This window comes from Mesorhizobium sp. 8, from assembly GCF_006351905.1.
In the GTDB taxonomy this organism is placed as follows: Bacteria; Pseudomonadota; Alphaproteobacteria; order Rhizobiales; family Rhizobiaceae; genus Mesorhizobium; species Mesorhizobium composti.
Map to the genome: position 1 here is coordinate 557,343 of NZ_CP040914.1, position 56,283 is coordinate 613,625.

General features: G+C 65.7%; 52 protein-coding genes and 1 tRNA gene (1 of these 53 cut by a window edge). 34 read left to right on the plus strand and 19 right to left on the minus strand.

Features of this window, described 5'->3' with window-relative positions; all coding sequences use genetic code 11:
* The first annotated feature begins 286 nt into the window (after window positions 1-286).
* The 4 genes from FGU64_RS02610 (at window position 287) to FGU64_RS02625 (ending at window position 4,595) form a co-directional block, all read left to right on the plus strand.
* Window positions 287-1,315: an amino acid ABC transporter substrate-binding protein gene (locus FGU64_RS02610; RefSeq protein ID WP_136355746.1), complete on the plus strand. Its 1,029-nt coding sequence runs from the start codon at window positions 287-289 to the stop codon at window positions 1,313-1,315.
* A 97-nt stretch (window positions 1,316-1,412) separates the two neighbouring features.
* On the plus strand, window positions 1,413-2,600 hold the full coding sequence (locus tag FGU64_RS02615) for an amino acid ABC transporter permease (RefSeq protein WP_139950754.1): 1,188 nt from the start codon (window positions 1,413-1,415) through the stop codon (window positions 2,598-2,600).
* Window positions 2,601-2,603: 3 nt separating this feature from the next.
* The gene (locus tag FGU64_RS02620; protein WP_139950755.1) at window positions 2,604-3,764 is read left to right on the plus strand and encodes an amino acid ABC transporter permease; all 1,161 of its coding nucleotides are present in this window, start codon (window positions 2,604-2,606) and stop codon (window positions 3,762-3,764) included.
* Between the two features lie 27 nt (window positions 3,765-3,791).
* Window positions 3,792-4,595, plus strand: a complete 804-nt coding sequence (locus tag FGU64_RS02625) for an amino acid ABC transporter ATP-binding protein (RefSeq protein WP_136355751.1) — start codon at window positions 3,792-3,794, stop codon at window positions 4,593-4,595.
* Window positions 4,596-4,694: 99 nt separating this feature from the next.
* Here FGU64_RS02625 and FGU64_RS02630 read toward each other — a convergent pair whose 3' ends face one another.
* Window positions 4,695-5,915, minus strand: a complete 1,221-nt coding sequence (locus FGU64_RS02630; protein ID WP_139950756.1) for an FAD-dependent monooxygenase — start codon at window positions 5,913-5,915, stop codon at window positions 4,695-4,697.
* A gap of 19 nt (window positions 5,916-5,934) precedes the next feature.
* The gene (locus FGU64_RS02635; protein ID WP_139950757.1) at window positions 5,935-6,180 is read right to left on the minus strand and encodes a zinc-finger domain-containing protein; all 246 of its coding nucleotides are present in this window, start codon (window positions 6,178-6,180) and stop codon (window positions 5,935-5,937) included.
* A 148-nt stretch (window positions 6,181-6,328) separates the two neighbouring features.
* Here FGU64_RS02635 and FGU64_RS02640 point away from each other — a divergent pair, with 148 nt between their 5' ends.
* Entirely contained in the window at window positions 6,329-8,527 is a 2,199-nt protein-coding gene (locus FGU64_RS02640) for an RNA degradosome polyphosphate kinase (RefSeq protein WP_139950758.1), read from the plus strand.
* Window positions 8,528-8,534: 7 nt separating this feature from the next.
* A complete protein-coding gene (gene ppx, locus FGU64_RS02645; RefSeq protein ID WP_139950759.1) occupies window positions 8,535-10,070 on the plus strand; it encodes an exopolyphosphatase in 1,536 nt (511 codons plus the stop codon).
* Between the two features lie 103 nt (window positions 10,071-10,173).
* Here ppx and FGU64_RS02650 read toward each other — a convergent pair whose 3' ends face one another.
* The 6 genes from FGU64_RS02650 to moaA form a co-directional block, all read right to left on the minus strand.
* Complete coding sequence (locus FGU64_RS02650; protein WP_246671225.1) at window positions 10,174-10,644, minus strand: DoxX family protein; 471 nt, start codon at window positions 10,642-10,644, stop codon at window positions 10,174-10,176.
* A 76-nt stretch (window positions 10,645-10,720) separates the two neighbouring features.
* On the minus strand, window positions 10,721-12,118 hold the full coding sequence (gene fumC / locus FGU64_RS02655) for a class II fumarate hydratase (protein ID WP_139950761.1): 1,398 nt from the start codon (window positions 12,116-12,118) through the stop codon (window positions 10,721-10,723).
* 901 nt (window positions 12,119-13,019) lie between these two features.
* Window positions 13,020-13,199 carry a CsbD family protein gene (locus FGU64_RS02660; protein ID WP_139950762.1) on the minus strand — a complete coding sequence of 60 codons (180 nt, stop codon included), beginning with the start codon at window positions 13,197-13,199 and terminating at the stop codon, window positions 13,020-13,022.
* A 337-nt stretch (window positions 13,200-13,536) separates the two neighbouring features.
* A complete protein-coding gene (groL, locus tag FGU64_RS02665) occupies window positions 13,537-15,189 on the minus strand; it encodes a chaperonin GroEL (RefSeq protein WP_139950763.1) in 1,653 nt (550 codons plus the stop codon).
* A gap of 66 nt (window positions 15,190-15,255) precedes the next feature.
* Window positions 15,256-15,552: a co-chaperone GroES gene (groES, locus tag FGU64_RS02670; protein ID WP_136355768.1), complete on the minus strand. Its 297-nt coding sequence runs from the start codon at window positions 15,550-15,552 to the stop codon at window positions 15,256-15,258.
* A gap of 195 nt (window positions 15,553-15,747) precedes the next feature.
* The gene (gene moaA, locus FGU64_RS02675; protein ID WP_246671315.1) at window positions 15,748-16,737 is read right to left on the minus strand and encodes a GTP 3',8-cyclase MoaA; all 990 of its coding nucleotides are present in this window, start codon (window positions 16,735-16,737) and stop codon (window positions 15,748-15,750) included.
* A 202-nt stretch (window positions 16,738-16,939) separates the two neighbouring features.
* Here moaA and FGU64_RS02680 point away from each other — a divergent pair, with 202 nt between their 5' ends.
* Genes FGU64_RS02680 through FGU64_RS02690 form a run of 3 tightly spaced genes read left to right on the plus strand, consistent with a single transcriptional unit; the run spans window position 16,940 to window position 18,703 of the window.
* The gene (locus tag FGU64_RS02680; RefSeq protein ID WP_139950765.1) at window positions 16,940-17,668 is read left to right on the plus strand and encodes a class I SAM-dependent methyltransferase; all 729 of its coding nucleotides are present in this window, start codon (window positions 16,940-16,942) and stop codon (window positions 17,666-17,668) included.
* Window positions 17,669-17,727: 59 nt separating this feature from the next.
* Window positions 17,728-18,078, plus strand: a complete 351-nt coding sequence (locus FGU64_RS02685) for a DUF971 domain-containing protein (protein ID WP_139950766.1) — start codon at window positions 17,728-17,730, stop codon at window positions 18,076-18,078.
* A complete protein-coding gene (locus FGU64_RS02690) occupies window positions 18,071-18,703 on the plus strand; it encodes a pyridoxamine 5'-phosphate oxidase family protein (RefSeq protein WP_246671226.1) in 633 nt (210 codons plus the stop codon). Before FGU64_RS02685 ends, FGU64_RS02690 begins: the two co-directional genes overlap by 8 nt.
* A 355-nt stretch (window positions 18,704-19,058) precedes the next feature.
* Here the strand turns inward: FGU64_RS02690 and FGU64_RS02695 are convergent, their stop codons facing one another.
* Window positions 19,059-19,538, minus strand: a complete 480-nt coding sequence (locus FGU64_RS02695; RefSeq protein ID WP_139950768.1) for a MarR family transcriptional regulator — start codon at window positions 19,536-19,538, stop codon at window positions 19,059-19,061.
* A gap of 47 nt (window positions 19,539-19,585) precedes the next feature.
* Here FGU64_RS02695 and FGU64_RS02700 point away from each other — a divergent pair, with 47 nt between their 5' ends.
* Entirely contained in the window at window positions 19,586-20,512 is a 927-nt protein-coding gene (locus tag FGU64_RS02700; protein WP_139950769.1) for an alpha/beta fold hydrolase, read from the plus strand.
* A 6-nt stretch (window positions 20,513-20,518) separates the two neighbouring features.
* Here FGU64_RS02700 and FGU64_RS02705 read toward each other — a convergent pair whose 3' ends face one another.
* A complete protein-coding gene (locus FGU64_RS02705) occupies window positions 20,519-20,914 on the minus strand; it encodes a rhodanese-like domain-containing protein (RefSeq protein WP_139950770.1) in 396 nt (131 codons plus the stop codon).
* Between the two features lie 311 nt (window positions 20,915-21,225).
* On the opposite strand from FGU64_RS02705, the gene FGU64_RS02710 reads away from it, so the two are divergent.
* From FGU64_RS02710 to FGU64_RS02720, 3 genes are all read left to right on the plus strand, one after another.
* The gene (locus tag FGU64_RS02710; RefSeq protein ID WP_139950771.1) at window positions 21,226-23,118 is read left to right on the plus strand and encodes a murein L,D-transpeptidase; all 1,893 of its coding nucleotides are present in this window, start codon (window positions 21,226-21,228) and stop codon (window positions 23,116-23,118) included.
* Between the two features lie 136 nt (window positions 23,119-23,254).
* A tRNA-Val gene (locus FGU64_RS02715) sits at window positions 23,255-23,329 on the plus strand.
* 155 nt (window positions 23,330-23,484) lie between these two features.
* Window positions 23,485-24,309, plus strand: a complete 825-nt coding sequence (locus tag FGU64_RS02720) for a DUF2189 domain-containing protein (protein WP_139950772.1) — start codon at window positions 23,485-23,487, stop codon at window positions 24,307-24,309.
* Window positions 24,310-24,391: 82 nt separating this feature from the next.
* Here the strand turns inward: FGU64_RS02720 and FGU64_RS02725 are convergent, their stop codons facing one another.
* Window positions 24,392-26,269 (minus strand): pilus assembly protein TadG-related protein, encoded by a 1,878-nt coding sequence (locus tag FGU64_RS02725; RefSeq protein ID WP_246671227.1) that lies wholly within the window; start codon window positions 26,267-26,269, stop codon window positions 24,392-24,394.
* Window positions 26,270-26,566: 297 nt separating this feature from the next.
* Between FGU64_RS02725 and FGU64_RS02730 the strand changes: the two genes are divergently transcribed.
* Window positions 26,567-27,430, plus strand: coding sequence for a TIGR01459 family HAD-type hydrolase (locus tag FGU64_RS02730; RefSeq protein ID WP_139955247.1), 864 nt, complete (start codon window positions 26,567-26,569; stop codon window positions 27,428-27,430).
* A 6-nt stretch (window positions 27,431-27,436) separates the two neighbouring features.
* A complete protein-coding gene (locus FGU64_RS02735; RefSeq protein WP_139950774.1) occupies window positions 27,437-28,420 on the plus strand; it encodes a bifunctional riboflavin kinase/FAD synthetase in 984 nt (327 codons plus the stop codon).
* A 100-nt stretch (window positions 28,421-28,520) separates the two neighbouring features.
* Here the strand turns inward: FGU64_RS02735 and FGU64_RS02740 are convergent, their stop codons facing one another.
* A complete protein-coding gene (locus FGU64_RS02740; protein ID WP_139950775.1) occupies window positions 28,521-29,081 on the minus strand; it encodes an HdeD family acid-resistance protein in 561 nt (186 codons plus the stop codon).
* 179 nt (window positions 29,082-29,260) lie between these two features.
* Between FGU64_RS02740 and FGU64_RS02745 the strand changes: the two genes are divergently transcribed.
* From FGU64_RS02745 to FGU64_RS02755, 3 genes are all read left to right on the plus strand, one after another.
* A complete protein-coding gene (locus tag FGU64_RS02745; protein ID WP_139950776.1) occupies window positions 29,261-30,067 on the plus strand; it encodes a MipA/OmpV family protein in 807 nt (268 codons plus the stop codon).
* Between the two features lie 233 nt (window positions 30,068-30,300).
* Window positions 30,301-33,279, plus strand: coding sequence for an isoleucine--tRNA ligase (ileS, locus tag FGU64_RS02750; RefSeq protein WP_139950777.1), 2,979 nt, complete (start codon window positions 30,301-30,303; stop codon window positions 33,277-33,279).
* A gap of 192 nt (window positions 33,280-33,471) precedes the next feature.
* A complete protein-coding gene (locus FGU64_RS02755; protein ID WP_136355798.1) occupies window positions 33,472-34,137 on the plus strand; it encodes a hypothetical protein in 666 nt (221 codons plus the stop codon).
* A gap of 56 nt (window positions 34,138-34,193) precedes the next feature.
* Here FGU64_RS02755 and FGU64_RS02760 read toward each other — a convergent pair whose 3' ends face one another.
* Entirely contained in the window at window positions 34,194-34,640 is a 447-nt protein-coding gene (locus FGU64_RS02760) for a nucleoside deaminase (RefSeq protein WP_139950778.1), read from the minus strand.
* A 74-nt stretch (window positions 34,641-34,714) separates the two neighbouring features.
* Between FGU64_RS02760 and FGU64_RS02765 the strand changes: the two genes are divergently transcribed.
* The 11 genes from FGU64_RS02765 to lpxK all read left to right on the plus strand — a co-directional run bounded on the left by FGU64_RS02765 (window position 34,715) and on the right by lpxK (window position 46,786).
* A complete protein-coding gene (locus FGU64_RS02765; protein ID WP_139950779.1) occupies window positions 34,715-36,769 on the plus strand; it encodes a pseudouridine synthase in 2,055 nt (684 codons plus the stop codon).
* The gene (gene rsmD / locus FGU64_RS02770) at window positions 36,769-37,323 is read left to right on the plus strand and encodes a 16S rRNA (guanine(966)-N(2))-methyltransferase RsmD (protein WP_139950780.1); all 555 of its coding nucleotides are present in this window, start codon (window positions 36,769-36,771) and stop codon (window positions 37,321-37,323) included. The genes FGU64_RS02765 and rsmD overlap by 1 nt, the downstream gene beginning before the upstream one ends.
* A 112-nt stretch (window positions 37,324-37,435) precedes the next feature.
* Window positions 37,436-38,806, plus strand: a complete 1,371-nt coding sequence (locus tag FGU64_RS02775; RefSeq protein ID WP_139950781.1) for a pitrilysin family protein — start codon at window positions 37,436-37,438, stop codon at window positions 38,804-38,806.
* Window positions 38,806-40,164, plus strand: a complete 1,359-nt coding sequence (locus FGU64_RS02780; protein WP_139950782.1) for a pitrilysin family protein — start codon at window positions 38,806-38,808, stop codon at window positions 40,162-40,164. The genes FGU64_RS02775 and FGU64_RS02780 overlap by 1 nt, the downstream gene beginning before the upstream one ends.
* Entirely contained in the window at window positions 40,161-41,006 is an 846-nt protein-coding gene (locus tag FGU64_RS02785) for a patatin-like phospholipase family protein (protein ID WP_139950783.1), read from the plus strand. Before FGU64_RS02780 ends, FGU64_RS02785 begins: the two co-directional genes overlap by 4 nt.
* 78 nt (window positions 41,007-41,084) lie before the next feature.
* Window positions 41,085-42,428, plus strand: a complete 1,344-nt coding sequence (locus tag FGU64_RS02790; protein WP_139950784.1) for a TldD/PmbA family protein — start codon at window positions 41,085-41,087, stop codon at window positions 42,426-42,428.
* Window positions 42,415-43,221, plus strand: coding sequence for a 3'(2'),5'-bisphosphate nucleotidase CysQ (locus FGU64_RS02795; RefSeq protein WP_139950785.1), 807 nt, complete (start codon window positions 42,415-42,417; stop codon window positions 43,219-43,221). The genes FGU64_RS02790 and FGU64_RS02795 overlap by 14 nt, the downstream gene beginning before the upstream one ends.
* Before the next feature lie 175 nt (window positions 43,222-43,396).
* Window positions 43,397-43,642, plus strand: coding sequence for a DUF4170 domain-containing protein (locus FGU64_RS02800; RefSeq protein WP_136355816.1), 246 nt, complete (start codon window positions 43,397-43,399; stop codon window positions 43,640-43,642).
* 2 nt (window positions 43,643-43,644) lie between these two features.
* Window positions 43,645-44,430, plus strand: coding sequence for a lysophospholipid acyltransferase family protein (locus FGU64_RS02805; RefSeq protein ID WP_139950786.1), 786 nt, complete (start codon window positions 43,645-43,647; stop codon window positions 44,428-44,430).
* Window positions 44,427-45,743: a lipid IV(A) 3-deoxy-D-manno-octulosonic acid transferase gene (gene waaA / locus FGU64_RS02810; RefSeq protein WP_139950787.1), complete on the plus strand. Its 1,317-nt coding sequence runs from the start codon at window positions 44,427-44,429 to the stop codon at window positions 45,741-45,743. The genes FGU64_RS02805 and waaA overlap by 4 nt, the downstream gene beginning before the upstream one ends.
* A complete protein-coding gene (lpxK, locus tag FGU64_RS02815) occupies window positions 45,743-46,786 on the plus strand; it encodes a tetraacyldisaccharide 4'-kinase (protein WP_139950788.1) in 1,044 nt (347 codons plus the stop codon). Before waaA ends, lpxK begins: the two co-directional genes overlap by 1 nt.
* Window positions 46,787-46,795: 9 nt before the next feature.
* Here lpxK and FGU64_RS02820 read toward each other — a convergent pair whose 3' ends face one another.
* Both FGU64_RS02820 and FGU64_RS02825 read right to left on the minus strand, forming a co-directional pair.
* Window positions 46,796-47,029: a DUF2093 domain-containing protein gene (locus tag FGU64_RS02820; RefSeq protein ID WP_139950789.1), complete on the minus strand. Its 234-nt coding sequence runs from the start codon at window positions 47,027-47,029 to the stop codon at window positions 46,796-46,798.
* Window positions 47,030-47,115: 86 nt separating this feature from the next.
* Complete coding sequence (locus tag FGU64_RS02825; RefSeq protein WP_139950790.1) at window positions 47,116-48,042, minus strand: LysR family transcriptional regulator; 927 nt, start codon at window positions 48,040-48,042, stop codon at window positions 47,116-47,118.
* Between the two features lie 129 nt (window positions 48,043-48,171).
* Here FGU64_RS02825 and FGU64_RS02830 point away from each other — a divergent pair, with 129 nt between their 5' ends.
* The gene (locus FGU64_RS02830; RefSeq protein ID WP_139950791.1) at window positions 48,172-49,062 is read left to right on the plus strand and encodes a DMT family transporter; all 891 of its coding nucleotides are present in this window, start codon (window positions 48,172-48,174) and stop codon (window positions 49,060-49,062) included.
* Window positions 49,063-49,066: 4 nt separating this feature from the next.
* Here FGU64_RS02830 and mutL read toward each other — a convergent pair whose 3' ends face one another.
* Complete coding sequence (mutL, locus tag FGU64_RS02835) at window positions 49,067-50,917, minus strand: DNA mismatch repair endonuclease MutL (RefSeq protein ID WP_139955248.1); 1,851 nt, start codon at window positions 50,915-50,917, stop codon at window positions 49,067-49,069.
* 116 nt (window positions 50,918-51,033) lie between these two features.
* On the opposite strand from mutL, the gene FGU64_RS02840 reads away from it, so the two are divergent.
* A complete protein-coding gene (locus tag FGU64_RS02840) occupies window positions 51,034-51,522 on the plus strand; it encodes a DUF3828 domain-containing protein (RefSeq protein ID WP_139950792.1) in 489 nt (162 codons plus the stop codon).
* 3 nt (window positions 51,523-51,525) lie between these two features.
* The gene (locus FGU64_RS02845; RefSeq protein ID WP_139950793.1) at window positions 51,526-52,056 is read left to right on the plus strand and encodes a hypothetical protein; all 531 of its coding nucleotides are present in this window, start codon (window positions 51,526-51,528) and stop codon (window positions 52,054-52,056) included.
* Window position 52,057: 1 nt separating this feature from the next.
* On the opposite strand, the gene queF is transcribed toward FGU64_RS02845, so the two are convergent.
* Window positions 52,058-52,519 carry a preQ(1) synthase gene (gene queF / locus FGU64_RS02850; protein ID WP_139950794.1) on the minus strand — a complete coding sequence of 154 codons (462 nt, stop codon included), beginning with the start codon at window positions 52,517-52,519 and terminating at the stop codon, window positions 52,058-52,060.
* 52 nt (window positions 52,520-52,571) lie between these two features.
* On the opposite strand from queF, the gene FGU64_RS02855 reads away from it, so the two are divergent.
* A complete protein-coding gene (locus FGU64_RS02855; protein WP_139950795.1) occupies window positions 52,572-54,620 on the plus strand; it encodes an NADH:flavin oxidoreductase in 2,049 nt (682 codons plus the stop codon).
* Between the two features lie 107 nt (window positions 54,621-54,727).
* Here FGU64_RS02855 and FGU64_RS02860 read toward each other — a convergent pair whose 3' ends face one another.
* On the minus strand, window positions 54,728-55,135 hold the full coding sequence (locus FGU64_RS02860) for a hypothetical protein (protein ID WP_139950796.1): 408 nt from the start codon (window positions 55,133-55,135) through the stop codon (window positions 54,728-54,730).
* A 92-nt stretch (window positions 55,136-55,227) separates the two neighbouring features.
* On the opposite strand from FGU64_RS02860, the gene FGU64_RS02865 reads away from it, so the two are divergent.
* A complete protein-coding gene (locus tag FGU64_RS02865; protein ID WP_139950797.1) occupies window positions 55,228-55,653 on the plus strand; it encodes a MarR family winged helix-turn-helix transcriptional regulator in 426 nt (141 codons plus the stop codon).
* 18 nt (window positions 55,654-55,671) lie between these two features.
* Here the strand turns inward: FGU64_RS02865 and FGU64_RS02870 are convergent, their stop codons facing one another.
* Window positions 55,672-56,283 carry the end of an EAL domain-containing protein gene (locus FGU64_RS02870; RefSeq protein ID WP_139950798.1) on the minus strand. 1,470 nt of this gene lie beyond the right edge of the window, so the window shows 612 of its 2,082 coding nt (coding positions 1,471-2,082); the start codon falls outside the window, past its right edge — the gene reads right to left on this strand; it ends in the stop codon at window positions 55,672-55,674.

A 56,283-nucleotide genomic window follows, 5' to 3' on the forward strand; every position in this document is an offset into this window, starting at 1 on the left:
AAGCATCCTCGCGGGCGTAGAAAAGACGCGTCGGCCCAGCCATAAAATATAGTGTAATCGCTTGTATTCCTGTTGTTTTTAGCATTCCTTTTTCAAACCGGCAGGGCCTCGGTCATTTTTCTTGACCTCACGAGAATAATCGCCTTCGATGCGGTTCGTGAATGGGAGCAGCGTGCATGTCGGTTTTCGGCGCCACGTTCCGGAAATGGGCCGGGACGGGAAGCTGCGTTTCGCACGGCAATAATCAGGGCATCACCTGAGCATCAGAAAAAAGGGTCTGTGGGTTATGAAACACATTGCAATCGGTATTTTGGGGGCTGCCGCGCTTGGCTTCGCGGCGTCGGCCGCGTCGGCCGACACTTTGAGCGACGTGAAGGCCAAGGGCTTCGTCCAGTGCGGCGTCAACACCGGCCTGGCCGGCTTTTCCGCCCCTAACGACAAGGGCGAATGGACGGGCATCGACGTCGATTTCTGCCGCGCCGTCGCGGCTGCCGTCTTTGGCGACGGCACCAAGGTGAAGTTCACCGGCCTCAGCGCCAAGGATCGCTTCACCGCACTGCAATCGGGCGAAATCGACATCCTGTCGCGCAACACCACCTGGACGATCAACCGCGACACCGCGCTCGGCCTCAACTTCGCCGGCGTCACCTACTATGACGGCCAGGGCTTCATGATCAATTCCAAGAAGCTGCCGGGCGTCAATTCCGCGCTCCAGCTTTCGGGCGCGGCCATCTGCGTCCAGTCCGGTACGACGACCGAACTCAACCTCGCCGACTACTTCAAGGCGAACAAGATGGAATACAATCCGGTCGTCTTCGAGAAGTTCGAGGAGGCCAACGCCGCCTACGACGCCGGCCGCTGCGACGCCTACACGACCGACCAGTCGGGCCTTTATGCGGTGCGCCTGCAGATGGCCTCGCCGAACGACCACGTCGTGCTGCCGGAGATCATCTCCAAGGAGCCGCTCGGCCCGTCCGTGCGCCAGGGCGACGACAAGTGGTTCGACATCGTCAAGTGGACCTACTACGCGCTGCTCGATGCCGAAGAAGCCGGCGTGACGCAGGCCAACGTTGACGAGATGAAAAACTCCGACAACCCCGACATCAAGCGCCTGCTCGGCACCGAGGCCGAAACCAAGATCGGCACCGACCTCGGCGTGTCGAACGACTGGGTGGTCAACATCGTCAAGGCCACCGGCAACTACGGCGAGATCTTCGAGCGCAACGTGGGTTCGGGCAGCCCGCTGAAGATCGCTCGCGGCATCAACGCCCTGTGGACCAAGGGCGGTCTGCAATACGGCATGCCGATTCGCTGATCGGTTGAAACGGGCCGAGGCGTCATGCCTCGGCCCGTTTCGGTCCTGGCACGCAAAAACAATACAAACGGCCAGACTGACGGGAAGGGGAACTCCTGTGTCACAAGAGGTCATCCATGAAGCGACGCCCCAAAGGGCATCGCTGCTCTACGATCCCAGGGTGCGCGGCATTGTCTTCCAGGTCGTGCTGGTTGCACTCCTGGCGCTTGGCATATGGTGGATCGTCGACAACACGATCGAAAACCTGCGCCGCTCCCACATTGCGACCGGTTTCGGCTTCCTGAAGGGACGGGCTGGCTTCGACATCGCCAATACCCTCATCGACTACAGCTCTGACAACTCCTATGGGCGCGCCCTTGTCGTCGGTATCCTCAACACGGCCATCGTGGCGATCACCGGCATCATTACCGCGACCATCATCGGTTTTCTGGTCGGCATCGGACGGCTCTCCAACAACTGGCTGATCCGCAAGCTGGCGACCGTTTATATCGAAATCTTCCGCAACATCCCGCCGCTGCTGGTCATCCTGTTCTGGTATCAGGGCGTTCTGGCCCTACTGCCCAACGTGCGCGACAGCATCGGCCTGCCGTTCGGCTCGTTCCTCAACAATCGCGGCTTCTATTTTCCGCGCATGGTCTGGAGCGACGGGGCGTGGCTCGTCGCCGCCGGGTTGGCGGCAGGCATCGTGCTGAGCTGGTACGTGGCGCGTCGTGCGAGAGCGCGGCAGATGGCGACGGGCCAGCAGTTCCCGGTCTTCCTCACCAGCGTGGCGCTGATCGTCGGTATGCCGTTGCTGGGCTTTGCACTGGCCGGCTTTCCGCTCACCTTCGAGTTTCCGCAGAAGGGCACGTTCAACCTGACGGGCGGCGTCAACGTCAAGCCGGAGTTCCTGTCGCTCTATCTGGCGCTTTCGTTCTACACGGCCGCCTTCATAGCCGAGATCGTGCGCGCCGGCATCGTCGGTGTGCCGAAGGGGCAGACGGAGGCTTTCTCCGCGCTCGGCCTGCGCTCGGGTCAGGGTTTGCGTCTCGTCGTCATCCCGCAGGCGATGCGCATCATCATCCCGCCGCTGACCAGCCAGTACCTCAACCTGACCAAGAACTCCTCGCTCGCGGTAGCGATCGGTTATCCCGACCTTTACGCGATCGGCGGCACGATCCTGAACCAGACCGGACAGGCCATCGAGGTGGTGGTGATCTTCATGGTCGTCTATCTTGGTATCAGTATCCTGACCTCGCTCTTCATGAACTGGTTCAACACCAAGATGGCGCTGAAGGAGAGGTGAGCCATGCAGGAACATGACATGTCCTGGGTGCGGACCGAAATGGCGCTGGCGCAGGCTGCGCCGCGCTCGCAGGTCGGTTTCGGCGCGTGGGTCCGCAGGAACCTCTTCGCCACGCCGGTCGATTCGGTACTGACGGTTCTGGCGCTCCTGGCGATCGCCTGGGCACTGCCGCAGATCCTCAACTGGGTGTTCTTCGACGCGGTGTGGACCGGTGCCGACCGCACCGCCTGCCTGACGACGGAGCAGGGCGGGCAACTTCCCGTCGGCTGGTCGGGCGCCTGCTGGCCGTTCGTCTCCGGCCGGTTCGGCCAGTTCATGTTCGGCCGTTATCCGATGGACGAGCGCTGGCGCGTCATCCTGACCGGCATCATCTTCATCGCCCTCCTGGCGCCGCTGCTGATCCCGCGCGTACCCTATAAGAGGCTGAACGCCATCCTGTTCTTCGTCGTCTTCCCGTTCATCGCCTTCTACCTGCTGGTCGGTGGCTTCTTCGGCCTGTCCTATGTGGAGACGCCGCGCTGGGGTGGCCTGATGGTCACGCTGGTGCTGTCCTACGTCGGCATCGTGGTGTCGCTGCCGCTCGGCATCTTGCTGGCGATGGGCCGGCGCTCGAAGATGCCGATCGTCAAGTTCCTGTCGGTGGTCTTCATCGAGACCGTGCGCGGCGTGCCGCTGGTCACGGTGCTGTTCATGGCCTCCTTCATGCTGCCGTTGTTCGTGCCGCCGGGCATGTCCTTTGACAAGCTGCTGCGCGCCCTGATCGGTGTCGCGCTCTTCGCGGCCGCCTACATGGCCGAAGTGGTTCGCGGCGGCCTTCAGGCGATCCCGAAGGGGCAGTACGAAGGTGCTGATTCGCTCGGCCTCGGCTATTGGCAGAAGATGGGCTTCATCATCATGCCGCAGGCGTTGAAGCTGGTCATTCCCGGCATCGTCAACACCTTCATCGGCATGTTCAAGGACACCACGCTGGTCCTCATCATCTCGATGTTCGACCTGCTCGGCGTGGTGAAGCAGAACATCTCCGGCGACCCGACCTGGGCGACCCCGCAGACGGCAAAGACCGGATATGTGTTCGCTGCGGCGATTTTCTGGATTTTCTGCTTCGGCATGTCGCGCTATTCACAGTTCATGGAACGCCGGCTCGATACCGGCCACAAACGATAGACACGGCAAAACAAAGGGAACGGGCACATGGCCACGGAAAACGCAGTCGGCGCCGAAGAGATCAAGGCCGATACGAAGAAGATGCACGTCTCCGACACCGAGGTCGCCATCGAGATCGTCGGCATGCACAAATGGTACGGCGAGTTCCATGTGCTGAAGGACATCAACCTGAAGGTGATGCGCGGCGAGCGCATCGTCATCTGCGGGCCGTCCGGTTCGGGCAAGTCGACGATGATCCGCTGCATCAACCGGCTGGAAGAGCACCAGAAAGGCAAGATCGTCGTCGAGGGCAAGGAACTCACCAACGACCTGAAGAAGATCGACGAGGTACGCCGCGAGGTCGGCATGGTGTTCCAGCACTTCAACCTGTTCCCGCACCTGACCATCCTGGAGAACTGCACGCTGGCGCCGATCTGGGTGCGCAAGATCCCGAAGAAGCAGGCCGAAGAGACAGCCATGCACTTCCTCAAGCGCGTCAAGATCCCGGAACAGGCGAACAAGTATCCCGGCCAGCTTTCGGGCGGCCAGCAGCAGCGCGTGGCGATCGCCCGCTCGCTGTGCATGAACCCGCGCATCATGCTGTTCGACGAGCCGACCTCGGCGCTCGATCCGGAAATGATCAAGGAAGTGCTGGAGACGATGGTGGGCCTTGCCGAGGAAGGCATGACCATGCTGTGCGTGACCCACGAGATGGGCTTCGCCCGCAAGGTCGCCAACCGCGTCATCTTCATGGATGCCGGCCAGATCGTCGAGCAGAACACGCCGGCCGAGTTCTTCGATCATCCGCGCCACGAGCGCACGAAGCTGTTCCTCAGCCAGATCCTGCACTGAACTGCCGGCCGCTTGTGGTGGCGTTCAGCAATGCCCATGCGAAAAGGCCCGGCAGCGTCCGGGCCTTTTTCCTGATCCTCGATCCTCCTCCGCTGCGTTTCAGTCGGGCAACCGCCAGCCGTAGAGCCAGTCGAGGTCGGCCACGAGGCTGTCGCCAGACCGAAGCCTGAGTAGCAGATTGCGGCCCAGCGCCAACGGGCCGCCGGCATTCCAGGCGAGCTTGTTCAGAGCGCCGCGTCGCGCGACTTTCGCCACACGTGCCTTGCGCTCGTGCTCCCATGCCGTCAACCCGCCGGCAAGATCGTTGGGCCTCATGGCGACGGACTGCGCCAGCGTTGCGGCGTCCTCGATGGCCATGGCTGCGCCTTGTGCTGCGAACGGCGTCATGGCGTGCGCGGCGTCGCCGATCAGCACAATGCCGTCGGCGCGGGTCCAGGGCCCGTTCGGATCAACGATGTTGAGAGGCCATGTCGTCCATGCGCCCGCCTGTTTCACGACATCGGCCAGCACCGGCGGCGCGCGGTGCATCGCGTGGGTCAGTACGGCTATCTCGGCGACGCTTGACCGGCCGTCCGCCGCGGCCGGGCCTCTGGTGAAGGCTACGAGGTTGAACGTCGTACCGCCGCGAACCGGATAGGCGACGAGATGGAATTTTGGATCGAGGAACGTGGTCACGCAATCCGGCGAGGTGACGGCGCAGAACGCCTGTCCGGCAGGGCTGTCAGCCGCCACCGTCGCCCGCCAGGCCAGCGAGCCGGAAAAGCGGCGGTGCCGTTCCGGGAAAAGTGTCGTGCGCAGGTCGGACCAGACGCCGTCGGCGCCGACCAGCAGCCCGGCATCCTCTGCTTCATGGCAGTCCTCGTGCGCAAAAGTCGCGGCCAAAATGCCGTTGCGACTGGCAACCTCGCCGGTCGCCCGCGCTCCAGTGACAATCTCGATCGCCGGGTTTTGCGCCGCCTTTTCCGCAAGCGCCACGTGCAGGTCGCCGCGATGGACGGAGAGATACGGCGCTTTCCAGCGTCTTTCGGCCATCTCGCCCAGCGGAATACGGGCAAGGACCTTTAGCGTCGCGGCGTCCCTGAGCAACACGGCGTCCGGTTGCACCGCCTTCGGCCGAAGCAGCACAAGCACGCCCAGCCGGTCGAGGATATGCGTGGCGTTCGGGGAAAGCTGCAGGCCGGCGCCGAAGGGTTCGAGCTGTCGCGCCTGCTCGAAGACGCGCACCGGGAATCCCTGCCGTGCAAAAGCGAGTGCGGCTGTCAGCCCCGCGATGCCGCCGCCGGCGATCACGACGGGGCGGGATCGCGCATCCGAGGTCATGATCGGCCGGGAAAAGGAATCAGGCCGCGCGGTCGATGTAGAGGCAACCGGCCGGCACCGTCTCGTCCGCCTTGAGATTCGGCGAATAGCGGTAGAGCGTCGAGCAGTAGGGACAGACCTTCTCGTTGTCCGCGCCGAGGTCGAGGAAAACGTGCGGATGATCGAAGGGCGGGTTGGCGCCGACGCACATGAATTCCTTCACGCCGATCTCGATCGCCGGGTGCCCGGCATCGTTCTGGAAGTGCGGAATGGAACCGCCGGCCATCGTCGTCTCCCGTCTCGTTTCGGTCGATAGCATGCGTTTGAAGCATATCGGACCTGTTTGCAAGTTCGATGAAATGAAACTGTCGCAAAAGCCTGTCAGTGGATAAATTGAGCCGGATAACCGGCAAGCCGCCGGAGGAAGCCGTGACATGAACGAACTGAAGCCTGTCCAGACCGAGTTCACCGTCAGCGATGCCGCGAGTGCCGAAGGCGGCAATCCGGACCGCTTCGTCAATCGCGAGTTTTCCTGGCTCCAGTTCAACCGCCGGGTGCTGGAGGAAGCGCAGAACGAGCGTCACCCGCTTCTGGAGCGGGTGCGCTTCCTGTCGATCTCTGCCGCCAACCTGGACGAGTTCTTCATGGTGCGCGTCGCCGGCCTTGCCGGCCAGATCCGCGAGCGCATCGTGCTCAGGAGCCCGGACGGCCGCACGCCCGAGCAGCAGCTGGAGCAGCTTCTGCGCGAGGTGGAGCGCCTGCAGGAGGACCAGCAGAAAAGCCTTTCGACGCTGATGGCGCTGCTCGAGAAGGAAGGCATCGAGAGCATCGCCGGCGATGCGTTGACCAAGGACGAGAAGGTCTGGCTGGAGGAACATTTCCAGGAGCAGATATTCCCGGTCCTGACCCCGCTGTCGATCGACCCGGCGCATCCGTTCCCGTTCATTCCCAATCTTGGCTTTTCCATCGCCCTGCAGCTTCAACACCGCAAGAACGGCGAGCAGATGAGCGCGTTGCTGCGCCTGCCGCCGGCGCTGAAGCGATTCATCCGCCTGCCGGACCGCAAGGGCCACGTCCGTTTCATTCCGCTGGAGGAGGTGGTCGGCCTTTATATCGGCAAGCTTTTCCCGGGATACGAAGTCAGGGGCTCGGGCACGTTCCAGATCATCCGCGACAGCGATATCGAGGTCGAGGAAGAGTCCGAGGACCTTGTGCGGCTGTTCGAGACCGCCCTGAAGCGCCGGCGCCGCGGCTCGGTGATCCGCATCGAGTTCGACCACCGCATGCCGGAGGAACTACGGGAGTTCGTGGCCGGGGAACTGGGCGTGTCCGGCAACCGCGTCAGCGTGCTCAACGGGCCGCTGGCGCTCAGCCAGATTTCCGAGATCGTCGCCGTGCCGCGCGACGATCTCAAATTCGTGCCCTACAATCCGCGCTTCCCCGAGCGCATCCGCGAGCATGGCGGCGATTGCTTCGCCGCCATCCGCGAGAAGGATATCGTCGTCCACCATCCGTACGAATCCTTCGACGTGGTGGTGCAGTTCCTCCGCCAGGCGGCGGCCGACCCGGAAGTGGTGGCGATCAAGCAGACGCTCTACCGCACCTCCAACGACAGTCCGATCGTGCGCGCGCTGATCGACGCGGCGGAGGCCGGAAAATCGGTCACCGCGCTGGTCGAGCTGAAGGCGCGTTTCGACGAGGAGGCCAACATCCGCTGGGCGCGCGACCTGGAGCGCGCCGGTGTGCAGGTCGTGTTTGGCTTCCTCGAACTGAAGACGCACGCCAAGATGTCGCTGGTGGTGCGGCGCGAGGACGGCCGGTTGCGCAACTACGTGCATCTCGGCACCGGCAACTATCATCCGATTACCGCGCGCATCTATACGGACCTCTCCTTCTTCACCACCGATCCCCGTATCGCGCGCGACGTGGCGCAGATCTTCAATTTCATCACCGGCTATGCCGAGCCGACCGGGGAAATGTGCATCGCGCTGTCGCCCTACACGCTGCGCAACCGCATCCTCGGCCACATCGCCGACGAGATCGGCCATGCGAAGGAAGGTCGTCCGGCGCGCATCTGGATGAAGATGAACGCGCTGGTCGATCCCATCGTCATCGACGCGCTCTACGACGCGAGCCGCGCCGGCGTCGAAATCGATCTGGTGGTGCGCGGCATCTGCTGCCTGAGGCCGCAGGTGCCGGGCCTTTCGGAAAACATCCGCGTCAAGTCCATCGTCGGGCGCTTCCTCGAACACAGCCGCATCTACTGCTTCGGTAACGGCCATGGCCTGCCGTCGGACGAGGCCATCGTCTACATCAGCTCCGCCGACATGATGCCGCGCAACCTCGATCGCCGCGTCGAGACCATGGTGCCGATCACCAATCCGACTGTGCATGAACAGGTGCTCGGCCAGATCATGCTGGGCAACATCGTGGACAACCAGCAGAGTTTCGAGGTACTGGCTGACGGCACTTCGCGCCGGATCGTGCCGGACGAGGGCGAGGAGCCGTTCAACGCGCAGGAATATTTCATGACCAATCCGAGCCTTTCGGGACGCGGCGACGCGCTGAAATCCCATGCGCCGAAGCGGATCGCCCAGTTCCGACGCCGCAAGAAGACCGCCGCGGCGGACTAGGGGGCCGATGCTGGCGAATTCCCAGGGTCGACTTCAGGACCGGCGGCCGCTGTCGATCATCGACATCGGCTCCAACTCGATCCGCGTTGTCGTCTATGAAGGGCTGGCGCGCTCGCCGACCGTGCTGTTCAACGAAAAGATGCTGGCGGGTCTCGGTCGCGGCATCGTCTCGACCGGCAAGCTCGACCCCGAGGCGGTGACGCGCTCGATGGAGGAGTTCCGCCGATTCCGCAGCCTGTCCGCCCAGGCGGGCGCCGAGAAGATGTACGTGCTCGCCACGGCCGCCGCGCGCGAAGCTGTCAATGGCCCGGATTTCATCCACCGGGCGGAGGATGTGCTGGGCACGGAAATCCGTGTGCTGTCGGGCCGGCAGGAAGCCTATTTCTCCGCGCTCGGCATCATCTGCGGTTTCCATCCGGCCCATGGCATAGCCGGCGACCTCGGCGGCGGCAGCCTGGAGCTGGTCGATGTCGCGGGTGAGGTGGTCGGCGATGGCATCACTCTTCCTCTCGGCGGCCTGCGCTTGCAGGACATGGCGAAGAACTCGCTGCCGCAGGCCCAGAAGATTGCACGGGCCGAACTGGCCAAGGCAAAGCTGCTCAAGACCGGCAAGGGCGAAACCTTCTATGCCGTCGGCGGCACATGGCGAAACCTGGCGCGCCTGCACATGCAGATGACGGGCTATCCGCTCGACGTGATGCACCACTACCAGCTCGACGTCGAGGCAGTGGCGCCGTTCCTGCGGCAGGTCGCCAAGGGCGAGGTCGAGAAGGTCAAGGGCATCGAGGGCGTGTCGAAGAACCGCCGCTCGCTGCTGCCCTATGGCGCGGTGGTGATGCAGGAGATCATTGCCGCCATGCAGCCATCGCGCATCGTCGTTTCGGCGCTCGGCGTGCGCGAAGGCTTCCTCTATTCGCTGCTCGACGAGGAGGCGCGCAAGGCCGACCCGCTGATCTCGGCCGCCGAGGAATTGGCGCGGCTGCGCTCCCGCTCGCTCACTCACGCCCATGAGCTTGTCGACTGGTCCGGAAAAGCCTTCCGCACCTTCGGTATCGACGAGACGGAGGACGAGGCGCGCTACCGCCAGGCAGCCTGCCTGCTGGCGGACATCGGCTGGCGTGCCCATCCCGAATACCGCGGCAAGCAGTCGCTCAACATCATCGCCCACGCCGCCTTCATCGGCGTCGATCATCCGGGCAGGGCGTTCCTGGCGCTCGCCACCGCCTATCGCTACGACGGCATCTTCAACGACGGCGTGTCGTCGGAAATCAAGGCCCTTGCCACGCCGCGCTATCTCGAACGGGCGCGCGTGCTGGCAGGCCTGATGCGCGTCGTCTACCTGCTGACGGCGGCGATGCCGGGCGTGATGCCGCGCCTGAAATGGGAGGACAGGGGCGAGGGCACGCTGGCGCTGGTGATTCCGGCAGACCTTGCCGGCCTTTACGGTGAGCGCCCGGCCGGGCGTCTGGCGCAACTCGCCAGGATAATCAATCGCCGGCTTGTGCTGGCGGTGGAAGGCGGACCGAGCGTCACCGTCAAATGATCGCGGTGTACCGCAGCGCGAATGGGCGGGGATAAGTCGAAATGAAAAGGGCGCGGTAACGATCCGCGCCCTTGTCCTGTCAGACGATGCTTTAGCCGAAAGATCAGCCTCGCTTGGCGTCGATCGAGTAGGCGCCGGCGCCGAGAGCGACGAGCAGCAGGAAGCCGCCGGTCAGGCCGAGGTTCTTCTGCAGCATCAGGGCGTTGCCGGCCTGCGAGAAGTCGAGGTGGGCGACGGCCGTGGCGCCAAGGGTGAACAGGGCGAGCACGATGGCCGCGATGCGGGTCTGGAAGCCGATCAGCACGGCGAGGCCGCCGAGCAGTTCGACCAGGCCGACGACGACGGTGGTGACAGTCGGCATCGGCAGGCCGATGGAACCGAACCAGCCGGCGGTGCCGGCAATGTCGGTCAGCTTGCTGTAGCCGGCGAGGATGAACAGGATCGACAGCAGGACGCGGCCGACGAGAATGGCGAGCGAGGAATTCGAGGCGGTGCCGGAAGCGGCGGCGGTGTTGGACATGGTCGGGACTCCGGATTGGCGATGACGACCAGATAGCCTATTCCGGTCGTTCACCAAAGATACCGATCCGTCGACACATCGTTCACCGAAACCGGACTATCCAGCGATACGACAATCGGTCGCCGATGAATCATCCCGGATGGGTCATGTCCTCCGGCCGCACCAGACGGTCGAAATCGGCGTCGCTGACATAGCCGCCGCCGATGGCTTCCTCGCGCAGCGTCGTGCCGTTCTTGTGCGCGGTCTTGGCGATCTTGGCGGCGTTGTCGTAGCCGATCTTCGGCGCCAACGCCGTCACCAGCATCAGTGAGCGCTCGAGCGCGGCCTTGATGTTGTCTTCGCGCGCCTCGATGCCGACCACGCAGTTGTCGGTGAAGGAAACGGAGGCGTCGGCCAGAAGCTGCACCGACTGCAGGAAATTGTAGGCCATCAGCGGGTTGTAGACGTTGAGCTCGAAATGGCCCTGGCTGCCGGCAAAGGTCAGCGCGGCGTTGTTGCCGAACACCTGCACGCAGACCTGCGTCATCGCCTCGCACTGAGTGGGATTGACCTTGCCGGGCATGATCGAGGAGCCCGGCTCGTTTTCCGGCAGCGCGAGCTCACCCAGCCCCGAGCGCGGGCCGGAGCCGAGGAAGCGGATGTCGTTGGCGATCTTGAACAGGGCGGCGGCCGTGGCGTTGATGGCGCCGTGCGAGAAGACCATGGAATCGTGAGCGGCCAGTGCCTCGAACTTGTTCGGCGCCGAGATGAAGGCAATGCCGGTGATGGCGGCGATGCGGTCGGCCACCTTCTCGGCGAAGCCGACAGGTGCGTTGAGGCCGGTGCCGACGGCGGTGCCGCCCTGCGCCAGTTCCTGAAGGCCGGGCAGGGTCAGCTCGATGCGCCTGATCGAGGAGGCGACCTGCGCGGCATAGCCTGAAAATTCCTGGCCCAGCGTCAGCGGCGTGGCGTCCTGCGTATGCGTGCGGCCGATCTTGACGATCGACGCGAATTCCCTGGCCTTGGCATCCAGCGCCTTGTGCAGGTGCTTCAGCGCCGGCAGCAGGTCGTGGACGATGCGCTCGGCGCAGGCGATGTGCATGGCCGTCGGATAGGTGTCGTTCGACGACTGGCTCATGTTGACGTGGTCGTTGGGATGCACCGGCTTCTTCGAACCCATGGTGCCGCCGAGCAGTTCAATGGCGCGGTTCGAAATCACCTCGTTGGCGTTCATGTTCGACTGTGTGCCCGAGCCGGTCTGCCAGACCACCAGCGGGAAATGGTCGTTCAGCTTGCCGTCGATGACTTCCTGCGCGGCTTGCACGATGGTCTTGCCGAGCGCCGGGTCGAGCTTGCCGAGTTCCATGTTGGTTTCGGCCGCCGCGCGCTTGACGATGCCGAGCGCGCGCACGATCGCCGCCGGCTGCTTTTCCCAGCCGATCTTGAAGTTGCCGAGCGAACGCTCGGCCTGCGCGCCCCAGTAGCGGTCCGCCGCCACCTCGATCGGGCCGAATGTATCCGTCTCGGTTCTGGTCTTTTGCGCGCTCACGATCTTTCTCCGATGGCTGGACGGGCAGGGCGGTGCGGCCCCGCGCGGACGGCATCGGCGTATCGCGTTGCACAATGGCCTTCAAGAGGAGAATGCGGCAGAGCGGAATGCAAATCGTTTAAGGCTCTGCCCGGCAAGCATTTTCATCGCCACGCTGCCTTTAGGCCCTGGCCATTGAACAGTCGGGAAGCGGGCGCGGGGGCCGTGCCTGCTAAGTTAAGGTATGGCGCGGCATCCCGCGCCCGCCGGCGATTTCTGTTCCCGTCCGTTCCGCTTCACCGCAGCTCACGATGCCGGCATTTGCGCCGGCACCGGCCGATGGCTTGCAGCGCTCGTCCAGCGCACACGGGCCGTAATGCCCGTAGGGGAACCCTTGGACGGAACCTCCCCGGGCAGCCGCTTACGTTGAGCAACCGCCGGAGGCGCCGGCTCCCCGCCACGCAATCACCGTCATGACCGGTGTTCCCGCGCGGGAAGCTGGCGGTGAGTATGGAGCGAGTGCGGGAGAGGGGGATAAGTTTTGGGGAAAAATCTTTCTCAGGTCGCACTTCGTCCAGCACCCCTCATCCGCCTTGGCTTCGCTCAGGCACCTTCTCCCACAAGGGGAGAAGGGAGTAGTTCGCGCTTACGCTTCCGCAAATCCCGAATGTCGGCGATTGGCAGCGAGGGTGACGCGGCCTTGCCTTCTCCCCTTGTGGGGTGAGAAGCCGGTTTGCCGAAGGCAAATCGAAAGCTCCGGTGGAGCTTTCGAAGGATCGAACGCCCCGAAGCCATGGCGAAGGGCCGGTGGATCGGCGCGTAGCGCCGAGACGGATGAGGGTGCTGGACGGAGTCCGACTGGTTCTGAGCCTCATGGCGTCCAGCTCCCGTCATGGGAGCCGGAGCGCCGAAGACGGCCGATCTACAGCGAATCCTTGATCTTTTCCTTCACGTCGCCATAGGTCTTCTGCACCTTGCCGGCGATCTTGTCGGCCGTGCCTTTCGCTTGCGTTTTCTTGTCGCCTGTCGCCTTGCCCGCAGCTTCCCTGATGGAACCTTTGACCTGCTTGGCCACGCCGGCGACCTGATCCTTGTTCACCATTTGCGCATCTCCTGGACGGTTTCGATTGGCGGTGGAAAACGGACGTACGGGCATTCGGTTCCACGATCAAAAATGAAATCAGTGGCTTGCGGTGAGGAGTGGAAGTAGGGAGTAAAAAGAAAACGCCCCTCGCTTCTTTCGATACGAGGGGCGTCTTTCGTAGCCAGCGCATCTCCGGATTGCTCCTTCAAATTGCTTTCTACATCCCGATAATGCGTCACCGAAAAGATGGTTCCGCCATCGGTGGAATTTTTTGCAATGACCTTATCCCCGCCGCAAATGCAGAAAAGGCGGCATCGCTGCCGCCCTTTCGTAAGCTTCGAGGCTTGTGGACTTCTTAGAAGTCCATGCCGCCCATGCCGCCCATGCCGCCCATGCCGCCGCCGGGCATAGCCGGCATCGGGGCGTCCTTCTTCGGCGCCTCGGCGATCATGGCCTCGGTGGTGACCAGCAGACCGGCGACCGAAGCCGCGTCCTGCAGGGCAGCGCGCACGACCTTGACCGGGTCGACGATGCCGAGCTGGATCAGGTCGCCATACTCGCCCGTCTGGGCGTTGTAGCCGTAGTTGGCACCCTTGTTCTCAAGGATCTTGCCAGCGACGATCGAGGCTTCCGCACCGGCGTTCGAGGCGATCTGGCGGACCGGAGCCTGCAGGGCGCGACGAACGATGTTGATGCCGGCGGCCTGGTCGGCGTTGGTGCCGTTGGCCTTGATCGCGGAGGAAGCGCGCAGCAGGGCGACGCCGCCGCCGGGGACGATGCCTTCCTCAACCGCGGCGCGGGTGGCGTTCAGCGCATCGTCAACGCGGTCCTTCTTTTCCTTGACCTCGATCTCGGTCGCACCGCCGACGCGGATGACGGCGACGCCGCCAGCCAGCTTCGCCAGACGCTCCTGCAGCTTCTCGCGATCGTAGTCGGAGGTGGTCTCCTCGATCTGCTGCTTGATCTGGGCGACGCGGCCCTGGATCTCGGCCTTCTTGCCGGCGCCGTCGACGATGGTGGTGTTTTCCTTCTCGATGCGCACGCGCTTGGCCTTGCCCAGCATGTTCAGGCCGACGTTCTCAAGCTTGATGCCGAGGTCTTCGGAAATCACCTGGCCGCCGGTGAGGATGGCGATGTCCTCCAGCATGGCCTTGCGGCGGTCGCCGAAGCCCGGAGCCTTGACGGCGGCGATCTTCAGGCCGCCACGCAGCTTGTTGACGACCAGCGTGGCCAGGGCCTCGCCCTCGACGTCCTCGGAGATGATGAGGAGCGGCTTGGAGGTCTGCACGACGGCCTCGAGCACCGGCAGCATGGCCTGCAGGTTGGACAGCTTCTTCTCGTGCAGGAGGATGTAGGCGTCCTCGAGCTCGGCAACCATCTTGTCGGGGTTGGTGATGAAGTAGGGCGACAGGTAGCCGCGGTCGAACTGCATGCCTTCGACGACTTCCAGCTCGGTCTCGGCGGTCTTGGCTTCCTCGACGGTGATGACACCTTCGTTGCCGACCTTCTGCATCGCCTCGGCGATCATCTTGCCGACCGACTCGTCGCCGTTGGCCGAGATGGTGCCGACCTGCGCGACTTCCTCGGAGGTCTTGATCTTCTTGGCGGTCTTGCCGAGAGCGGTGACGACTTCGGCCACGGCCACGTCGATGCCGCGCTTCAGGTCCATCGGGTTCATGCCGGCGGCAACCGCCTTGGCGCCTTCCTGGACGATCGCCTGGGCGAGAACGGTGGCGGTGGTGGTGCCGTCGCCGGCGATGTCGTTGGTCTTGGAAGCGACCTCACGAACCATCTGCGCGCCCATGTTCTCGAACTTGTCTTCCAGCTCGATCTCCTTGGCGACGGTGACGCCGTCCTTGGTGATGCGCGGGGCGCCGAACGACTTGTCGATGACGACGTTGCGGCCCTTGGGGCCGAGCGTGACCTTCACCGCGTCGGCGAGGATGTTGACGCCGCGCAGCATGCGCTCGCGGGCATCACGGGAGAATTTTACTTCTTTGGCAGCCATATCTGTACTCCTGGATCTTCAGATCCGAAATTGCGTTTGGCGTTGTGAAGAAAGGGCGCCGGCCGATCAGCCGATGATGCCCATGATGTCGGATTCCTTCATGATCAGGAGGTCCTGACCGTCGAGCTTCACCTCGGTGCCCGACCACTTGCCGAACAGGACGCGGTCGCCGGCCTTGACGTCCAGCGGGACCAGCTTGCCGGCCTCGTCGCGGGCGCCGGAACCGACGGCGACGACTTCGCCTTCCTGCGGCTTTTCCTTGGCGGTATCGGGGATGATGATGCCGCCCTTGGTCTTCTCTTCGGAATCGACGCGCTTCACCACCACGCGGTCATGCAGCGGGCGGAACTTCGACTTTGCCATTTGCTTTCCTCGAATGAGAACGTGAGAAAGGATTTCCTCCGTCCGGCCGAACCGGACATGGTTAGCACTCCCCACGGGTGAGTGCTAACGTGCCGGTGAGATAGGCCGGCCATCTTTGCGAGTCAAGAAGGCGGGGCCGCCCCGTGGCAGCTAAATTTATCAAGGATGCAGCAAGGGGAGGGCTGATTGCGAAAATCAGCCGCCGGTGACGCTCATGTGGCGGGAGACGGAAGGGCGGTTGGTGCGCCGGTCGATGACGAAGTCATGGCCCTTGGGCTTGCGGCCGATCGCTTCGTCGATGGCTTGCGCCACAAGGTCGTTGCCCTCCGAGGCGCGCAGCGGCCCGCGCAGGTCGGCGGCGTCTTCCTGGCCGAGGCACATATAGAGCGTGCCCGTGCAGGTGAGCCTGACGCGGTTGCAGCTTTCGCAGAAATTATGCGTCATCGGCGTGATGAAGCCGAGCCGCCCGCCGGTCTCGGTGACCTCGACATAGCGTGCCGGGCCGCCGGTCTTGTAGGGGATGTCGGTGAGGGTGAATTGCCGTTCCAACTGTGCCCGCAGAAGCGACAGCGGCAGGTACTGGTCCGTGCGATCCTCATCGATCTCGCCCATCGGCATGGTCTCGATGACGGTCATGTCCATGCCGCGGCCGTGCGCCCAGCGCAGCATGTCGGGCAGTTCGGCGTCGTTGAAGCCTTTCAGCGCCACCGCGTTGAGCTTGACCTTGATGCCGGCGGCAAGGGCCGCGTCGATGCCGGCGAGCACCTTTTCGATATGGCCCCAGCGGGTGATGGTGTGGAATTTTTCCGGGTCGAGCGTGTCGAGCGACACGTTGATGCGCCTGACCCCGCAATCGGCCAGTTCGCCGGCGAAGCGCGACAACTGCGAACCGTTGGTGGTCAGCGTCAGTTCTTCCAGCGCGCCGCTTTTCAGGTGCCGCGACAACTCATGCACCAGATGCATGACGTTCTTGCGCACCAGCGGCTCGCCGCCGGTGAGCCTGAGCTTCCTGACGCCCTTTTCGATGAAGACCGAGCACAGCCGGTCGAGTTCTTCCAGCGACAGAAGGTCCTTCTTCGGCAGGAACGTCATGTTCTCGGCCATGCAGTAGGTGCAGCGGAAATCGCAGCGATCGGTCACCGAGACGCGCAGATAGCTGATCGTGCGGCCGAAAGGATCGATCATGTCCATGCTTCGTTTCCGTTCCTCGCATGGGGCGGTTTTGCCAAAAACTGCCCACGCACTGGTGCATCGTTATATATGACTATGTGATACGATCCAGCGCGCCGTTCAAGATAGACGGCCTCGATCTTTCGTCATATCCCGGAAACGACGTCACCCGGTCGGCCGCCGTTCCTCGCGGCGATTTACACGGAAAAACAAGATCATGACGCAGAATATTTACGACGATCCTGAATTCTTCGACGGCTACAGTGCTCTCCCGCGCTCGGTGAAGGGGCTGGACGGCGCGCCCGAATGGGCCTCGCTGCGCGCCTTGCTGCCGCCGCTGGAGGGCAGGAGCGTCGTCGACCTCGGCTGCGGTTTCGGCTGGTTCTGCCGCTGGGCGCGCGAGCAGGGGGCGGTGGACGTGCTCGGCGTCGACGTGTCGGAAAACATGCTGGAACGCGCGCGCCGGGAAACGCGTGATCCGGCGATCCGCTACCAGCGCGCCGACCTGGAAGCCCTGTCGCTGCCGGCGGCGTCCTGCGATCTCGTCTACTCCTCGCTTGCCTTCCACTATGTCGTCGAACTCGGCCGACTCCTGAAGATCGCGCACGCGGCGCTGCGGCCCGGCGGCCGGCTGGTCTTTTCCGCCGAACATCCGCTGCTGACGGCGCCGTCGCGCCCGGGCTGGGTGACGGGAGCCGACGGCCGCGCGGCGTGGCCGGTGGACGACTATCTGGTCGAGGGGCCGCGCGTGACGGACTGGTTCGCGCCCGGCGTGGTCAAGCAGCACCGCACCATCGGCACCTATGTGCGACTTCTCAGGGAGGCCGGCTTCACGCTGACGCATCTGGAGGAATGGGGCCCGAGCGACGCGCAGGTCGAGGCCGACCCGGTGCTTGCGCAGGAGCGACAGCGGCCGACCTTCATGCTGTTTGCGGCGGAGCGATGAGCGCGCTTTTGCGCTGGATGAAATCGGCGTAAGCCATCCGCGACAAAACAGGACAGATCATGGCCGCCCCCAGCGAACTCCGCGTTTCCAAGGACCGCAAGCTTCTGACCGTGACCTTTCCCGGCCACGCCCCGTTCGAACTGCCGGCCGAGATGCTGCGCGTGCTTTCGCCCTCGGCGGAAGTGCAGGGCCATTCGCCCGAGCAGCGCGTCACCGTGCCGAACAAGCGCAATGTGGCGATCCTCAAGGTCGAGCCGGTCGGCAACTACGCGGTGCGCATCACCTTCGACGATTTCCATGACACCGGCATCTTCACCTGGGCCTATCTCGCCACGCTCGGCGTGGAAAAGGCGGAGCGCTGGCAGGGCTATCTCGACGAACTGGCAGAAAAGGGGCTTTCGCGTGGATAATCCTTCGGAGGTTTCAGGCCTCGTCACCTCGGTCGAACAGCTCGAAGCGCTCTATGGCCGGCCGGGCGAGGCGTCGCTGGTCAAGGAACTCGACCACATCATTCCCGAATACGCCGCTTTCATCGAGGCGTCGCCGTTCGTCGCGCTGGCGACCGGCGGGCCGGAAGGGTTCGACTGCTCGCCGCGCGGCGACCGTCCCGGCTTCGTGCGTGTCGTCGATCCGTACACGCTGATGATGCCCGACCGCCGCGGCAACAACCGCGCCGATTCGCTGAAGAACGTCATCGAGGACCCGCGCGTCGGCCTGCTGTTCCTGGTGCCGGGCTCCGGCACGACGTTGCGGGTCAACGGCCGCGCCCGGATCTCGATCGACGCGGACCTGTGCGGGTCCTTCGCGGTGGAAGGCAAGCCGGCGCGCTCCGTTCTCGTCGTCGCGGTGGAAAAGGTCTACTTCCAGTGCGCAAGGGCGATCCACCGGTCGGAACTGTGGAACGCCGAAAGGCACGTCGATCCGAAATCCCTGCCGACGCCCGGCCGCATCCTCGAAGTCGCCAGCCGCGCCGGCATCGACGGCGCGGCCTACGATCAGGAATGGCCGGAGCGGGCGAAGAAATCGATGTGGTGAGAGCGCCTTTCCCCGCCCCGTTTACGGCAGGGCTATCGCATATGGAGTTTTCCTCGACCTTGACCGCCGCTACCCCCCCACCCCTAACCCCTCCCCGCAAGGGGGAGGGGACTTTGCGGCGCCGCTACAGCGCGCCAATCTCGCCGATTTCGGCTGAAACGGCGGCGTCGGCGTCTCCCTCCCCCTTGCGGGGAGGGGTTAGGGGTGGGGGTAAAGGGTTCCTCGCCCCGTTTACGGGGAGAGGACGCCGGCAGGCAGGTGAGGGGCAGCGCCGACTTCCGAAACGTTCGTGCCGCCCCTCATCTGGCCCTTCGGGCCACCTTCTCCCCGTGAACGGGGAGAAGGAAGAAGTCCCTCAGGCCGTCTTCACCACTTCGGCGATCTTGCGCATCTGGTCGCCGATCATGTCGCATTGCTCCGGCGTCGACTGCCCCATCGCCACCTCGATCAGCGCCGTGTGCACCTTCAGCGCCTCGGTGAGCAGCGCCTCGCCTTCGACCGTCAGGGTCAGGCGCAGGATGCGCTTGTCCTTCTCGTCGCCCTCGCGCCTGAGCAGGCCGCGCGTCTCGAGCTGCGGCAACAGCATGGTGATGTTGGAACGGCCGACCAGCAGCCGGCGGGCGAGGTCGTGCTGCGACATGCCCGGATGCCGGTGCAGGTTCATCAGCACGTCGAGCTGCGCCGGCTTCAGGCCGAGCGGTGCCAGTTTGGTGGCCAGCGCCCGTTCGAGCGCATGGCAGGCCCGCGCCACCGCGACCCAGTTGCGGAAGCGCGGATTGTCCCACGGCGGTTCCGTGTCAGCAGGATGGACGGCGGGCGATTGCAGTTTGTTCATCTTTGAACTATCATGTTCATACTTGAACCGTTTGACTGGTCGTTACTATGGCACCCTTTGCTTTGAAGGTCACTCGCGCCGTCTTCGGCGCGGCCGAGCGTGTGGCGCCTTCGCTGGCCGGGAGGGCCGCCTTTGAATTGTTCTGCCGCACGCCGAACGTCAACCGCCCGACGCCGGGCGAGCGGCGGGCCGTCGCGCAGGCAGCGGATTTCATGGCCGAGGCCCGCCACCACCGCTTGACGACGAAAAGCGGCGGCTGCGTCGCCGTCCACGAGTTCAGGCCCGAGCTCGGCGATCCGCCGAACGACGAACCGCTCGGCACTGTGCTCGTCGTTCACGGCTGGCGCTCGCGCACCGAATATATGCGCGCGCTGATCTCCGGCTTTCGTGACGCCGGCTATCGCGTCGTTTCGCTCGACCTGCCGGGCCACGGCCAGTCGCGCGGCCGCCGCCTGAACCTCGCCATCGCGGTGGAGGCGGTGAGGGCGGCGGGCGACTGGTTCGGGCCTTTTTCGGCGATCGTCGGCCATTCCTTCGGCGGCGCCATCGCCGCCAACGCTGTGGCCGGCTCGGTCGCTGGCATAGCGCCGCTGGCCGCCGGCCGGCTGGTGCTGATCGCGGCGCCGAGCTCGTTGCCGGTGCTGTTCTCGGATTTCAGCCAAATGCTGAACGTCGGACCGCGCGCGCAGGCGAAGATGGCCGATATCGTCAGACGCATCGCCGGCCATCCGCTGAGCGACTATACCGGCGCCCGGCAACTGGACGCCGCGCGGCTGCCGACGCTGGTGGTGCATGCCAGGGACGACCGCGAGGTGGCGGCTGCGCATGCCGAGCTTTACGCCGGCGCCGGCGACCATGTGCGCCTGCACTGGGCCGACGGGCTGGGTCACCGCCGCATCCTTGCCGACAGCAACGTCGTGCGGCGCGTCGTCGAGTTCGTGCTGCGGCAGGAGCAGCCCGCGCATCTGTGCTGAGGGTTTCTACTTCTTCCGTTCGCCGGATTCGACCGGCAGGCCGGCGGCTTTCCAGGCGCCGAAGCCGCCGAGGATGTGCCTGACCGACTCCAGCCCCATGTCCTGCGCCGTCTTTGTCGCCAGCGCCGAGCGCCAGCCGCCGGCGCAGAAGAAGACGAAGCTCTTGCCGGAGGAGAAAAACGCCTTGTGGTATGGGCTTTCGGGATCGATCCAGAATTCCAGCATGCCGCGCGGGCAGGACTGGGCGCCAGGCATCCGCCCCTCGCGCTCCACTTCGCGCGGATCGCGCAGGTCGACGAAAACCGTCTCCTCGTCATCCAGCAGTGCTGCGGCCTCGTCCGGGGAAATGGCTTCGATCTCGGCATTCGCCTCGTCGAGCAGTTCGCGATAGCCCTTCTTCACGCAATCCTCCGTCCGTCTCGCCTGTGTCCGTCTGGACTCCGTTCATGCGGCCAGAACGGATTGATGGCATAAAGCTGCTGCCGTCGCCATTGCAATTGCGTCGTCGCCGCGACGCAGCTGCGGTGCGCATCCTGCTCCCGGCGGTTGTCGCGATAGGGTGACACCGCAAGTGGTATCGAAGGCGGAAAGTTCACCGAAGCTTAACCAAATCGGGTTGAATCGATATAGTCGCGCCACACATCCGCCATTCCCTTGGCGAGATCGTAGAGCCGGCGGAACGGGATCCGGCAGAATGCCGGAGAGGGTGATCCATGAAGGTTTTCTGGAAGACGAGCGTGCTTGTGCCCGCGACCGCGCTGGCCGCGACGCTGGCGCTGGGCGCGCCGCAGGCGGGTGCGCAGACCTTCCTCGATATGCTGTTCGGCGGCCCGGTGCGGCAACAAAAGCCGCTCAAGGGGGAATTTCCGCCGCCGCCGAAGCGGGCGCCCAAGGTCGCTCCCGCCCGGATCTCGGCGCCCAGCTACAACACCTACAAACCCGACCGGCTGGTGCGTGTCGATTTCGCGGCACTGGCCACGCCGCAGACGACCGGAGCAACGACCGCCGACGCTACCCCGCAGGCCGCCGCGTTCCAGCCCCAGCCGGACGGCGCCGCGTTCCGCCAGGCGCTGGCGGGGCTGGACGGCTATGAGCTGTTCGCCGAATCGGGCATCGCCAAGGCGCTGGTTTCTTATTACTCCGCCAACCCGGACTTCATCTGGGTGACGGGCACGGAGCCGAACGCGCGCGCCGCCGAGGCGCTTCGCGTCCTCAACGACGCGGCGAGCTACGGCCTTTCGCCCGCCGACTACACCGTGGACCTGCCGCCCGCGGCACAGACCGCCGGCGATGCCGCCGTGCGCGCCAACGAGCTGATTCGCTTCGAGATGGCGCTGTCGGCGCGGGTGCTGCGCTACATCCACGATGCCCAGGACGGCCGCATCGACCCCAACCGGATTTCTTCCGGCTATTACGATTTCCCGGACAAGCCGCTCGACATGGCGGCGACGCTCCAGGCGCTCTCCCATACCACACAGGTGCAGACCTACCTCGAATCGCGCCATCCGCAGAACCCGGAATACCAGGCGCTGCGCACCGAACTCGAAGGCCTGCGCGCCAGCGAGGAGAACGAGATCGTCGTCGACCCGAAGCTGCTGCTGAAGCCGGGCGAGACGAGCGCCGAGCTGCCGAAGCTGCTCACGTTGATCGCGCGCGATCTCGACGACGACATGGGCGGCGCCTACGGCGAGACCCTGTCGCGGCTGGTGGGCAGCGAAACCTACGCTCCCGAACTGGTGCCCGTCATCGAGGCGGCGCAGAAGAAGGCCGGTCTGAAACCCGACGGCGTCATCGGGCCGCGCACGGTTGAGGCGCTGGCCGGTAGTTCGAAGGCCGACCGGCTGGCCAAGGTGCAGTATGCGCTGGAGGAATTGCGCTGGATGCCCTCCGACCTCGGCAGTCCGCGCGTCTTCATAAACCAGCCCGCCTTCACCGCTTCCTACATCGAAGGCGGCGAGGAAAAGCTCAAGATGCGCGCCGTCATCGGCAAGGTGACCAACCAGACGGCGTTCTTCTACGACACCATCAAGACGGTGAACTACCATCCCTATTGGGGCGTGCCCCAGTCCATCATCGTCAACGAGATGCTGCCCAAGCTGCGTTCCGATCCCGGCTATCTGGACCGCGCCGGCTACGAGGTGACCGATTCGCGCGGCAAGCGCATCCCGTCTTCGGCGATCAACTGGGGCGCCTACGGCGCCAAGGTTCCCTACAATGTGCGCCAGCAGCCGGGCGAGGCCAACGCTTTGGGCGAACTGAAGATCCTGTTCCCCAACAAGTTCGCCATCTACATGCACGACACGCCGCAGAAGTCCTTCTTCAAACGGGATATGCGCGCCTTCAGCCATGGCTGCGTGCGGCTGGAGGACCCGCGCGGCATGGCGGCCGCCGTGCTCGGCAAGAGCGTCGACTACGTCGCCGACAAGCTGAAGGGCGGCCATTCGGAGGAGAAGGTGACGCGCAACGTGCCCGTCTACGTCGCTTATTTCACCGCATGGCCGACCATGTCGGGCAAGGTGGAATATTTTCCGGACGTCTACGGCCGCGACGCGAAGCTTCAGCAGGCCATCGACGCCACCGCAGAGGTGCGCGCGCCGACGAGCTGAGAGTCCGTTTCGAAATTCGCTCCGGCAAGCCGCCCGACGGCCGCGGGAACAGAATTTCCAGACCGGCTCTGAGGTGTTGACTTAAGGAGCTGCCCTCCCTTATATCGCGGCGCGCTTCGGCCTTCGGGCTGCGGGCGGGCGATTAGCTCAGCGGGAGAGCACACCCTTCACACGGGTGGGGTCGTAGGTTCAATCCCTACATCGCCCACCATTCTTCTTTCGCTTCTTACCGAGTTGTGATCGTCCAGCGGGCCGCAAGGCACGACAAGCCGCCTCCGATCGGCTATCATCCTTCCCGTTCAGCAAGTGGCAGCCTCGGGCGGCCACCATGGCGGTGACCGTCCCCGCAGCATCGGGAGGATGGTTATGGCCAGCTTTCATGTCATGGCGGACGCGCGCGGCATGCGTGTTCAGCCCGTCGTGCGTCGCATTCATGTCGCCGATCTCTGGGACGCGCTCCGGCTGGGAGCCCAGGATTTCTGGGCCAAGCCCTCGCATTACGTGTTCCTTTGCCTGATCTACCCGATCGTCGGCCTGATCCTGACCCAGTGGTCGACGGGCTCGAACGCCATCCATCTCGTCTATCCGCTGATGACCGGCTTCGCGCTGGTCGGCCCGTTCGCCGCGATCGGCCTCTATGAGATCAGCCGGCGGCGCGAACTCGGCATGAATTCGAACTGGCACCATGCGCTGGACGTGCGCCATTCGCCGGCGCTGCCGTCGATCGCCGTCATCGGCGCCTTGCTGGTGGTGATGTTCCTGCTGTGGCTGTTCACCGCGCAATCCATCTATACGAACCTTTACGGCGACACGGCGCCGGCCTCGATGACGGGCTTCCTCAACGAGGTTCTGACGACGGAGCGGGGCTGGCGGCTGATGCTGCTCGGCAATGCCGCCGGGCTGGTCTTCGCCATCGTCGTGCTGGCCACGACCGTCGTCGCCTTCCCCCTCATGCTCGACCGCGATGTCGGGGCGGTGGCGGCGATAGAGACGTCGGCGCGGGCGGTGATTGCCAATCCGGGGCCGATGGCGGTCTGGGGGCTGACGGTCGCCGTTCTCCTGGTCATCGGCTCCATACCGCTGTTCGCCGGGCTGGCGGTCGTCGTGCCGATCCTCGGCCACGCCACCTGGCATCTTTATCGCAAGGTGGTCGAACCGGAGCGCGGCCAGCCGATCCGGCGGCCGATGTAGGCTAGTTCGCCCGAAAGCAGAAAGGCCGGCCCGTTCAACCGGGCCGGCCTTCGTATGGCAAAGGATTGGTCGGTCTGCCTTGTCAGCCGACGATGCGCAGGTTGGAAAGCTCGTCGGCGATTTCCTTGAACTTGTCGGAAAGGTCGGCGCCGGTGGCGTTCCAGTAGAGTTTCGCCGGCTTGGACGGGTCGTCGGGGTCCTTGCGGTAGCGGGACTCGGAGGCGCACGACTTCAGGCCGTCGATCTGCGATTGCGCCGCCGCCCTCTCGCTTGCGCTGGAGAGTTTGCTAGGATCGATGTCCAGCGACACCGTCATGATGAGGATCTTGGAATCCTTGGCATTCTGGCACAACGTCGCCATCTGCTCGTTCATGGCCTTGGTGTAATTGCTGTTGTCAAAGGCGCCGCTGCCGCTTTTCACGACGTTGCTGCTGGTGTTGAGAAACATGCGGGGCGAGTATCGGCTGTCGGCGTTGTAGGGAGCCATGAAGCCGTAGTCCGCGTAGGTGGATTTGGTGCCGGCGCTGTCGGAGCCCCATCGCAGGGAGTCCGGCGTGTAGTAGGTGTTGGCGCCGTCGGTCAACACGATGACGACCTTGTCGTTGCCTTTCTCCGTCTCGGGCCGGCCCTCTGTGAAGGGCGCTCCGCTGGAGACGACACGCCAGCCCCAGGCCAGGCCGCTGCCGACGCTGGTGGCTCCCTGCGGCTCCATGGCGTCGATGGCGTCCTTGACCTTGGTCATGCCCGCCACGTTGGTCACGTCCGTAAGCGGCGTGATGGGCTGCGTGGAACAACTGGCGTTCGGGCCGGTATCCATGCCGGCGGGCTGCGTCCTGTAGGGCGCGACGTAGCCGATGGTCGGCAGGTCGAAATATTTCGGCATATAGGCTTGTCGGACGCGCGCGGAACTGTTGGTCGAGATGTCGTTCCAGTAATATTTTTTGCTGTTCCGCTCGTAGAGGAACCAGTCGTTGTAGTCGCCGGTGACCTGGTCGGGAGCGAACATCGGCACGAACATCGTGGCGGGGTTGGACGGGTTTGCCGGCGCGTCATTGACGTCGTAGGGGCTGGGGCGCTGCTCCACGCAGCCAGCCCAGGACGAATAGGGGGCCTTTTTCGTCTGGCCGCTGTCGGTGTAGTACTTCATCTCGTCGAACAGCGTGAAGCGCGTCACCTTCTTGTCGACCTGATCCGTCCCCCAGTCCGACCCCTTTTTTTCGTAGATGCCGGTGACAGCGTTCTTGATGACCCTGCGGTTGGATGTGTTGTTGCTGTTGCCGAAGCTCGTCCAGTCGAAGTTCTCGTGGTGGATCGGCGAGATGCCGTCGAGATCGAGCCATGTCGCCTTTTTCACGTAATAATTGTCGGGACCGACATTGACCGAGGCCGAGAACGGCACCACCCCGAACCGGACGGGCTCCGCCACCTGCTTGATCATCGCGGCCTGTCCGGCCAGCGTGACGATCAGTTGCTTGGCGGCGGCTTTCAGGAGATCGATGCGCTTCTTGCCCGAGCCGGTGCCGTAATAGTCCATGGAGCCCGAATTATCGAGCACCAGCGCGACCTCGACCGTGTTCTTCAGCTGGATTTCGGAACTCGCGTCGAACGTAAGCGCCTTGCTGTCCTGGCCGACGAGCATGGCGGCGACAGGCAGGAAATAGGGGTCGTATTTCAGCGTGGCCGTCAGTTTCAGCGTGCCGCCGCCGGTATTGTCCCTCGGCAGGAGCACGTTCAGCTTGACGTTGGAGGGGGGCACGGCGCTGAGGTTGGCCATGAAGAAATCGTTGGCGTAGGTGATCGCCTCATCATCGGAGGCGCCCGACGATATATAGCGGGCCGTGGCGATCCCCGCAGCGTCGAGTGCGTTCAGCGTATCCTGTTTTTCACGCACCATGCCGGTGTAATCGACCGCCAGCGCCACCGCACCCATGATGGGAGCCAGGGCAAAGGCCGTCAGCATGCCAAAGTTGCCTCGCCGATCTTTCCAGAAACTGCGCAACATGATTTTGATCCCGCCACCCACGCGATGGCGGCAACATCGCAGAAAACCTTAAATTTCAGGTTCCTGAAATGCCGGTAAAGCTGAACGCGCCGTTGCACCTTCGTTAACCCTGTCGCATGCGGATCGCCTCGCACCGGTTCGGCTGGTATCGCGATGCGCGGGGCGAAAGCTGGTGACAGGATGGAAAGCTTCGGTTAATTCGGGCTGCCGGCCGTCCGCCGGCACTATCCGGAAGCATGGCGCATGGGACGCGGTATGGCGCAGTTGCCCGAAACGATCGGTTCTCTCGATGCGCTCAGCTCCCGCTATGCGGCGCTGCTGTGCGACGTGTGGGGCGTGGTCCACAACGGCGAGACGCATTTTCCGGCTGCCGCCGCCGCCTTGCAACGCGCGCGTGCGGCCGGGCTGGCGGTCGTGCTCATCACCAATTCGCCGCGGCGCAGCGCCGACGTGGCGGCGCAGATCCGCGCCATCGGCTTTCCGACCGAGGCCTTCGACCGCGTCGTCTCGTCCGGCGACGTCACCCGCGACCTGATCGCCCAGGGGCCGCGCAAGGTGCTGCATATCGGTCCGGACCGGGATTTCAGCCTTTATGACGGGCTCGACGTCGAACTGGTCGAGGAGTTCGAGGCGCAGGCTGCCGTCTGCACCGGCCTCTACGACGACGAAACCGAGACGCCGGAGGATTATCGCGACCTGCTCATGCGGTTGCGGGCGCGGAACCTGCCGTTCATCTGCGCCAATCCCGATATCGCGGTGGAGCGGGGCGAGCGGCTGATCTGGTGCGCCGGCGCGATTACCCGCGACTATGCCCAACTGGGCGGCCGTACCCTGATCGCCGGCAAGCCGCACGCGCCGATCTACGACGTCGCGCTGAGGGTGGCCGGCGAGGTGCTCGGCCGCGAGCTTGAGCGCGGCGAGGTGCTGGCGATCGGCGACGGCATGATGACGGATGTGAAGGGTGCCGCCGACAACGGCTTCGACGTGCTCTACGTCTCCGGCGGCCTGCATGCGCGCGAATACGGCGAGCCGTCGGCGCCCGATCCCGTGCGCCTTGCCGCCTTCCTGGAAACGCATGGCGGCTACCGTCCGGTGGCGATCATGCCGAAGCTGCGGTAGGCGTCCATGGCAGGCTCGTTCATGCACCTTCCGGCCGATGCGCCGCTGCCGCAGCACCTGCGCGGCGGAGTCGTGGCCATCGGCAATTTCGACGGCGTCCATCGCGGCCACCAGGCCGTGCTCGGCCGGGCGCTGGAGGAAGCGGCGCGGCGCGGCGTGCCGGCCCTGGTGCTGACCTTCGAGCCGCATCCGCGAAAAGTGTTCCGGCCGGACCAGCCGCTGTTCGTGCTGACGCCGCCGCCGATGAAGGCGCGGCTGCTGTCGCTGCTCGGCTTCGATGCCATGGTCGAGCAGGCGTTCACGCGCGCCTTCGCCGCGCAGTCGCCCGAAACCTTCATCACCGACGTGCTGGAGCGGTGCCTCGGCGTCACCCATGTCGTCACCGGCTTCGATTTCCATTTCGGCAAGGACCGCCAGGGCGGGCCGGCCTACCTCATGGAAGCGGGCGAGCGGCACGGCTTCGGCGTGACGCTGGTGGACGCGTTTCGCGATGAGGGCACGGAAGTCATCTCCTCCAGCCGCATCCGTGCGCTGCTGACCGAGGGGGACGTGGCCGAGGCAGCCGGCCTGCTGGGTTATCGTTTCACCGTCGAGGCCGAGGTCGTCGGCGGCCAGCAGCTTGGCCGCACGCTCGGCTTTCCGACCGCCAACATGGCTTTGCCCGCCGATACGGCCCTGCGGCACGGCATCTATGCGGTGCGCTTCCGCCGCGCCGACGGCACGCTGCACGACGGCGTGGCCAATTTCGGCCGCCGCCCGACCGTCGACGACAACGGCGCGCCGCTTCTGGAAACCTTCCTGTTCGATTTCTCCGGCGATCTCTACGGCGAGACGTGCGCGGTGTCGCTGTTCGGCTGGCTGCGCGGCGAAGAGAAGTTCGACGGGCTGGATGCGCTGGTCGCCCAGATGAAGCGAGACGACGCGGAAGCGCGGGCGCTGCTTTCAGGCGTGCGCCCGCTGTCCGGGCTGGACGGAAAGGTTGCTTTCTAAAGCATGTCTCCCGAAAGTGGGACCCGGTTTCGGGACGAAGACATGCGTAAAATCAAGAATCTAAAGCGTGGGGAGCGAATCTGAAAGATCGCGACACGCTTTAGATCGCCTTCTTCAACGCCAGGCCGAAGGCGATGAAGGTCCAGCCCTGGAACACCAGGTCGATGGCCAGGAACAGGCCGAGCACCCACAGGCTGTTGACCGGCCAGTGCATGGCGATGACCAGGCCGGCAAGTGCGGTGACCACGCCGGCGGTGACGATCCAGCCCGAACCCTTTTCCGACCAGTGCTGGTAGCCGACCCAGACCCGAAGCAGCCCTGCGGCGATCAGCGCGACCGCCAGTAGGAATGTGAACACCGTCGAGGCGAGCAGTGGATTGTAGAAGGCGAAGAAGCCGGCCACGGCGTAAAGCAGGCCGGACAGGAACCAGTAGAAGAACCGTCCCCACGTCTTCACGCCGAACGAATGGACGATCTCGATCGCGCCGGCGAACAGCATGAGCCAGCCGATCATGTAGACCGAGGCCACCGTGGCGATGAACAGGTTTCCGAAGGCGATGCCGCCGAAGATGAGCAGCAGCACGCCGAGCGCGATGAACCAGCCCCATTTGTCGCGGGTTTCGCCGATGGTTTTTTTCAGGGAGTCGCCTTGCAGTGTCATCGTTCCAGTCTCCGCCGCAGGAAGTTGAACCACGGCTGAAAAGCTAGCGCCGGTTGTGGTTGGCGTCCATGGGCAAGTTCGCGGCGGCCAGTTCCCGTGGATCGAGGGGAATTAAATCAAATTTTACGGAATCCGAGGCAAGGCTTCCGTCAACGGCAAGTTGTGCGTAAGGTGCCAGAATGACTCGTTCTTCGATGGTGGCTGCGGCCTCGGCTCTGCTTTTGATGGCGCCGGCGGCAGCCGGGGCGGGCGAGGGGGCATCCGGCTGGCTTTCCGGCGATTGGTATCTGACCGTCGGCGTGATCGGGCTCGTCGCGCCGAATTTCGAGGGCAGCAAGAAGTATCTGCTCAGCGCCCAGCCGATCATTTCGCTCGGCAAGGCCGGCCCTGAAGCGCGTTTCTCCTCACGCAACGACAACATATCGCTGGCGCTGGTCGACGACGGCCATGTGCGCGCCGGCCTGACCGGCAAGTTCCTGTGGGGACGCGACAACTCCGCCGACGAACTCAAGGGGCTGGAGCCGGTGAAGTGGGGCGGCGAGGCCGGCGGCTTCTTCGAGTTCTATCCCACCGACTGGATGCGCGTGCGCTCCGAAATCCGCCACGGCATCCGCTCCCATAGCGGCGTCGTCGCCGATTTCGCCGCCGACGCCTTTTACGACGTCACGCCGGACGTCCGTATTTCCGGCGGTCCGCGCCTGTCGCTGGCGACGGCAAAGTATTTCGATGCCTATTACGGCGTCGACGCGGCGGAATCGGCTGCTTCCGGTCTCAGCGAATACCATCCGGGCAGCGGGCTGAAATCGGTCGGCGTCGGCGGCGCTATCACCTGGAAGGTCACCGACCCGATGACGGCGAGCCTGTTCGGCGAATATTCCCGCCTGATGGGGCCGGCCGCCGATTCCAGCCTGGTGAAGGAACGCGGCTCGCCCGACCAGTTCATGATCGGCGTCTCGACCTCCTATCGTTTCGATTTCTCGATGTGACGGCTTTATTCCAGCCGCTTCATCCGCTAGAAGCCGGCCCATGACGTTCCGGCGTGCCACCGCGATACGAATTACCGGCCCGGTGTTCCGGGCGGCCTAAGGGTCATAGACCTGAGACGCCGCCGGAGCCGCCGGGATTTTTCGCGCGACGAACCCCTCGCGCTTTTTCCAGAACATGATAGTTCAACGCCCGGGCTTTTCGCGGCCTTTGGGCCAACGCATATGGCAGACCGATGACCGACACCGCCGACACGATCGACTATTCCAAAACGCTTTACCTGCCGCAGACGGAGTTTCCGATGCGTGCCGGCCTGCCGGAGAAGGAGCCGCTGCTGGTCAGGCGCTGGCAGGACATGAATCTCTACCGGCGCCTGCGCGAAACGTCGGCCGGCCGGCCGAAATACGTGTTGCACGACGGCCCGCCCTACGCCAACGGCAACATCCATATCGGCCACGCGCTGAACAAGATCCTCAAGGACATCATCAACCGCTCCTTCCAGATGCGTGGCTACGACGCCAATTACGTGCCGGGCTGGGATTGCCACGGCCTGCCGATCGAATGGAAGATCGAGGAGGAGAACTACCGCTCCAAGGGCAAGGCCAAGCCCGACCTCACCGATCCGGCGGCGATGATCGAGTTCCGCCGCGAATGCCGCGCCTATGCCGAGCACTGGATCAAGGTGCAGGGCGACGAGTTCCAGCGGCTCGGCGTCATCGGCGATTTCAAGAACCCGTACCTGACGATGAGCTACCACGCCGAGGCGCGCATCGCCGGCGAACTCTTGAAATTCGCCACCAGCGGCCAGCTCTACCGTGGCTCCAAGCCGGTCATGTGGTCCGTGGTGGAACGCACCGCGCTGGCCGAAGCCGAGATCGAGTACCACGACTACGAGAGCGACACGATCTGGGTGAAGTTCCCGGTGGCCGGGGGCTCCGGTGACTTCGCCGGCTCGTTCGTCGTCATTTGGACGACCACGCCGTGGACCATCCCCGGCAACCGCGCGGTCGCCTACTCTCCGCGCATCGCATACGGTCTCTATGAGGTCACGGCCGCCGAGAACGATTTCGGCCCGCAGCCGGGCGAGAAGCTGATCTTCGCCGACGCTCTGGCCGATCCCTCGGCCGAGAAGGCCAAGGTCACCTTGAGCAGGGTTCGCAACGTTTCCGCTGAAGAGCTTGGAAGCCTTACGCTTTCTCACCCTTTCAAGGGCCTCGGCGGCAGTTACGGATTCGCGGTGCCGATGCTTGCCGGCGACCACGTCACCGACGACGCCGGCACCGGTTTCGTCCACACCGCGCCCGGCCATGGCCGCGAGGACTTCGAGGCGTGGATGGATCATGCCCGCGAGTTGCAGGGCAGGGGCATCGACCCGGCGATCCCGTTCACCGTGGACGACGGCGGCTACTTCACCAAGGACGCGCCCGGCTTCGGTCCGGATCGCGAGGGCGGCCCGGCGCGCGTCATCGACGACAACGGCAAGAAGGGCGATGCCAACAAGGCCGTCATCGAGGAACTGATCGCCCGCAATGCGCTGTTCGCGCGCGGCCGGCTGAAGCACAGCTACCCGCATTCGTGGCGTTCCAAGAAGCCGATCATCTTCCGCAACACGCCGCAGTGGTTCGTCTACATGGACAAGGCGCTGGGCGGGTACGGCCTTTCCACGGAAGGGAAAGCGGTTGCCTCTGGCGAATCCGACACCCTGCGCAACCGCGCGCTGAAAGCCATCGACGACACGCGCTTCGTGCCGGCGGCCGGGCAAACCCGGTTGAGGGCTATGATCGAGGAGCGGCCGGATTGGGTGCTGTCGCGCCAGCGCGCCTGGGGCGTGCCGATCGCCGTCTTTGCCGATGCCGACGGCAACGTCCTGAAGGACGAGGCGGTCAACGCCCGCATCGTCGAGGCCTTCGAGAAGGAAGGCGCCGACGCATGGTTCGCTGCCGGCGCGCGCGAGCGCTTCCTCGGCTCCCGCGCCAACGAACCTTGGGTCATGGTCAAGGACATCCTCGACGTCTGGTTCGATTCCGGCTCCACGCACACCTTCACGCTGGAGGACCGGCCCGACCTGAAATGGCCGGCCGACGTCTATCTCGAAGGCTCGGACCAGCATCGCGGCTGGTTCCATTCCTCGCTGCTGGAAAGCTGCGGCACGCGCGGCAGGGCGCCCTACAACGCCGTCATCACCCATGGCTTCACCATGGCAGAGGACGGCCGCAAGATGTCGAAATCGCTGGGCAACCAGGTGTTTCCGCAGGACGTCATCAAGCAATCGGGCGCCGATATCCTGCGCCTGTGGGTCGCCACCACCGACTATTGGGAAGACCAGCGCCTCGGCAAATCGGTGATCCAGACCAACGTCGACGCCTATCGCAAGCTGCGCAACACGGTCCGCTGGATGCTGGGCACGCTGGCGCACGACGAGGGCGAGGACGTGCCGCTGGCCGAGATGCCCGAACTTGAGCTGCTGATGCTCCACCGTCTGTCGGAATTGGACGAGATCGTGCGCGCCGGCTACGACGCCTTCGACTTCAAGCGGGTCGCCAAGTCGCTGCTCGATTTCATGGTGGTGGACCTGTCGGCCTTCTATTTCGACATCCGCAAGGACGCGCTCTACTGCGACGGGCCGTCGAGCGTGAAGCGCAAGGCCGCCTTGCAGGTGGTGCGCCACCTGTTCGAGTGCCTGACGAAATGGTGGGCGCCGATCCTGCCGTTCACCACCGAGGAGGCGTGGCTGGACCGTCACCCCGAGGCGCAGTCGCTGCATCTCGACCAGATGCCGGACATGCCGGCGACCTGGCGTAACGAGGCGCTTGCCGGAAAATGGCGTAAAGTCAGGCAGATGCGGCGTGCCGTTACCGGGGCGCTGGAAATCGCGCGTGCTGAAAAGCGCATCGGCTCGTCGCTGGAGGCCGTGCCGGTGGTCTATCTCGGCGACCGCAAGCTGGAACAGGAACTCGCCGGCGTCGACATGGCCGAGATCGCCATCACCAGCGGTCTCGTCTTTTCCTATGATGGCGCACCCGTCGATGCTTTCAGGCTCGACGACGTCGAGGGCGTCGCCGTGGTGGTCGAGCGGGCCGAGGATCAGGGTCTGCGCAAATGCGCGCGGTCCTGGCGCTACACCGACGATGTCGGTTCCGACCCGGCGTTTCCCGACGTGTCGGCCCGCGACGCCGCGGTGCTGCACGAACTGCAGGCGCTCGGCCGCCTGTAGGCGGTGCACAAATGTCACGGCCGGATCGATAAGACCGGCCGTGCGTTGCCCCCGGCTGGCTGTTGAGATAAACACGCCCGAGCCGTGCCGGACAACGTGCAAGACAAATTGTCGCCGGATTTCCGTTGGATGAGCGGGCGGGAACGACGCCGGCAACGGCGGCACGGCAGAGAGCGAGAGTGGGATTTGGGCATGAACCACGGACATTGCAGGCGCGCGGCTCTTGTGGCGCCGCTTGTCGTCTCGGCGCTGGCACTGGCCGGATGCATGAGTTCGCCCACCTACGGCACCGACAAGACGGCCAGCGAACAGCTCGTCGGCGACCTCAGCAGCGCCCTCTCGCTGGCGCCGCAGGAGCGCGAGCACATCGACTACAGGCCGCGTCCCGAACTGGTGAAACCGGCGCCGGGGCAGAAGGAATCGCTGCCGCAGCCGCAGGACAGCATCACCCAGACGGCGAGCGCCCAGTGGCCCGAGTCGCCGGAGCAGCGACGCCAGCGCTTGCGTGACTATGCCACCGAGCATCGGGGCGATATCAACTACGATCCGCAGATCGTCAACGATATGGGGGCCAAACCGGAAGTGCCCCAGCAGGTGACGAACGGCCCCGGTTCGATCACGACGAAGAGTTCCGGCAACGGAACGGCGCGCCGCGCCGAGATCAATCGCCGCCTGGCCGAGAGCAGGCAGGGCGATCCGACGACGCGAAAGTATCTGAGCGAGCCGCCGCTGACCTATCGCCAGCCCGCTGCCGATGCTCCGCAAGACGACATCGGCGAGGACGAATACAAGAAGGAGCGCCGCCTGAGGGCGGAGGCGAAGGGTAAGAGCAGCTGGGGCGACTGGTGGCCCTGGTAAGGGCGGTCGCGTAAGGATCGCTGCCCGTCGGGCAGACGGCCCCGCGAGGCTTTTCGTCAGCGCCGACTGCCGAAGAATGTCCTGAGCATTGCCGCCGATTCGACTTCACCCAGGCCGGCATAGACGTCCGGGACGTGGTGGCAGGTGGGCTGGGCGAAGAAGCGCACGCCGCTCGTCACCGCGCCGCCCTTGTCGTCGGCGGCGCCGAAGTAGAGCCGCCGCAGGCGCGCGAAGGAGATGGCTCCCGCGCACATGGTGCAGGGCTCCAGCGTCACATAAAGGTCGCAGCCGTTGAGCCGTTCGCTGGCAAGCGCGCGGCAGGCTTCGCGGATCGCCAGCATCTCGGCATGCGCGGTCGGATCGGCGAGCTCGCGGGTGCGGTTGCCGGCCGAGGCGACGACCGTGTCGCTCTGGGTGACGACAGCGCCGATCGGCACTTCGCCGCGCGCCGCCGCCGCTTCTGCCTGTTCCAGCGCCAGGGCCATGAAATTCGGTCGTTTCACGCGTTGTCGGGTCCCGATTAGCCTCGCCTCCCGGCGACGATCCTGTTATCTAGCCGCGCAAACGGGCAAAGACCATGGACGATAGAGACAACAAACCGCCGCGCGGCCGCAAGCCGGGCGGACAACGCCCCTCAGGTGCAGGCCATTCCGGCCCGCGCTCCCCTGGCGCCGGCAAGGGCGGCAAGCCCGCCTTTGGCGGCGGCAAGAAGCAATTCGGCCAGCCGCGCACGGCTGCCGGCGGGGCGGAGCGCGATTTCAAGCGCGACCGCAAGCCCTACAAGCCGCGCGAAGAGCGAAGCGGCGAGCCCGGCGAACGGCCGCAGCGCGCCTTCGCAGGCGAGCGTCCGTTCCGCAAGGATGCGACGGCCGAAGGCGGGGAGGCGCGGCCTTTCCGCAAGCCGTATCAGAAGCGCGAGGAAGGCGACCGCCGACCGTTCGCCGGCGACAAGCCTTACCGGACGCGCGAGGGCGGCAAGCCCTACGAAAAGCGCGATGAAACACGCAAGCCGTTCAGGCCGCGCGACGAGCGCCCCGAAGGCGAAAGGGCAGGCGGCGGATTTCGCGGCGATCGCAAGCCGTTCCAGAAGCGCGACGGGGACGACAGGCGACCGTCCGGTCCACGCCCGGGCCGTTTCGAGCGCAGCGCGGCGCGCGGCGATACCGATGCGGTGCGCGGCGAACGCCCGCCGCGGCAATTCTCCGACGGGCCGAGGCCGCCGCGCAAGCCGTACGACAAGCCCGCAGGCGGAGAGCGGGAGGCTCGCTTCGACAAGCCCAAGCGCGACTTCGGCGACCGCCCGAAGCGCGATTTCGAAGATCGCCCCAAGCGTGACTTCGGTGACCGTAAGCCCGGCGGCTTCAGGTCCCGTCCGCGCATCGAGGATGCGGCCGAGGAAAGCGGCGAGCGCATCGCCAAGCGGCTGGCGCGCGCCGGCATCGCCTCGCGCCGCGACGCCGAGGAACTGATCGCCGCCGGCCGGGTGAAGGTGAATGGCAAGGTCGTCGAGACGCCCGCCTTCAACGTCTCGGCAAGCGATGTCATCCATCTCGACGGCATGGAGATCCCGCCGGTCGAGCGCACGCGCCTGTTCCTGTTCCACAAGCCGGCCGGCGTGGTGACCACCAACCGCGACCCGGAAGGGCGCAAGACCGTGTTCGACGTCCTGCCGGTCGACCTGCCACGGCTGATGACGGTCGGGCGGCTCGACATCAACACCGAGGGCCTGCTGCTTCTGACCAATGACGGCGGCCTGTCGCGTGTCCTGGAACTGCCGGCCACCGGCTGGTTACGCCGCTACCGCGTCCGCGTCCACGGCAAGGTGGAAGAGCAGGCTCTGGCGGGCTTGAAGGACGGCATCGCCGTCGACGGCGTCTTCTACGGCGCGGTCGAGGCCTCGCTGGAGCGCACGCAGGGCACCAACGCCTGGCTGACCATCGGCTTGCGCGAGGGCAAGAACCGCGAGGTGAAGAACATCCTCGGCGCGCTCGGCCTCGACGTCACCCGGCTGATCCGCATTTCCTACGGGCCGTTCCAGCTGGGCGAACTGCCGGAAGGCCATGTGATCGAGATCAAGGGGCGCACGCTGCGCGAACAACTCGGCGAACGGCTGGTCGAGGAGTCCGGCGCGAATTTCGAGGCCGACGTGCTGAAGCCTTTCTCCAACAAGCCGGTGCGCCGGACGGAGCCGAGGCCGGAGCAGCCTGAGCGCACGCGGCCCATGCGCGACGGCAACCGCCAGCCGATCGGCGAAGGCGGGCTCATCAAGGCGCGCAAGCGCCGCGAAAACAGCCGCGACGAGGCGCTTGGCAAGCTTTCGACCCGGCCGGAACGAGGCGGCTTCGGCGAAAAATCCGGGTTCGGCGGCAAGCCGGGCCGCGATTTCTCCGACAAGCCTAACCGGGGCCTCGACCGTGGCCCGGCGCGCGGCGGCAAACGCGAGCTTGACGAGCGCCCGATGGACCCGCCCGGCCAGCGCCGTGCCAATGTCTGGATGGCGCCGGGGGCGAGGCCGCAAAGCAAGAAAGCCGAGGGCGAAGAAAGCCGCAAGCCACGCAACGCCCGGCCGCCTCGCTCCGGATCGGGTGGCGACCGGCCGCGCCCGAAGCCGGGCGGACCGAAGAAGCGCTGATGCGCATCGTCGGCGGCGCATTGCGCGGCCGGCCGTTGGCCACGCCGCGCGACCAATCCATCCGGCCGACCACCGACCGCGCGCGCGAGGCCGTCTTCAACGTGCTGGCGCATCGCTTCGCAGATCGGCTGGAGGGCGCGCGGGTGCTCGACCTGTTCGCCGGCACAGGCGCGCTCGGCCTCGAGGCGCTGTCGCGGGGGGCTGGCTTTGCGCTCTTCATCGAGGAATCGGCGGAAGGGCGCGGCCTGATCCGCTCCAATGTCGAGGCCTTCGGGCTGACCGGCCGCACCAAGATCTTCCGCCGCGATGCCACGGCATTGGGCGAAGCGGGCACGATGGCGCCTTTCGGTCTGGTCTTCGCCGATCCGCCATACGGCAAGGGGCTGGGGGAGCGCGCGCTGCGCTCGGCCGCCGACGGCGGCTGGCTGGCGCCCGGCGCCCTGTGCGTGGTCGAGGAGGCGGCTACCGCTCCGTTCGAGCCGGGAACCGGCTTCGCGATCATCGACGAACGCGGCTACGGCGAAACCGTCATCCGCTTCATCGAGGCCGAATGACGGCGCTTTGCCCGACTTCGGCCGCGTTTGCCGGGCAGATGACGGATAATTCATTTCCCGCGCCTTTGCGCCCAACCTATCGTTTCGCAATGATTTTCCACCGGAGTCGTCGATGACAATGCTGGCCGCGCGGCTCCGCTCCTGGTTCGTCGTTCTGGTGCTGGCGGCAGGCTCCGTCGTTCCGGCGGCGGCCGAACAGAAGGCCGGGCAGGCCGATATCACCGATTTCACCCTCGCCAACGGCATGCAGGTGGTCGTCATTCCCGACCGCCGCGCGCCGATCGTCACCCATATGGTCTGGTACAAGGTGGGCAGCGCCGACGAGCCGCCCGGCAAATCCGGCATCGCCCATTTCTTCGAGCACCTGATGTTCAAGGCGACGAAGACCTATCCGGAAGGCGCCTTCGATAAGGCCATCGCGGCCATCGGCGGCAGCAACAACGCCTTCACCTCTTACGACTACACTGCCTTCTATGAGACCGTGCCGCCTGCGGCGCTGGGCGAGATGATGGCGTTCGAGGCCGACCGGATGCGCAACCTCATCCTCGACGACAAGACCATCGTCACCGAGCGCGACGTTATCCTGGAAGAGCGCCGCGCCCGCGTCGACAACGATCCGAGCTCCCTTCTGGAGGAGGAAGTGGACGCCACGCTGTGGCAGAACCAGCCCTATCGCATCCCGGTCATCGGCTGGAAGCAGGAGATCGAGAAGCTGGACCGCGCCGACGCGCTGACCTTCTACGACCACTATTATCGCCCCAACAACGCGATCCTCGTGGTGGCCGGCGACGTCGATGCCGAGACGGTGCGGGCGCTGGCGCAAAAGTCCTACGGCAAACTGGAGCGCGGGCCGGACCTGCCGCCGCGCATCCGCCCGGTCGAGCCCGAGCAGAACTCGCGCCGCACGGTGACGCTGACCGACGCGCGCGTCGGCGAGCCGAGCTTTTCGACGCAGTGGGTGGTGCCGTCCTACCATACGGGGAAACCCGGCGAGGCCGAGGCGCTGGACCTGTTGTCGGAAATCCTCGGCGGCGGCCCGCGCAGCCGGCTCTACCAGGAACTGGTGGTGAGGAAGAAGATCGCCACCAGCGCCGGCGCCTCCTTCCAGGGCAACATGCTGGACGATACCAATTTCGCCGTTTACGCCGAGCCGCGCGACGGCAACAGCGTCGCCGATGTCGAAGCGGCGGCGAATGCCGAGGCGGCGCGCATCGCGACCGGCGGCGTCACCGAAGAGGAACTCGACCGCGCGAAGGACCGTTTTATCCGCTCGACCGTTTTCGCCCGCGACAGGCAGGATGCGATGGCCAACATGTATGGCGCGACGCTCGCCACAGGCGGAACGATCGAGGATATCACCGGCTGGCCCGATCGCATCCGCAAGGTTACCGCTGAGCAGGTCAAGACGGCCGCCGCGCGTTATCTGGTGCCGGACCGCTCGGTGACGGGCTATCTTCTGCCCAAGACGCAGGTGGCCAACTGATGGAAGCCGCTCCGAAGCCTCTCCATGCACGCCTTGCTCTCGGCGTCGCCACGCTTTTCCTGTCGGCTTTCTTCCTCGTCCTGCCGGCGCTTTCGGCGCGTGCGGCCGTCGCCATACAGGAAGTGAAATCGGACAAGGGCGTCACCGCCTGGCTGGTCGAGGATTACACCGTGCCGATCGTGGCGGTGCGTTTCGCCTTCGACGGCGGTTCGACGCAGGACCCGCCCGGCAAGGAGGGACTGGCGAACCTGATGACCGGCCTGTTCGACGAGGGGGCCGGCGATCTCGACAGCGACGCCTTCCAGACGAGCCTCGACGACGCCGGCGCCGAGATGAGCTTCAACGAGACGCGCGACGCCGTCTACGGCTCCATGCGCATGCTGGCGGAGCGCAAGGACAAGGCTTTCGACCTGCTTCGGCTGGCCATCCAGCATCCGCGCTTCGACAAGGCGCCGATCGACCGCATCCGCGCCCAGATCGTCGCCGGCATCGTTTCTGGCGCGCGCGATCCCGATACGGTCGCCGCCCGCAAATGGGCCGAGGCGATCTATGGCGGCCATCCCTATTCGCGCTCCGCACAGGGCACGAAAGAAAGCGTCGCTTCGCTGACCGCCGAGGACCTGCACGCCCTGCACAAGGCGCTGTTCGCCCGCGGCGGCCTGCATATCGCGGTGGTCGGCGCCATCGACGCGGCGACGCTGAAGCGCAAGCTGGACGAAGTGTTCGGCGACCTGCCGGCGGAGCCGGCACTGCAAGCCGTGCCGGACGCCGAGCTCAAGCTCGGCCAGCGCATCGAGGTGAATTACGACCGCCCGCAGACCTCGCTGCAGCTGGCCTGGCCGGGCGTTCCCCGCGATGCGCCGGAATTCTATGCGGCAGCCCTGATGAACGAGATCCTCGGCGGCGGCACCTTCACCTCGCGGCTGTTCAAGGAAGTGCGCGACAAGCGCGGGCTCGCCTACAGCATCAGTTCCGGGCTGATGAACAGCGAGCATTCGTCCTCGCTGGTGATCGGCACGGCCACCCGTTCCGACCGCGCCGCCGAGACGCTGGCCGTCATCCGCGAGGTGGTCAAGGGCATGGCCGGGCAGGGACCGACCGAGGAGGAACTTGCCGCCGCGAAGGCCTATACGGTCGGCGCCTACGCCATCAACAACCTGGATTCCTCCGCGTCGATCGCCTCGACGCTGGTCGAACTGCAGATCGAAGGGCTGGGCATCGACTATATGCAGCGGCGCGCCGGCTATATCGACGCGGTGACGCTGGACGAGGTGAAGGTCGTCGCCAGAAAGCTTCTCTCGGTCGATCCCGCCGTCATGGTCGTCGGCCCGCCGTTGCCCGACGGGAGCAAGGGATGAGCCCGACCTTCGGCATCGCCTTCGGCGGCGGCGGTGCGCGCGGCCTTGCCCATATCCATGTCATCGAGGCGCTGGACGAGCTGGGCATCCGCCCGGTCGCCATCGCCGGTTCGTCCATCGGCGCCATCATGGGGGCCGGCATGGCCGCCGGCATGAAGGGCCGGGACATCCACGACCATGCCCGTTCCATTCTCGGCACGCGCGCGCAGGTGGCAAGCCGCATGTGGAGGGCGCGGCCGGGCAGCTTCGCCGAAGCGATGCAGGGCGGCCTGCATGTCAGCCAGTTCAACGTCGAGCGCATCCTCAAGGCGTTCCTGCCGGAAGCCGTTCCGGACCGTTTCGAGGACCTCGCGATTCCGCTGAAGGTGACGGCCACCGACTATTTCGGCCATGAACTGGCGGTCTTCGACAGCGGCGACCTGCATTCGGCGCTTGCCGCCTCGGCGGCGATACCGGCCGTCTTCCGGCCGGTATCGCGTGACGGCCGCCTGCTGATCGACGGCGGCATCTATAACCCGGTGCCGTTCGACCTGATCGAGCGCGACGCCGACATCGTCGTCGCCGTCGACGTCGTCGGCGCGCCTTCGGAGGCCGAGCGCAAGCGGCCGAGTTCGGTCGACCTGATGTTCGGCGCCACGCAGCTGATGATGCAGTCGATCATCGCCAACAAGCTGATGCAGTGCCGCCCGGATATTTTGATCCGGCCGCCGGTCTCGCGCTTCCGCGTCCTCGATTTCCTCAAGATCGACGCGGTCATGGCGGAGACGGTTGCCGTGAAGGATGAAGTGAAGCGCGAGGTCGAGCGGGCCCTGGCCGCGCACTACCAGCCGCAGAAGCACTGAGGTGCAGCCGGCGGCGCCCGCCATTGCACAAGCCGGATCGGAACAATAGATGGTGGTCCGGGAAACAGGAAAGTGGACATGACCGACAGGCTGGATTCGGCCAAACTCACCGATCGCGTCGCGGCCCTCGTCGAGGCCGCCACGCGCGCCGGCGCCGATGCGGCCGATGCCGTGGTGGTGCTCGGCCGCTCCACCGGCGTCTCGGTGCGGCTGGGCAAGGTGGAAAACACCGGCGCTTCCGAGAACGAGGACGTGTCCCTGCGCGTGTTTGTCGGCAAGCGCGTCGCCTCGGTGTCTGCCACCGCCGCCTCCGACCCGAAGGCCCTGGCGGAACGCGCCGTGGCGATGGCGAAAGTCTCGCCGGAGGACCCGTATCAGGGATTGGCCGATCCGGCGCTGCTCGCAAAGGCGCCGCGTGACCTTGACCTTTTCGATGCCACCGAGGTGTCGGCGGAGCAGTTGAAGAACGATGCGCTGGCCGCCGAGGAAGCAGCCCTTGCCGTGAAGGGCGTGACCAATTCCGCCGGCAGCGGCGCCAGCGCCGGCATGGGCGGGCTGGTGCTCGCCACCTCGCATGGGTTTCTCGGCCAGTATGTCGCCACCCGCTTCTCGCGCTCCGTCAGCGTTATTGCCGGCGAGGGCACCGGCATGGAGCGCGACTACGAATTCTCCTCGCGCCAGCATTTCTCCGATCTCGACGCGCCCGACTGGATCGGCCGTTCGGCCGGCGAGCGGGCGGTGAAGCGGATCGGCGCGCGCAAGGCCGCGACCGGTCCGGTCGACGTGGTGTTCGATCCGCGCGTGGCGCGCGGCATCGCCGGCCACCTTGCCGGTGCGGTCAACGGCGCTTCGGTCGCCCGCAAGACCAGCTTCCTGCGCGACATGATGGGCAAGCAGGTGGCGTCCGCCGCCGTCACCGTCACCGACGAGCCGTTGCGCGTACGCGGCCAGGCGTCGCGGCCGTTCGACGGCGAGGGCGTCGAGGGCGAGCGGCTGCTGCTGGTCGAGAACGGCGTCTTGAACCACTGGACGCTTTCCACCTCGGTCGGGCGCGAACTCGGGCTGGCGACCAACGGGCGCGGCGCGCGCAGCGGCTCGCAGGTGTCGCCGTCCTCCACCAACCTCGCCATCGAGCCCGGCAGCCGCACGCCGCGGGACCTGATCGGCTCGCTGAAATCCGGCTTCTACGTGACGGAGGTGTTCGGGCAGGGCGTCAACATGGTGACGGGCGAGTACAGCCGCGGCGCTTCCGGTTTCTGGATCGAGAACGGCGAACTCGCCTATCCGGTGTCGGAGGTGACCATCGCCTCCAACCTCAAGACGATGTTCCTCGCCATGGAAGCCGCGAACGACCTCGACCGCAATTTCGGCACCGCGGCGCCAACCCTGATGATCGCAGGCATGACCCTTGCCGGAAGCTGAGACACGAGCGCGGATCGATCCGGACGCCGACCTTGCCCTGCTGCTCGACGCGGCGCGGCAGGCGGGCGCGATCGCCTTGCGCTATTTCGGCAGGGACCCGCAGGTCTGGATGAAGGAAGGCGCTTCGCCGGTCAGCGAAGCCGACTATGCCGCCGACGCCTATTTGCGCGAGACGTTGCTCGCCGCCCGTCCCGACCATGGCTGGCTGTCGGAGGAAACCGCCGACGATCCGGCCCGGCTGAAGGCGCGGCGCCTGTTCGTCGTCGATCCGATCGACGGCACGCGCGGCTTCCTTGAAGGGAAGGACACCTGGTGCGTCAGTGTCGCCCTTGTCGAGGACGGCCGCACCATCGCCGGTGTGCTCGAATGCCCGGCCAAGCGGGAAACCTATTGGGCAGTGCCGGGGCAGGGCGCGTTCTGCAACGGCAGGCGTATCACGGTGCGCGCTGACTCGGCGCGGCCCGACGTCGCCGGCCCGAAGCCGATGCTGGACGCCTTGCCGCCGGAGTGGAGCGAGCGCATCCATCGCGCCGCCTACGTTCCCTCGCTCGCCTACCGGCTGGCGATGATCGCCAACGGTTCGCTCGACGCGACCTTCGTAAAGCCGAACGCGCATGACTGGGACATCGCCGCCGCGGACCTCATCCTGCACGAAGCGGGCGGGCGCCTGCTCGACCGTGAAGGCCGCCGGCCCCGCTACGGCGGCGCGGAAATCCGCCACGGCGCGCTCTGCGCGGGCAGCGGCGCGCTGCTGAACGTCATGGCCGGGATCGTTGCCGGCTACGGTCGTTGATATTTCAATGGTTTCAAAGTGACGCGCTTTGTTCTAGAGCATTTTGCAGCCGGGCGGAATCGTCTGGCGTCGCATGAATGCGGCAAGGGAAATCAGGCTGGAGCAGCGGCATCGCGTTCGCCGGAACGCACGCTGCTTTGAAGCGCCCAAATCGAAAAGATGCGAAGGACGGTCCATGACCGGCGAGAATGCGAACAAGCAACTGCTTCACCTCGTCTTCGGCGGCGAGCTGAAGACGCTCGGCGGGACGGAATTCCGCGACCTCGACCAGCTCGATATCGTCGGCATCTATCCCGACTACGAGAGCGCGAAGACCGCCTGGAAGGCCAAGGCGCAGGCAAGCGTCGACAACGCCCACATGCGCTATTTCGTCGTGCATCTGCACCGCCTGCTCGACCCCGAAAGCAAGGCCGGCGCTTGACGATGGACGAACGGGCGGCCGATCCGCGGGCAGGGCAGACCTCGGCGCCGAAGAAGCGCGGCGCGATCAAGACCCTGTGGAAGCGGATCCGCGCGCCGCTGGCGCAGTCCAGGCTGGTCAAGAACATGATTGCCAGCCTGATCAAGCTGACCATGCACTTCATCCGGCTGACCAACCCGAAGGTGGCCGGCCAGCCGGCGTTCGAGAATACCGTCTTCGAGCGCGAGGAGCCGGCGATCTTGGCGCTGTGGCACGGCCAGCACATACTGCTGCCGGCCTTCTATCCCAGCCGCAGGCCGCTGGTCGCCATGGTGTCGCGTAGCGCCGACGCCGAGATCAACGCGCTGGTGGTCGAGAAATTCGGCATCGAGACCGTGCGCGGCTCCGGCGGCCGCGAGAGCGCCCGCAATCTCGACAAGGGCGGGGCGAAAGCCCTGATCGCCCTGAAAAAGGCGTTGGTGGCGGGCAAGAACGTCTGCATGATCGCAGATATCCCGCACGGCACGCCGCGCGACGCCGGTCTTGGCGTCATCCTTCTGGCCAAGCTCTCCGGCCGGCCGATCTATCCGGCAGCCCTTGCCACCAGCCGCCGCAAGGTGCTGGAGAAAAGCTGGGACAAGACCACCATCAATCTGCCTTTCGGCCGCTCGGCCCTGATCGCGGCCCAGCCGATCTTCGTGGCGTCCGACGCCGACGAGGCGGAGATGGAGCGCAAGCGCCTTGAGGTTACCGACGCGCTGAACGCCGCCACCGCCGAAGCCTACCGCATGGTGGACGGCACGAAATGAGCGAACGCCGGGCCCGCGCGCTGCTGTCCATGTACCGGTTCGCCGGCGCGGCGGCCTATCCGCTGATCGGCCCCTACGTCGCCTGGCGCGCCTCCAGGGGCAAGGAAGACCGCGCCCGCAGCCGCGAACGCTATGGTTTCGCCGGCCGCCCGCGCCCGGAAGGGCCGCTCATCTGGGTGCATGCCGCCAGCATCGGCGAGATGATCGCCGTCGTGTCGCTGGTGGAAAGCATCCTCGACCACGGCGTCAACATCGTGCTCACCACCGGCACCGTGACGTCGGCCAAGATCGCGGAGGAGCGCCTAGGCGGGCGCGTCATCCACCAATATGTGCCGCTCGACCTCAAGCCGGCGGTCAGCCGCTTCCTCGACCACTGGCAGCCCGACCTCGCCGTCATAGCCGAGTCCGAAATCTGGCCGATGACCATCCTCGAACTCGGCGCGCGCAGCGTCCCGCAGGTGCTCGTCAACGGCCGCCTGTCCGACCGCTCCTTCGCCTCGTGGAAGAAGCGTCCCAGCCTGGCCGAGGCGCTGTTCGAGAACCTCGCCCATGTCGTTGCCCAGTCGGATGTCGACGGCGAACGCTTCCGCGCGCTCGGCGCACGGCCGGTGACCGTTTCCGGCAACCTCAAGGTCGACACGCCGCCGCCGCCGGTGGATGAGCGCGCGCTGGCTGCCTTGCAGCGGCAGATCGGAGACCGCCCGAGCTGGGCGGCCGTTTCCACCCATGACGGCGAAGAGATGATCGCGGCGGAAGTGCATGTGACGCTGCGCCACCGCCATCCCGGCCTGCTCACCATCATCGTCCCGCGCCATCCCGATCGCGCCGAAGCGCTGCTGACCGCCTTCGAGGGGATGGAACTCAAGGTGGCGCAGCGCAGCAAGGGCGAAAAGGTCACCGCCGACACCGACATCCTGCTCGGCGACACGGTGGGTGAAATGGGCCTCTATCTCAGGCTCACCGAGATCGCCTTCGTCGGCCGCTCGCTGACTTCCGAGGGCGGCCAGAATCCGCTGGAACCGGCCATGCTCGACACCGCCGTGCTGGCCGGCCGCAATGTGCAGAATTTCCGGGAATCCTACCAGAAGCTGCTCGACAGCGGCGGCGCCAAGCTGGTGCGCGACCGCAATATGCTGGCCGGCGCCGTCAATTTCCTGCTCTCCAACGAGGCGGCGCGGCACGACATGATGGCCGCGGGTGCGGCGACCGTGGAGGAGATGCGCGGCGCGCTCGCCCGGACCCTGAAGGCGCTCGAGCCGTTCATCCAGCCGCTCATCGTCAAGGCGCGCCTCAAGGGCGCCAACGGGAAGTAATGGCGAGCGAAGCGCCTCCTTTCTGGTGGGAGAAGGCGGACTGGCGCGCTTTCGCCCTGTCGCCGCTGTCGCTTGCCTACGGCATGGTCGCCGGCCGCCGCATGAAGAAGGCGCGGCGGCAAAAGGTCGGCGCGCCGGTGCTGTGCGTCGGCAACTTCACCGTCGGCGGCAGCGGCAAGACGCCGGTGGCGATCGCGCTGGCCGGACAGGCGAAGCGCATGGAGCTCAGGCCCGGCTTCCTGTCGCGCGGCCATGGCGGCAGCTTTTCCGAGCCGCATGTCGTCGATGCCGCGCACGACAGCGCCAGGCATGTCGGCGACGAGCCGCTGTTGCTGGCCGAGCACGCGCCGGTCGCCGTGACGGCCGACCGCGCGGCCGGAGCGCAACTGCTGATCGACCGGCACGGATGCGACTTCCTCATCATGGACGACGGTTTCCAGAGCGCGCGCATCCATATCGATTTCGCGCTGCTGGTGGTGGACGCCCGCTACGGGCTGGGCAACGGCCATGTCATTCCCGGCGGGCCGTTGCGCGCGCGCCTCGGCGATCAGCTCCTGTTCGCCGACGCGCTTTTGAAGGTGGGCGAGGGAACCGCTGCCGATGCGGTGGTGCGCCGTGCCGCACGCGCCGGCAAGCCGATCTTCGACGCCCGCACGCGCCCGCTCGACGGACAGAATCTCGCCGGCCGGCGCTTTCTCGCCTTCGCCGGCATCGGCCATCCGGACAAATTCTTCGCCAGCGTCACGGAGGCGGGCGGCGAGGTGGCGATGGCCCGCGCCTTCCCCGATCATCATTTCTATGCCGCCGACGAACTCGACGAACTGGCTTCGACGGCGCGCAAGGAGGGGCTGTCGCTCATCACCACTGCGAAGGACGCGGCGCGCCTTTCCCACGACACGGCGCCGCCGGCGCTGCTCGACCACCTCGAAATCCTGCGGATCGGCACGGTCTTCGACCTCGACCATGCGCCCGAGCGCATCGTCGAGGAAACTCTTTCCGCCTGGCGGCGGCGTAAGCTGGCTGCGCTCGAAAAGGGCCAATAAGTCCGGCGCTCAGCGCCGGCTGCGCAGGCCGGGGTTCATCGCGATCTCGCGGTCGAGCGAAACGGCCGCGCTGACATACGGCTCCTGCCGGGCGACGCTCCAGTAGCGCAATTCGTCGAGCGGAATGGATTCGCCCGTCACCGCGCAGCGCACGAAGGCGCCCGGACTGGTGACCTGGAAATCGCCGTCGAGATAGCGGATGCCGGCCTCGCGGCCGCCGGGGCCTTCAAAGCGGTTCATCATTGCGCAGGGTCCATCTTCATGCCCGCCATCGGCCACAAATGCGCGGCGAGGTCAAGCGGACACGACGCCCGCAAATATGCGCCATCCTATTCCTCGGCGGCAAGGAAGGCCTCGATCCGCTCCGCCGCAACACCGGCCATGCGGCCCAGCCGATGCGCCAGTTCGCCGGCTGCCGCGCGCGGCCGGCCGATCGGCCGGTCGAGCCAGTAGGAGACCGGGTTGAGAACCTTGCGTTCATCCACCGGCACGATACGGCCGGCGGCCAGCTGCCGCTCCGTCAACGGCGGGCGGGCGAGCGCGATGCCGAGCCCGTAGGAAGCGGCGTCGAGAACGAGGTTGTAGTCCTCGAAACGGCGGTCCTGCGGCCGGGGATGGTAGTTCATGCCGAACTGGCCGAACCATGCCCGCCATCCGGAAGCGTCGGAATCGTTGATGAGCGGATAGTGCAGCAGGCGCGCCGGCTCGCCACCGCCGATCTTTGCCGCCAGTTCCGGCGACGCGACGGGGAAGATGTGTTCTTCGAACAGCTGCAGCGAGATGCGCTCGGCGATGCGCCCGCGACCGCAGCGGATCGACAGGTCGAAGCCTTCGTCGGCGAGGTCCGACTGGCGAATATCGATGTCGAGCATGATGCGCAGGCGGGTGTCGCCATTCTCCAGCGACGAAAGCCGAGGCATCAGCCACAATCCGCTGATCGAGGGAATTGAGGTGAGCTTGACGACGGCGCTGCCGCGCGGTTCCACCCAGCGGTCGGAATGGCTGGAGATCAGTGCGAAGGCCTCGCTGACGCGGATATGCAGCCGGTTGCCCTCGATGGTGAGGGAAACGCCGCGCGCGCCGCGCTCGAACAGCTTCAGGCCGACCCAGCCCTCCAGCTTGGCGATCTGCCGGCTGACCGCGCCATGCGTCAGGTTCAGCCGCTCCGCCGCCGCTGAGAAACTGCCGGTGCGCGCCGCCGCGTCGAAGGCGCGCAGCGTTTCCAGCGGCAGCATCGCTTCCAAGCTGTGATCCATGCTCACAGCTGATCCTCGATCAACTCGTTTGTCAACGACGCAAAACAGGTGTCATGTGCCGGGCGAAAACGCTACAGCAGCACGAATTTCCCAAGGAAATCATCCGAGGGAACGCACAAGGGCCGTTCGATGAGCACGACGACAGCGACCAGCGACACGAAGGGCTTCGACATCGTGGCCGCTGCCGCCATCACCTTGACGGTGATCGGCTGGGCGTCCGCCTTTCCCGGCATCCGGGCGGGGCTCACCGCATTCGCTCCGCTTGAACTCGGGGCGCTGCGTTTCGCCATCGCCGCGGTGCCCGCCGCACTCTTCCTGGCCGTCCGCCGCCCGGCCATGCCGCGGCTCGGCGACTGGTGGCGGCTGGCTTTCGGCGGCGCCGTCTTCGTCGCGCTTTACACGGCCGTCCTCAACATCGGCGAGACGATGGTTTCGGCGGGCGCCGCCGCCTTCATCATCAATGTCAGCCCGATCCTTACCGCCTTGATGGCGATGCCGCTGCTCGGCGAGCGGTTTTCGACATGGGCGTGGATCGGCACGTTCCTGTCCTTCGCCGGCATCGGCATCATCGCCATGGGCGAGGGACACGGGTTTCATATCAATGCCGGCGCGCTGCTGGTGCTGGTCGCAGCCCTTTGTTCCTCGCTCAACACCATCGTGCAGAAGCCGCTGTTCCTGCGCCTCAAGCCGCTGGACGTGGCGGCCTCCAACATGGTGCTGGGCGCGCTTTGCCTGTCGCCCTTCCTTCCCGAGGCGCTGGCGCAGGCACGGGTGGCCGACACGGCCGGCCTGGGTGCTGCGATCTATCTCGGTATCGTGCCGAGCCTGATCGCCTATGCGGCCTGGGCGGTGGCGCTGTCGCGCCTGCCGGCGGCGCGCGCCACGAACTTCCTCTACATCGTCTCGCCGACCGCCGTGCTGATCGGCTATTTCTGGCTGGGCGAGGTGCCGACGCTGATGGGCATCGTCGGCGGCGTGCTGGCGCTCGGCGGCGTGGCGATCGTCAACCTGAAAAGATAAACCGTCACCGCCGCCCGAACAGCCTTTCGATATCGGCGAGCTTGAGTTCGATATAGGTCGGGCGGCCGTGGTTGCAGGTGCCGGAGCCCGGCGTCGCCTCCATCTGCCTGAGCAGCGCGTTCATTTCTTCCGGCTTCAGCAGTCGTCCGGAGCGCACTGAACCGTGGCAGGCCATGGTGGCGGCGATGTGGTCGAGCCGGTCCTTCAGCGTGTCGACGGTGTCGTTGTCGGCGATCTCGTCGGCGAGGTCGCGCACCAGCCGTCCGATATCGACCTCGCCCAGCATGGCGGGCGTCTCGCGCACCGCCACCGCGCCCGGTCCGAAGCGTTCCAACCGGAGCCCGAAGCGGGCCAGCGTTTCGCCATGCAGCGCCAGTCGCTCGGCATCCTCCTCCGGCAGGTCGACGATTTCCGGCAGGAGCAGCATCTGCGAGGGCAGGGGGCGCGAATGCAGCGCCTGTTTCAGCGCCTCGTAGACCAGCCGTTCGTGCGCGGCGTGCTGGTCGACGATGACCAGCGAATCGCGCGTCTGCGCCACGATGTAGTTCTCGTGCACCTGTGCGCGGGCCGCACCCAAGTCGGTGTCGAGCAGCCTGTCCTCGACAATGCCGTGACCGGCGCGGGCATCGGCGCTGGCGAGCGGCCCGGCGTCGAAGCTCACCTGCGAAGTTTCGCCGAGACCGTTCGCATGCGACGCCTCGAACGGCCGGTAGGGAGAGCGGGCCGCGTCGAAACCGACTGGGCCTGAGGCTCGAAAAGCCGTGTCATAACTACGATGGCCGTTGGCCTGCGCGGGATGGTCGTAGGCCGGGCCGCCCGGCCGGAATGCCGCCATCATGCCGGCGGCGCCCGTGGTGGCGGGGCGGATGCCGGCGCCGGCAAGTGCGGCGCGAATGGCGCCGACGATCAACCCGCGCACGAGGCCGGGATCGCGGAAGCGCACGTCGGCCTTGGCTGGATGCACGTTGACGTCGACCAGCGCCGGTTCGAGTTCGAGGAACAGCGCCGTCACCGCGTGGCGGTCGCGCGGCAGCACGTCGGCATAGGCGCCGCGGATGGCGCCGGCCAGCAACCGGTCGCGCACCGGCCGCCCGTTGACATAGACATATTGCAGCAAGGCGTTGGCGCGCGTGAAGGAGGGGATGGAGACGTGGCCGGAAAGCCGCACGCCCTCGCGTTCGGCGTCGATGGCCAGCGCGTTGTCGGGAAACTCCGCCCCCATCACCTGCGCGATGCGGGCAAGCCGGTCGTCTTCGGCGACGGCCGGCAGTTCCAGCGTCGAGCGGTCGGAGCCGGCCAGCGTGAAGCGCACGGCCGGGAAGGCGACGGCGATGCGCTTGACCACGTCGGTGATAGCAGTGGCCTCGGCGCGCTCGCCCTTCATGAATTTCAGACGGGCGGGCGTGGCAAAGAAAAGGTCGCGCACCTCCACCGTCGTGCCGCGGTTGGCGGCGGCGGGGCGGACCGCCGAGACGTGGCCGCCGTCGATGCCGATCTCGGCGGCGCTGTCGCCGGCTGCGGTGCGCGAACGGATCGACAGCCGCGCCACCGAGCCGATGGACGGCAGGGCCTCGCCGCGGAAGCCGAGCGAGCGGATGTCGTGAATGTCGTCGGAGAGTTTCGAGGTGCAGTGGCGGGCCACCGCCAGCGCAAGCTCGGGTTCGGCGATGCCGCCGCCGTCGTCGGTGACGCGGATCAGCGACAGGCCGCCGCCGGCCGTCACCACCTCGATGCGCCGCGCGCCGGCGTCGAGCGCGTTCTCCACCAGTTCCTTGACCACGCTCGCCGGACGCTCGATGACCTCGCCGGCGGCGATCTGGTTGATCATCGTTTCGGAAAGCTGGCGGATGGGCATGATCGCAGTATAGGAAGATTCGCCGGCCAAGAGCAGTCGAAGCAGGGCTTGGCCGCAAAAAAGCCGGGATGACGGGGGCTGTCTGTGGACAGCCGGGTCAAGTTCGAGGGGATGGAATGAAACGCGCGTCGATTGCCGCTCTTGTGTGCCTGCTCGCGCCGTCGACGGCGTTTGCCGGACCGGCCTCGAACGCGGTGAAATTCTTCTACACGCCTGACGTGCGTTTCGAGCCGGACCCGAAGTACCGCGACCGCTTCACCGAACCGGTGACGAAGCTGTTCGAACTGAACGATGAAGCGGTCCGGAAAAACCCGGACGTGATCGCCTGCATCGATTTCGATCCGGGCCTCGACGCGCAGGATTTCGACCAGAAGACGGTTTCGAAGACGCTCAAGCTCGTCGAGGCGCTGGACGGAGATACCGGCACCGTGACCGCGACGTTGACGCTCTTTCCTGCCGATGCCGGAATGGAAGGCGCCGCCCGCGAGATGGTCTGGTCGGTGAAGAAGGTCGACGGCAAGTGGAAGATCGCCGACATCGCCTCCAGGACCAATGGCTGGACGCTCAGCCAACTTCAATGCATGACCGGCCAGAGCCTGGAATAGACGATGCGAGTGACCGTCCGGCTGCTGCTCGCCCTTGCCTGCGCGGTGGGATGTTGCAACGCCGCCGGCGCGGACGGCTTGCTTGGGGCCGCGCCTGCCAAGCCATCGTCGGCGGTGCCGCCGAGCGGAAATACCCCGGTCGCGGCTCAGCCGGGCTCGCCGACGGCCCTGATAAAACCCTTCTATGAGCATTTCGGCCTCGAACGCGATCCGGCCCAGCGCTCCAATTTCGTCGATCCGGCGAAGAAGGTGCTGGACGATGCCGAGGCGCTGGAAAAGTCGGGGCAAGGCGAATGCCTCGACCCCAACATGGCGCTCGACAACGCCGACGCCGACAGAGACGCCATCGCCGGCAGCCTGAAGATGCTGGAGGCGATCGACGGCGACCGCGCCAAGGTGGTCGTCGCTTTCGTCGAGGACGGTCACCCGCACCGCCTCGAATGGAAGCTCGAAAAGGTCGGCGATGCGTGGAAGATCGCCGACCTGCTTTCCGTCACCGGCGAATGGGAACTCAGCCAGTACCAGTGCGAGTAGTTCAGCCTCGCCCGCGATAGGGCGCGACGCCCATGTCCGGCAGCCAGGCGCCTTCCGGCGGCGCGCCGGTCTGCCAGAACACGTCGATCGGGATGCCGCCGCGCGGATACCAGAAGCCGCCGATGCGCAACCACAGCGGCTTCGTCGCTGCCACGATGCGTCGTGCGATCGTCACCGTGCAATCTTCGTGGAAGGCCCCATGGTTGCGGAACGAAGTCAGGAACAGTTTCAGCGACTTCGATTCGACCAGGAGCGCGTCCGGCGCGTAGTCGATGACGATATGGGCGAAATCCGGCTGTCCGGTGACCGGGCAGAGCGAAGTGAATTCCGGGCAGGCGAAGCGCACGATGGCCGGCGGGCCGTCGCCCTGGCTATAGGGTACGGTTTCCAGGACCGCTTGATCCGGGCTTTCTGGCGTCTCGACCCGGGCGCCGAGTTGAGTAAGCTTCTCTGTTATGGTCATCGGGCAGGCTCCTTTGCGGGCGGCTCCTAACATGCAATCGGAACGCCAGCATATGAACGCCAGCAACGATCCGCTTCTTCAACCCTATCAGCTAAAACACCTGACGCTGAAGAACCGCGTCATGTCGACCAGCCACGAGCCGGCCTATTCCGAGGACGGCATGCCGAAGGCGCGCTACCGGCTTTACCATGCCGAGAAGGCCAGGGGCGGCATGGCTTTGACGATGACGGCGGGTTCGGCAATCGTGTCGCGCGACAGCCCGGCCGCCTTCGGCAACCTGCACCTCTACGACGATGCCATCGTGCCGTGGCTCAAGGAACTGGCGGACGACTGCCACCAATACGACTGCAAGGTGATGATCCAGATCACCCATCTCGGCCGCCGCACCGGTTGGAACAAGGCCGACTGGCTGCCGGTGCTCAGCGCTTCGCCGGTGCGCGAGCCGGCGCACCGGGCTTTCCCGAAGACGGCGGAGGACTGGGACATCGAGCGCATCGTCGCCGACTACGCGTCGGCCGCACAGCGTTGCCAGGAGGCTGGGCTGGACGGCATCGAGTTCGAATCCTACGGCCACCTGATGGACGGCTTCTGGTCTCCGGCCACCAACCACCGCGACGACGAATTCAACGGTTCGCTGGAGAACCGCCTGCGCTTCACGCATATGGTGCTCGCTGCGGTGCGCAAGGCGGTCGGCGAAAAATTCGTCGTCGGGATCCGGATGGTCGCCGACGAGGATCTTTCCGCCGGCCTGTCGAAGGAGGAAGGCATAGAGATCGCCCGGCAGCTGGCCAATTCCGGCAAGGTCGATTTTTTGAACATCATCCGCGGCACCATCGAGACGGACGCGGCGCTGACCAAGGTGATTCCGGTCACCGGCATGCGCTCCTCGCCGCATCTCGATTTCGCCGGCGAGGTGCGGGCGGCGACGAAGTTTCCGACCTTCCACGCCGCGCGCATCTCCGACGTCGCCACCGCGCGCCATGCCATCGCGACGGGCAAGCTCGACATGGTGGGCATGACGCGCGCCCACATCGCCGACCCGCATATCGTGAAAAAGGTGATGGAGGGCAGGGAGCATGAAATCCGCCCCTGCGTCGGCGCCACCTACTGCCTCGACCGCATCTACGAAGGCGGCGAGGCGCTATGCGTCCACAACGCGGCGACCGGCCGCGAGGCCTGGATTCCGCACACCATCCGCAAGGCGGAAGGGCCGGCAAGAAAGATCGTGGTGGTTGGCGCCGGCCCGGCCGGGCTGGAGGCGGCACGGGTGACGGCCGAGCGCGGCCATAAGGTGACCGTGCTGGAAGCGTCCGGACAGGCCGGCGGGCAGGTGCGTCTGGCCACCCACAATCCACGCCGCAAGGAACTGATCGGCATCGTCGACTGGCGCCTTGCCGAGCTTGAGCGGCTCGGCGTCGAGATTCGCTACGACACCTGGGCGGAAGCCGGCGACGTGCTGGCGCTGTCGCCCGACGTCGTGATCGTCGCCACCGGCGGCCTGCCACAGAACCCTCCGCTGGAGGCGGGCGACGACCTGGTGACGTCGAGTTGGGACATCATGGCCGGCAGCGTCAAGCCGGCGGAAAACGTCCTGCTCTACGACGACAATGGCGGCCATCAGGGTATGGGCGCGGCGGAACTGATCGCCAATGCCGGCTCAAAGCTGGAACTGGTTTCGCCGGAGCGCTTCTTCGCGCCGGAGATGGGTGGCATGAACCATGTTCCTTACATGAAGACCTTCCACGAGAAGGAGGTGACCGTCACCATCAACACGCGGGTGAAAGCGGTGCGGCGTGAAGGAAATCAAATGGTTGCGACGTTGTCTTCGGATTTTGCTAAAGATTGGAACGCCGAACGGCACGTCGACCAGGTGGTGGTCGAGCACGGCACCGCGCCGCTGGACGAACTCTATCTGGCACTGAAACCGCTGTCGAAGAACCTCGGCGCGGTGGACTACGAGCGGCTGGTGAAGGGCGGCGCCATCTTCCCCGACCGGAATGCCGATGGCCGCTTCGTCGTCTTCCGTATCGGCGACGCTGTCGCCTCGCGCAACATCCACGCGGCGATCTACGACGGCATCCGCTTCGGCATCAGGGTCTGAATGCGCGCGGCCGTCGGCACGAGAGCCATGTACCGAAGGCCGCGCGCTGCGCACGCCGGTTGCATGGACCTTGGCCGATGCGGGGGCGAGCGCTGTCGGGCAGGTTTTCAGAACATCCGCGCGATCGCCATGCACAGCACCGTCAGGGCGAGCAGGCGGGCTGCGACGCGCTCGCCCTTCGCCATCGTGCCGCGCAGCGCGACGGTCGTCGCTTCGTCCGCGCCGGCAAGCTGCCGCCGGGCCGGTCCGACAAGCGCGCCAAGCACCCCTGCCGCCGCAAGGGCGGCGAGGATGCCGATGCCGAGCACCAGTTCCATGTTGCCGAAGACGCCTTGATGGAAGAAATACCAGAGCAGGGCGCCAGTGATCAGGGCCAGCGTCGCGGACCCCATCTGCGGGCCGAAGAAGCGCTCCGCCTTGATCTCCGGATCGCGGGCGATGGTGAAGGTCGTGCCGGCCCAGAAGACGCCGGCCATGACATGCAGCCCGAGAACGACGATATAGACATATTCCATGATCCGTTCCTCGTTTCCGTTCATTGGCATTGATAGATATCTAATGATTAGACGTCAATTGTTTGGTGTGAATTTGCCGTTATGATCCTGCCATGAAGCTGACATCCGTCCCCATCGGAATGGACCTTTTCCGCACCACGAAGGTGCTTTCGCAGGCTTTCGAGGCGAGGCTTGCCGAGGCTGGCGGCGGCCTGCCGGCATGGCTCACCTTGCTGTCGGTCAAGTCGCAGGCGTCCGCCAACCAGCGGGAACTGGCGGATATGATCGGCATCCAGGGCGCGACGCTGACGCATCATCTCAACGCGATGGAAAAGCAGGGCCTGTTGACGCGGCGGCGCGATCCGGCCAACCGGCGCGTGCACAGGGTCGAGTTGACGGATGCGGGGGAGGCGCTTTTCCTGCACCTGCGCGATGTTGCGGTGGCTTTCGACAAGCAACTGCGTGCCGGAATTCCGGACGATCGGATTGCTCAGGTCGCGGCCACGCTTGCGACGTTTCGGGCCAACGTGGGGGACTGAACGCCGCCGCCGGCTCCGTCAGGCGACGTTGCCTTGCACGACGGTGAGCTTCGCCTTCTTCGGTGCGCGGGCGGCGAGCCAGGCGCGTGCCTCTTCCTGCGGCATGGGGAAGGCGATCGAATAGCCCTGCACCTGATCGCAGCCGATGGCCAGCAAAGAGTCGAGTTCGGCTTCCGTCTCGGCGCCCTCGGCGACGATGGAGATGCCGAGCCCGCGCGCCAGTTCGGTGATGGCGCGCACGATCTTGGAGTTGTCGCCGTTCTGGTGGATGTTCTGGACGAAGCGGCGGTCGATCTTGAGGCGGTCGATCTCGTTCGGGTTGACGTGGCTGAGCGAGGCATAGCCGGTGCCGAAATCGTCCAGTTCCAGGTGCACGCCGGCCGAACGGATGTGCCTGAGCTTGGCGGCGATACCCGTCTTTTCGTCATCGAGGATGACGGATTCGACGATCTCCAGTGACAGTCTGTCTGCCGGCAACCCGGCCTCTTCCAGCGTGCGGAACAGGAAGGCGTCGAAATCCGGTTCACGCAGTTCCGTGCCGGAGACGTTGACGGCCAGCCGCCCGAAGCCGATGCCGGCACGGTGCCACTCCGCCGCCTCCGTCACCGCTTTGGCGATGACGATACGGCC

Excerpts from the sequence above, each read along its gene's own strand:
- FGU64_RS02610 (WP_136355746.1), top strand. The coding sequence starts at position 287 with ATGAAACACATTGCAATCGGTATTTTGGGGGCTGCCGCGCTTGGCTTC.
- FGU64_RS02620 (WP_139950755.1), top strand. The coding sequence starts at position 2,604 with ATGCAGGAACATGACATGTCCTGGGTGCGGACCGAAATGGCGCTGGCG.
- FGU64_RS02625 (WP_136355751.1), top strand. The coding sequence starts at position 3,792 with ATGGCCACGGAAAACGCAGTCGGCGCCGAAGAGATCAAGGCCGATACG.
- FGU64_RS02630 (WP_139950756.1), bottom strand. The coding sequence starts at position 5,915 with ATGACCTCGGATGCGCGATCCCGCCCCGTCGTGATCGCCGGCGGCGGC.
- FGU64_RS02635 (WP_139950757.1), bottom strand. The coding sequence starts at position 6,180 with ATGGCCGGCGGTTCCATTCCGCACTTCCAGAACGATGCCGGGCACCCG.
- FGU64_RS02640 (WP_139950758.1), top strand. The coding sequence starts at position 6,329 with ATGAACGAACTGAAGCCTGTCCAGACCGAGTTCACCGTCAGCGATGCC.
- ppx (WP_139950759.1), top strand. The coding sequence starts at position 8,535 with ATGCTGGCGAATTCCCAGGGTCGACTTCAGGACCGGCGGCCGCTGTCG.
- FGU64_RS02660 (WP_139950762.1), bottom strand. The coding sequence starts at position 13,199 with ATGGTGAACAAGGATCAGGTCGCCGGCGTGGCCAAGCAGGTCAAAGGT.
- groL (WP_139950763.1), bottom strand. The coding sequence starts at position 15,189 with ATGGCTGCCAAAGAAGTAAAATTCTCCCGTGATGCCCGCGAGCGCATG.
- groES (WP_136355768.1), bottom strand. The coding sequence starts at position 15,552 with ATGGCAAAGTCGAAGTTCCGCCCGCTGCATGACCGCGTGGTGGTGAAG.
- moaA (WP_246671315.1), bottom strand. The coding sequence starts at position 16,737 with ATGATCGATCCTTTCGGCCGCACGATCAGCTATCTGCGCGTCTCGGTG.
- FGU64_RS02680 (WP_139950765.1), top strand. The coding sequence starts at position 16,940 with ATGACGCAGAATATTTACGACGATCCTGAATTCTTCGACGGCTACAGT.
- FGU64_RS02685 (WP_139950766.1), top strand. The coding sequence starts at position 17,728 with ATGGCCGCCCCCAGCGAACTCCGCGTTTCCAAGGACCGCAAGCTTCTG.
- FGU64_RS02695 (WP_139950768.1), bottom strand. The coding sequence starts at position 19,538 with ATGAACAAACTGCAATCGCCCGCCGTCCATCCTGCTGACACGGAACCG.
- FGU64_RS02700 (WP_139950769.1), top strand. The coding sequence starts at position 19,586 with ATGGCACCCTTTGCTTTGAAGGTCACTCGCGCCGTCTTCGGCGCGGCC.
- FGU64_RS02710 (WP_139950771.1), top strand. The coding sequence starts at position 21,226 with ATGAAGGTTTTCTGGAAGACGAGCGTGCTTGTGCCCGCGACCGCGCTG.
- FGU64_RS02720 (WP_139950772.1), top strand. The coding sequence starts at position 23,485 with ATGGCCAGCTTTCATGTCATGGCGGACGCGCGCGGCATGCGTGTTCAG.
- FGU64_RS02725 (WP_246671227.1), bottom strand. The coding sequence starts at position 26,269 with ATGCTGACGGCCTTTGCCCTGGCTCCCATCATGGGTGCGGTGGCGCTG.
- FGU64_RS02730 (WP_139955247.1), top strand. The coding sequence starts at position 26,567 with ATGGCGCAGTTGCCCGAAACGATCGGTTCTCTCGATGCGCTCAGCTCC.
- FGU64_RS02735 (WP_139950774.1), top strand. The coding sequence starts at position 27,437 with ATGGCAGGCTCGTTCATGCACCTTCCGGCCGATGCGCCGCTGCCGCAG.
- FGU64_RS02740 (WP_139950775.1), bottom strand. The coding sequence starts at position 29,081 with ATGACACTGCAAGGCGACTCCCTGAAAAAAACCATCGGCGAAACCCGC.
- FGU64_RS02745 (WP_139950776.1), top strand. The coding sequence starts at position 29,261 with ATGACTCGTTCTTCGATGGTGGCTGCGGCCTCGGCTCTGCTTTTGATG.
- ileS (WP_139950777.1), top strand. The coding sequence starts at position 30,301 with ATGACCGACACCGCCGACACGATCGACTATTCCAAAACGCTTTACCTG.
- FGU64_RS02755 (WP_136355798.1), top strand. The coding sequence starts at position 33,472 with ATGAACCACGGACATTGCAGGCGCGCGGCTCTTGTGGCGCCGCTTGTC.
- FGU64_RS02765 (WP_139950779.1), top strand. The coding sequence starts at position 34,715 with ATGGACGATAGAGACAACAAACCGCCGCGCGGCCGCAAGCCGGGCGGA.
- rsmD (WP_139950780.1), top strand. The coding sequence starts at position 36,769 with ATGCGCATCGTCGGCGGCGCATTGCGCGGCCGGCCGTTGGCCACGCCG.
- FGU64_RS02775 (WP_139950781.1), top strand. The coding sequence starts at position 37,436 with ATGACAATGCTGGCCGCGCGGCTCCGCTCCTGGTTCGTCGTTCTGGTG.
- FGU64_RS02780 (WP_139950782.1), top strand. The coding sequence starts at position 38,806 with ATGGAAGCCGCTCCGAAGCCTCTCCATGCACGCCTTGCTCTCGGCGTC.
- FGU64_RS02785 (WP_139950783.1), top strand. The coding sequence starts at position 40,161 with ATGAGCCCGACCTTCGGCATCGCCTTCGGCGGCGGCGGTGCGCGCGGC.
- FGU64_RS02790 (WP_139950784.1), top strand. The coding sequence starts at position 41,085 with ATGACCGACAGGCTGGATTCGGCCAAACTCACCGATCGCGTCGCGGCC.
- FGU64_RS02800 (WP_136355816.1), top strand. The coding sequence starts at position 43,397 with ATGACCGGCGAGAATGCGAACAAGCAACTGCTTCACCTCGTCTTCGGC.
- FGU64_RS02805 (WP_139950786.1), top strand. The coding sequence starts at position 43,645 with ATGGACGAACGGGCGGCCGATCCGCGGGCAGGGCAGACCTCGGCGCCG.
- waaA (WP_139950787.1), top strand. The coding sequence starts at position 44,427 with ATGAGCGAACGCCGGGCCCGCGCGCTGCTGTCCATGTACCGGTTCGCC.
- lpxK (WP_139950788.1), top strand. The coding sequence starts at position 45,743 with ATGGCGAGCGAAGCGCCTCCTTTCTGGTGGGAGAAGGCGGACTGGCGC.
- FGU64_RS02820 (WP_139950789.1), bottom strand. The coding sequence starts at position 47,029 with ATGATGAACCGCTTTGAAGGCCCCGGCGGCCGCGAGGCCGGCATCCGC.
- FGU64_RS02825 (WP_139950790.1), bottom strand. The coding sequence starts at position 48,042 with ATGGATCACAGCTTGGAAGCGATGCTGCCGCTGGAAACGCTGCGCGCC.
- FGU64_RS02830 (WP_139950791.1), top strand. The coding sequence starts at position 48,172 with ATGAGCACGACGACAGCGACCAGCGACACGAAGGGCTTCGACATCGTG.
- mutL (WP_139955248.1), bottom strand. The coding sequence starts at position 50,917 with ATGCCCATCCGCCAGCTTTCCGAAACGATGATCAACCAGATCGCCGCC.
- FGU64_RS02840 (WP_139950792.1), top strand. The coding sequence starts at position 51,034 with ATGAAACGCGCGTCGATTGCCGCTCTTGTGTGCCTGCTCGCGCCGTCG.
- FGU64_RS02845 (WP_139950793.1), top strand. The coding sequence starts at position 51,526 with ATGCGAGTGACCGTCCGGCTGCTGCTCGCCCTTGCCTGCGCGGTGGGA.
- queF (WP_139950794.1), bottom strand. The coding sequence starts at position 52,519 with ATGACCATAACAGAGAAGCTTACTCAACTCGGCGCCCGGGTCGAGACG.
- FGU64_RS02855 (WP_139950795.1), top strand. The coding sequence starts at position 52,572 with ATGAACGCCAGCAACGATCCGCTTCTTCAACCCTATCAGCTAAAACAC.
- FGU64_RS02860 (WP_139950796.1), bottom strand. The coding sequence starts at position 55,135 with ATGGAATATGTCTATATCGTCGTTCTCGGGCTGCATGTCATGGCCGGC.
- FGU64_RS02865 (WP_139950797.1), top strand. The coding sequence starts at position 55,228 with ATGAAGCTGACATCCGTCCCCATCGGAATGGACCTTTTCCGCACCACG.